The 55,982-nt window shown below is 64.2% G+C and carries 55 protein-coding genes (1 of these 55 cut by a window edge); 20 read left to right on the top strand and 35 right to left on the bottom strand.

Annotation, left to right across the window (positions count from 1 at the left end):
• The first annotated feature begins 22 nt into the window (after positions 1 to 22).
• The 3 genes from ACWPW1_RS00275 to ACWPW1_RS00285 are packed head-to-tail and all read left to right on the top strand — an operon-like array spanning position 23 to position 3,792.
• The gene (locus ACWPW1_RS00275; protein ID WP_454252239.1) at positions 23 to 913 is read left to right on the top strand and encodes an SH3 domain-containing protein; all 891 of its coding nucleotides are present in this window, start codon (positions 23 to 25) and stop codon (positions 911 to 913) included.
• A 12-nt stretch (positions 914 to 925) separates the two neighbouring features.
• A complete protein-coding gene (locus ACWPW1_RS00280; RefSeq protein WP_454252240.1) occupies positions 926 to 2,785 on the top strand; it encodes a hypothetical protein in 1,860 nt (619 codons plus the stop codon).
• Complete coding sequence (locus ACWPW1_RS00285) at positions 2,785 to 3,792, top strand: hypothetical protein (RefSeq protein ID WP_454252241.1); 1,008 nt, start codon at positions 2,785 to 2,787, stop codon at positions 3,790 to 3,792. The genes ACWPW1_RS00280 and ACWPW1_RS00285 overlap by 1 nt, the downstream gene beginning before the upstream one ends.
• Positions 3,793 to 3,801: 9 nt before the next feature.
• Here ACWPW1_RS00285 and pdxR read toward each other — a convergent pair whose 3' ends face one another.
• Positions 3,802 to 5,217 carry a MocR-like pyridoxine biosynthesis transcription factor PdxR gene (pdxR, locus tag ACWPW1_RS00290; protein WP_454252242.1) on the bottom strand — a complete coding sequence of 472 codons (1,416 nt, stop codon included), beginning with the start codon at positions 5,215 to 5,217 and terminating at the stop codon, positions 3,802 to 3,804.
• Between the two features lie 89 nt (positions 5,218 to 5,306).
• Between pdxR and ACWPW1_RS00295 the strand changes: the two genes are divergently transcribed.
• Genes ACWPW1_RS00295 through ACWPW1_RS00305 form a run of 3 tightly spaced genes read left to right on the top strand, consistent with a single transcriptional unit; the run spans position 5,307 to position 7,071 of the window.
• Entirely contained in the window at positions 5,307 to 5,939 is a 633-nt protein-coding gene (locus ACWPW1_RS00295; RefSeq protein ID WP_454252243.1) for an FMN-binding negative transcriptional regulator, read from the top strand.
• A 14-nt stretch (positions 5,940 to 5,953) separates the two neighbouring features.
• Complete coding sequence (locus ACWPW1_RS00300) at positions 5,954 to 6,403, top strand: N-acetyltransferase family protein (RefSeq protein ID WP_454252244.1); 450 nt, start codon at positions 5,954 to 5,956, stop codon at positions 6,401 to 6,403.
• Complete coding sequence (locus tag ACWPW1_RS00305; protein WP_454252245.1) at positions 6,400 to 7,071, top strand: GNAT family N-acetyltransferase; 672 nt, start codon at positions 6,400 to 6,402, stop codon at positions 7,069 to 7,071. Before ACWPW1_RS00300 ends, ACWPW1_RS00305 begins: the two co-directional genes overlap by 4 nt.
• Positions 7,072 to 7,075: 4 nt before the next feature.
• Here ACWPW1_RS00305 and ACWPW1_RS00310 read toward each other — a convergent pair whose 3' ends face one another.
• The 8 genes from ACWPW1_RS00310 to ACWPW1_RS00345 form a co-directional block, all read right to left on the bottom strand.
• Positions 7,076 to 7,510 (bottom strand): CBS domain-containing protein, encoded by a 435-nt coding sequence (locus tag ACWPW1_RS00310; protein ID WP_017639179.1) that lies wholly within the window; start codon positions 7,508 to 7,510, stop codon positions 7,076 to 7,078.
• Positions 7,511 to 7,576: 66 nt separating this feature from the next.
• Positions 7,577 to 8,422, bottom strand: a complete 846-nt coding sequence (locus ACWPW1_RS00315; protein ID WP_454252246.1) for a metal ABC transporter permease — start codon at positions 8,420 to 8,422, stop codon at positions 7,577 to 7,579.
• Positions 8,422 to 9,276: a metal ABC transporter permease gene (locus tag ACWPW1_RS00320; protein ID WP_454252247.1), complete on the bottom strand. Its 855-nt coding sequence runs from the start codon at positions 9,274 to 9,276 to the stop codon at positions 8,422 to 8,424. Before ACWPW1_RS00320 ends, ACWPW1_RS00315 begins: the two co-directional genes overlap by 1 nt.
• A complete protein-coding gene (locus ACWPW1_RS00325; RefSeq protein ID WP_454252248.1) occupies positions 9,276 to 10,037 on the bottom strand; it encodes a metal ABC transporter ATP-binding protein in 762 nt (253 codons plus the stop codon). The genes ACWPW1_RS00320 and ACWPW1_RS00325 overlap by 1 nt, the downstream gene beginning before the upstream one ends.
• Positions 10,034 to 10,927 (bottom strand): metal ABC transporter substrate-binding protein, encoded by an 894-nt coding sequence (locus ACWPW1_RS00330; RefSeq protein WP_454252249.1) that lies wholly within the window; start codon positions 10,925 to 10,927, stop codon positions 10,034 to 10,036. Before ACWPW1_RS00330 ends, ACWPW1_RS00325 begins: the two co-directional genes overlap by 4 nt.
• Before the next feature lie 188 nt (positions 10,928 to 11,115).
• Complete coding sequence (locus ACWPW1_RS00335; RefSeq protein WP_323148292.1) at positions 11,116 to 11,247, bottom strand: hypothetical protein; 132 nt, start codon at positions 11,245 to 11,247, stop codon at positions 11,116 to 11,118.
• Between the two features lie 147 nt (positions 11,248 to 11,394).
• Positions 11,395 to 13,200, bottom strand: a complete 1,806-nt coding sequence (oadA, locus tag ACWPW1_RS00340; RefSeq protein ID WP_454252250.1) for a sodium-extruding oxaloacetate decarboxylase subunit alpha — start codon at positions 13,198 to 13,200, stop codon at positions 11,395 to 11,397.
• A gap of 10 nt (positions 13,201 to 13,210) precedes the next feature.
• Positions 13,211 to 14,626 carry an acetyl-CoA carboxylase biotin carboxylase subunit gene (locus ACWPW1_RS00345; RefSeq protein ID WP_059316784.1) on the bottom strand — a complete coding sequence of 472 codons (1,416 nt, stop codon included), beginning with the start codon at positions 14,624 to 14,626 and terminating at the stop codon, positions 13,211 to 13,213.
• A 139-nt stretch (positions 14,627 to 14,765) separates the two neighbouring features.
• Here ACWPW1_RS00345 and ACWPW1_RS00350 point away from each other — a divergent pair, with 139 nt between their 5' ends.
• Positions 14,766 to 15,740, top strand: a complete 975-nt coding sequence (locus ACWPW1_RS00350) for a LysR family transcriptional regulator (RefSeq protein WP_454253891.1) — start codon at positions 14,766 to 14,768, stop codon at positions 15,738 to 15,740.
• Here the strand turns inward: ACWPW1_RS00350 and ACWPW1_RS00355 are convergent.
• Together ACWPW1_RS00355 and hexR are read right to left on the bottom strand one after the other, a co-directional pair.
• Positions 15,670 to 15,891, bottom strand: a complete 222-nt coding sequence (locus ACWPW1_RS00355; protein ID WP_082696406.1) for a PA3496 family putative envelope integrity protein — start codon at positions 15,889 to 15,891, stop codon at positions 15,670 to 15,672. The genes ACWPW1_RS00350 and ACWPW1_RS00355 overlap by 71 nt on opposite strands.
• Positions 15,892 to 15,965: 74 nt before the next feature.
• On the bottom strand, positions 15,966 to 16,835 hold the full coding sequence (gene hexR / locus ACWPW1_RS00360) for a transcriptional regulator HexR (RefSeq protein ID WP_059316785.1): 870 nt from the start codon (positions 16,833 to 16,835) through the stop codon (positions 15,966 to 15,968).
• 341 nt (positions 16,836 to 17,176) lie between these two features.
• Here hexR and ACWPW1_RS00365 point away from each other — a divergent pair, with 341 nt between their 5' ends.
• The 3 genes from ACWPW1_RS00365 (at position 17,177) to ACWPW1_RS00375 (ending at position 20,437) form a co-directional block, all read left to right on the top strand.
• The gene (locus tag ACWPW1_RS00365; protein WP_454252251.1) at positions 17,177 to 17,695 is read left to right on the top strand and encodes an Hcp family type VI secretion system effector; all 519 of its coding nucleotides are present in this window, start codon (positions 17,177 to 17,179) and stop codon (positions 17,693 to 17,695) included.
• A gap of 142 nt (positions 17,696 to 17,837) precedes the next feature.
• Entirely contained in the window at positions 17,838 to 20,006 is a 2,169-nt protein-coding gene (gene uvrD, locus ACWPW1_RS00370) for a DNA helicase II (protein ID WP_059316786.1), read from the top strand.
• A 2-nt stretch (positions 20,007 to 20,008) separates the two neighbouring features.
• Entirely contained in the window at positions 20,009 to 20,437 is a 429-nt protein-coding gene (locus tag ACWPW1_RS00375; protein WP_059316787.1) for an EamA family transporter, read from the top strand.
• A 180-nt stretch (positions 20,438 to 20,617) separates the two neighbouring features.
• Here the strand turns inward: ACWPW1_RS00375 and ACWPW1_RS00380 are convergent, their stop codons facing one another.
• Positions 20,618 to 22,378: a cation:proton antiporter gene (locus tag ACWPW1_RS00380; protein ID WP_271653463.1), complete on the bottom strand. Its 1,761-nt coding sequence runs from the start codon at positions 22,376 to 22,378 to the stop codon at positions 20,618 to 20,620.
• A 272-nt stretch (positions 22,379 to 22,650) separates the two neighbouring features.
• On the opposite strand from ACWPW1_RS00380, the gene ACWPW1_RS00385 reads away from it, so the two are divergent.
• The 5 genes from ACWPW1_RS00385 to ybaL all read left to right on the top strand — a co-directional run bounded on the left by ACWPW1_RS00385 (position 22,651) and on the right by ybaL (position 27,250).
• Positions 22,651 to 23,508: a Tim44 domain-containing protein gene (locus ACWPW1_RS00385; RefSeq protein ID WP_434775362.1), complete on the top strand. Its 858-nt coding sequence runs from the start codon at positions 22,651 to 22,653 to the stop codon at positions 23,506 to 23,508.
• 178 nt (positions 23,509 to 23,686) lie between these two features.
• Positions 23,687 to 24,088: an SMI1/KNR4 family protein gene (locus ACWPW1_RS00390; RefSeq protein ID WP_059316790.1), complete on the top strand. Its 402-nt coding sequence runs from the start codon at positions 23,687 to 23,689 to the stop codon at positions 24,086 to 24,088.
• 68 nt (positions 24,089 to 24,156) lie between these two features.
• A complete protein-coding gene (locus ACWPW1_RS00395) occupies positions 24,157 to 24,915 on the top strand; it encodes an SDR family NAD(P)-dependent oxidoreductase (protein ID WP_059312981.1) in 759 nt (252 codons plus the stop codon).
• Between the two features lie 59 nt (positions 24,916 to 24,974).
• Entirely contained in the window at positions 24,975 to 25,457 is a 483-nt protein-coding gene (locus ACWPW1_RS00400) for an acyl-CoA thioesterase (RefSeq protein ID WP_059312982.1), read from the top strand.
• A 74-nt stretch (positions 25,458 to 25,531) separates the two neighbouring features.
• Entirely contained in the window at positions 25,532 to 27,250 is a 1,719-nt protein-coding gene (ybaL, locus tag ACWPW1_RS00405; protein ID WP_271653465.1) for a YbaL family putative K(+) efflux transporter, read from the top strand.
• Here ybaL and ACWPW1_RS00410 read toward each other — a convergent pair.
• Together ACWPW1_RS00410 and ACWPW1_RS00415 are read right to left on the bottom strand one after the other, a co-directional pair.
• Complete coding sequence (locus ACWPW1_RS00410; protein WP_454252252.1) at positions 27,247 to 28,206, bottom strand: TonB family protein; 960 nt, start codon at positions 28,204 to 28,206, stop codon at positions 27,247 to 27,249. The two genes, ybaL and ACWPW1_RS00410, sit on opposite strands and share 4 nt — an antisense overlap.
• Positions 28,207 to 28,337: 131 nt before the next feature.
• On the bottom strand, positions 28,338 to 29,294 hold the full coding sequence (locus ACWPW1_RS00415; RefSeq protein WP_454252253.1) for a CobW family GTP-binding protein: 957 nt from the start codon (positions 29,292 to 29,294) through the stop codon (positions 28,338 to 28,340).
• Between the two features lie 49 nt (positions 29,295 to 29,343).
• Here ACWPW1_RS00415 and ACWPW1_RS00420 point away from each other — a divergent pair, with 49 nt between their 5' ends.
• Complete coding sequence (locus ACWPW1_RS00420; protein WP_454252254.1) at positions 29,344 to 29,694, top strand: NADH:ubiquinone oxidoreductase; 351 nt, start codon at positions 29,344 to 29,346, stop codon at positions 29,692 to 29,694.
• A gap of 18 nt (positions 29,695 to 29,712) precedes the next feature.
• Here the strand turns inward: ACWPW1_RS00420 and glmS are convergent, their stop codons facing one another.
• From glmS to rpmH, 21 genes are all read right to left on the bottom strand, one after another.
• Positions 29,713 to 31,548, bottom strand: coding sequence for a glutamine--fructose-6-phosphate transaminase (isomerizing) (glmS, locus tag ACWPW1_RS00425; protein ID WP_454252255.1), 1,836 nt, complete (start codon positions 31,546 to 31,548; stop codon positions 29,713 to 29,715).
• A 67-nt stretch (positions 31,549 to 31,615) separates the two neighbouring features.
• The gene (locus tag ACWPW1_RS00430; RefSeq protein WP_059312988.1) at positions 31,616 to 32,386 is read right to left on the bottom strand and encodes a DeoR/GlpR family DNA-binding transcription regulator; all 771 of its coding nucleotides are present in this window, start codon (positions 32,384 to 32,386) and stop codon (positions 31,616 to 31,618) included.
• A gap of 54 nt (positions 32,387 to 32,440) precedes the next feature.
• Positions 32,441 to 33,808, bottom strand: coding sequence for a bifunctional UDP-N-acetylglucosamine diphosphorylase/glucosamine-1-phosphate N-acetyltransferase GlmU (gene glmU, locus ACWPW1_RS00435; protein ID WP_059312989.1), 1,368 nt, complete (start codon positions 33,806 to 33,808; stop codon positions 32,441 to 32,443).
• A 154-nt stretch (positions 33,809 to 33,962) separates the two neighbouring features.
• Entirely contained in the window at positions 33,963 to 34,388 is a 426-nt protein-coding gene (locus ACWPW1_RS00440; RefSeq protein WP_059312990.1) for a F0F1 ATP synthase subunit epsilon, read from the bottom strand.
• A gap of 38 nt (positions 34,389 to 34,426) precedes the next feature.
• Entirely contained in the window at positions 34,427 to 35,803 is a 1,377-nt protein-coding gene (gene atpD, locus ACWPW1_RS00445; RefSeq protein WP_017641466.1) for a F0F1 ATP synthase subunit beta, read from the bottom strand.
• A gap of 30 nt (positions 35,804 to 35,833) precedes the next feature.
• The gene (gene atpG, locus ACWPW1_RS00450; protein WP_059312991.1) at positions 35,834 to 36,697 is read right to left on the bottom strand and encodes a F0F1 ATP synthase subunit gamma; all 864 of its coding nucleotides are present in this window, start codon (positions 36,695 to 36,697) and stop codon (positions 35,834 to 35,836) included.
• Between the two features lie 48 nt (positions 36,698 to 36,745).
• A complete protein-coding gene (gene atpA, locus ACWPW1_RS00455; RefSeq protein ID WP_454252256.1) occupies positions 36,746 to 38,290 on the bottom strand; it encodes a F0F1 ATP synthase subunit alpha in 1,545 nt (514 codons plus the stop codon).
• 18 nt (positions 38,291 to 38,308) lie between these two features.
• Complete coding sequence (locus ACWPW1_RS00460; RefSeq protein WP_017641468.1) at positions 38,309 to 38,845, bottom strand: F0F1 ATP synthase subunit delta; 537 nt, start codon at positions 38,843 to 38,845, stop codon at positions 38,309 to 38,311.
• A 12-nt stretch (positions 38,846 to 38,857) separates the two neighbouring features.
• Positions 38,858 to 39,328, bottom strand: a complete 471-nt coding sequence (locus ACWPW1_RS00465) for a F0F1 ATP synthase subunit B (protein WP_059312993.1) — start codon at positions 39,326 to 39,328, stop codon at positions 38,858 to 38,860.
• Between the two features lie 55 nt (positions 39,329 to 39,383).
• The gene (atpE, locus tag ACWPW1_RS00470; protein ID WP_003097235.1) at positions 39,384 to 39,641 is read right to left on the bottom strand and encodes a F0F1 ATP synthase subunit C; all 258 of its coding nucleotides are present in this window, start codon (positions 39,639 to 39,641) and stop codon (positions 39,384 to 39,386) included.
• Positions 39,642 to 39,779: 138 nt separating this feature from the next.
• On the bottom strand, positions 39,780 to 40,643 hold the full coding sequence (gene atpB, locus ACWPW1_RS00475; RefSeq protein ID WP_059312994.1) for a F0F1 ATP synthase subunit A: 864 nt from the start codon (positions 40,641 to 40,643) through the stop codon (positions 39,780 to 39,782).
• A 16-nt stretch (positions 40,644 to 40,659) separates the two neighbouring features.
• Entirely contained in the window at positions 40,660 to 41,064 is a 405-nt protein-coding gene (locus tag ACWPW1_RS00480; RefSeq protein WP_037006585.1) for a F0F1 ATP synthase subunit I, read from the bottom strand.
• A 146-nt stretch (positions 41,065 to 41,210) separates the two neighbouring features.
• Positions 41,211 to 42,083, bottom strand: coding sequence for a ParB/RepB/Spo0J family partition protein (locus ACWPW1_RS00485; protein ID WP_059312995.1), 873 nt, complete (start codon positions 42,081 to 42,083; stop codon positions 41,211 to 41,213).
• Between the two features lie 9 nt (positions 42,084 to 42,092).
• Entirely contained in the window at positions 42,093 to 42,887 is a 795-nt protein-coding gene (locus ACWPW1_RS00490) for a ParA family protein (RefSeq protein WP_454252257.1), read from the bottom strand.
• An 8-nt stretch (positions 42,888 to 42,895) separates the two neighbouring features.
• The gene (rsmG, locus tag ACWPW1_RS00495) at positions 42,896 to 43,540 is read right to left on the bottom strand and encodes a 16S rRNA (guanine(527)-N(7))-methyltransferase RsmG (RefSeq protein ID WP_454252258.1); all 645 of its coding nucleotides are present in this window, start codon (positions 43,538 to 43,540) and stop codon (positions 42,896 to 42,898) included.
• A complete protein-coding gene (gene mnmG, locus ACWPW1_RS00500; RefSeq protein ID WP_454252259.1) occupies positions 43,540 to 45,432 on the bottom strand; it encodes a tRNA uridine-5-carboxymethylaminomethyl(34) synthesis enzyme MnmG in 1,893 nt (630 codons plus the stop codon). The genes rsmG and mnmG overlap by 1 nt, the downstream gene beginning before the upstream one ends.
• Before the next feature lie 443 nt (positions 45,433 to 45,875).
• A complete protein-coding gene (gene mnmE, locus ACWPW1_RS00505; RefSeq protein ID WP_454252260.1) occupies positions 45,876 to 47,240 on the bottom strand; it encodes a tRNA uridine-5-carboxymethylaminomethyl(34) synthesis GTPase MnmE in 1,365 nt (454 codons plus the stop codon).
• A gap of 63 nt (positions 47,241 to 47,303) precedes the next feature.
• Entirely contained in the window at positions 47,304 to 49,019 is a 1,716-nt protein-coding gene (gene yidC, locus ACWPW1_RS00510) for a membrane protein insertase YidC (RefSeq protein ID WP_454252261.1), read from the bottom strand.
• A gap of 2 nt (positions 49,020 to 49,021) precedes the next feature.
• On the bottom strand, positions 49,022 to 49,270 hold the full coding sequence (gene yidD, locus ACWPW1_RS00515) for a membrane protein insertion efficiency factor YidD (RefSeq protein WP_082696248.1): 249 nt from the start codon (positions 49,268 to 49,270) through the stop codon (positions 49,022 to 49,024).
• On the bottom strand, positions 49,263 to 49,664 hold the full coding sequence (gene rnpA, locus ACWPW1_RS00520; protein WP_059316791.1) for a ribonuclease P protein component: 402 nt from the start codon (positions 49,662 to 49,664) through the stop codon (positions 49,263 to 49,265). The genes yidD and rnpA overlap by 8 nt, the downstream gene beginning before the upstream one ends.
• Positions 49,665 to 49,676: 12 nt before the next feature.
• On the bottom strand, positions 49,677 to 49,811 hold the full coding sequence (gene rpmH, locus ACWPW1_RS00525; protein WP_007160134.1) for a 50S ribosomal protein L34: 135 nt from the start codon (positions 49,809 to 49,811) through the stop codon (positions 49,677 to 49,679).
• 526 nt (positions 49,812 to 50,337) lie between these two features.
• Between rpmH and dnaA the strand changes: the two genes are divergently transcribed.
• The 4 genes in view from dnaA to gyrB are tightly spaced (at most 28 nt apart) and all read left to right on the top strand, a layout consistent with a single transcriptional unit that may run on beyond the window.
• Positions 50,338 to 51,807 carry a chromosomal replication initiator protein DnaA gene (gene dnaA / locus ACWPW1_RS00530; RefSeq protein WP_454252262.1) on the top strand — a complete coding sequence of 490 codons (1,470 nt, stop codon included), beginning with the start codon at positions 50,338 to 50,340 and terminating at the stop codon, positions 51,805 to 51,807.
• Between the two features lie 28 nt (positions 51,808 to 51,835).
• Entirely contained in the window at positions 51,836 to 52,939 is a 1,104-nt protein-coding gene (gene dnaN, locus ACWPW1_RS00535) for a DNA polymerase III subunit beta (RefSeq protein WP_007160136.1), read from the top strand.
• A gap of 10 nt (positions 52,940 to 52,949) precedes the next feature.
• A complete protein-coding gene (gene recF, locus ACWPW1_RS00540) occupies positions 52,950 to 54,059 on the top strand; it encodes a DNA replication/repair protein RecF (protein ID WP_017641478.1) in 1,110 nt (369 codons plus the stop codon).
• Positions 54,056 to 55,982, top strand: the 5' portion of a protein-coding gene (gene gyrB / locus ACWPW1_RS00545) for a DNA topoisomerase (ATP-hydrolyzing) subunit B (protein ID WP_059313001.1). 494 nt of this gene lie beyond the right edge of the window; only the first 1,927 of its 2,421 coding nucleotides appear in the window; it begins with the start codon at positions 54,056 to 54,058; the stop codon falls past the right edge of the window. The genes recF and gyrB overlap by 4 nt, the downstream gene beginning before the upstream one ends.

A 55,982-nucleotide genomic window follows, 5' to 3' on the forward strand; every position in this document is an offset into this window, starting at 1 on the left:
TTCGCTTCGGAAAGGACTCGTTATGAAGCCTCGTCATCGCCTTGCCGTTCTCTGCCTCGGTGGCAGCCTCGCCGTCACCGGCTGCTCCAACATGTCGCAGAACGAATGGCTCAACCAGGAAAACGTCGGCACCGTGGTCGGTGCGGCGGCCGGCATCCTCATCGGCAGCCAGATCGGTGGTGGCAGTGGCCGTACCGCCGCCATGCTGGCCGGCGCCCTCGCCGGTGGCGCCCTGGGCAAGACCCTGGGCGCCAAACTCGACCAGCGTGATCGCGAGACCCTGGCCGTGCAGACACAAAAGGCACTGGAGCACGCCCAGGATGGTCAGGTGACGACCTGGACCTCCGACCACAGCGGCGCTACGGCCCGCATCGTGCCGGTGGCAACCGAGACCGAAGCCCGTCAGGTGGCGGTCAAGCGCACGCCCAAGGTGCAGAAGGTCGAGCAGCTGACCCTGCTCAACAAGCCCTATCAGTCGATCAAGTCGGCCAACCTGCGCGCGGCACCCAATGACAGTGCCGACAAGGTCGGCGGGCTGCCTACGGGTACGCGCTTCACCGCCTTGGGCCGTACCGGCAACGACTGGATCGCGGTGGGCCGCAAGGGCGTGACCATCGGCTACGTCTATGCGCCTTTGGTAGCTCCGGCGACCTCTACCTCCGTGGCGACGGCAGGCAAGACCAAGGCCCAACCAGCGCCTGCGGTGGATCTGGACACCCTGGACGTGGCCAGCGCCAAGCAGCAGGGCGTGGACCTCGATGCGGCCGATCTCGATGCCGCGCCGGTGCAGGACAAGGTCGCCGCCAAGACCACCTGCCGTACCCTGAACTACAGCCTGAGTCAGGGCGGCCAGCAGGATCAGCAGACCACCAAGGCCTGCCAGGCCGCTGACGGTGCCTGGGAACTGATCTAAGGAAGGATGACCATGAAACCCACCCTGCTGGCCCTGACGCTGCTGGCCACGGCCACGGCTGCCCAGGCTGAAAGCACCCGCCTCGCCTACTCCAAGGCCGAAGAGGTCGAGGTCTTCGTCGATCACGCGGCGGCGGCCTGGTGCGCGCCCGACCTGGCGCTGCGCTTCGTCTATGGCAAGCCCGCCGAGGCTGCGGCCGTCGAACGCCTGATGCCCAAGATCGGCGCTTTGCTCGGCAAACAGTGCGACCAGGCCGAGCGCCTGACCTGGACGGCGACCGGTAACACTGACGCCCGACTGAACGGAACGGCTACCAAGGCCACGGCCTGGGCGGCGCAGGTACAGAATTCGGCTGCCGTCGTCGCAGCTCCTGCCCCGGCCCCGGCCCCTGTCGAACCGCCCAAGGCGCCCGCTGCTGCGGCGCCTGAGACTGCCAGGCCCGCCACTCCTCCAGTAGTCCCAAAGGCACCGGCACCCGCAGCTCCGCCGGCCCCGGTCGCTGAATCGGTACCTGTCGCGCCGGCCAAGGTCGAGCTTGCACCTGCACCTGCACCTGCACCTGCGGCAGCCAAGGAGCCTGCCGGTCAAATCGCCACCGATTTCGATGTCGCCGGCTGGCGCCCTGGGGATGGCGAAGCCGAACTCGCCAAGAGCGACTTCATCACTACTCTCAAGGATGGCCAGGGTTGCGCCTTCCGCGTCCCCTTCAAGGCCGAGGAAGACAGCCGCTACCTGCAGGTCCGCTCCAGCGGCATCCGTTGCGAGAACGGCCTGGCCCAGGGCGAGGGTGAACTCGCCGTGGAGCGAAGCGATGGCAAGCAATTGCAGCGCTGGAAGGGCTTCTTCCTCAACGGACTGCCGCTGGACAAGCCCTTGCCGCCGCTGCGCTTTGTCGGCTTCGATAGCCAGAAGCAGGCTCTATTCCTGCTGGCCAGCGATCCGGTGACTGCCAGCTACAGCCTGCTGCGTCTCGGCTACAGCTATCGCGGCCAGTGGTCGATCAGCAGTCCGGATGTACTGTTCGTGACCGGCAACAGCGAACAATTCCGTCAGCTCGACCAGATCCGTCCCATCATTTCCAAGACACAGCAACAGCTCGACGCGCTGGGTACGATGGTCCCGCACTTCACCTTCCTGGCCGTGCGCGACTTCACCAAGGGTATCTTTCCCCGCCCCTGGAACAGCAACGAATCCAGCCAGGACTTCTGGCTGTATCGCGTCAATGTCGACCGCAACTGGCGCAGCAAGGCCTGGCAGTTCAGTCCCGAGCAGGCCACCAACTACCTGTTCATGTGGGATGAGAAGCAGGCACGCCAACGCGAGCAGGCCGCACGCGAGCGTGAGCGCGAAGCCCAGCAGGCACGGATGCAGCAGGCGTTCCGTGCCCGTGATCAACTCGCCACCTACGAGCGCCTGACCCAGGAAGCGCGCAGCAATCCACAGGCGCTGCTGGCTCGCCAGGTCAACGACGTGCGCTATACCCCAGGCGGCGGTGGTGGCTATGCCGCCCTGGTCGGGGGCGAGACCCGACCGGTACGCCTGATCGCCAGGGTCACCAGGACGAATAGCGACGGCTGGACCCTCGACTATCCCTATCCGATCCAGGCGCAGGTACCGGCCGGCATCCCGTCCAAGACCGGCTGGTATGTCCTGAGCGGCACCCTGCAGCTCGATCCGAAGGCGCGTGACGCCGACGACCTGCCCCTGACGCACCTGACGGCCAAGGTCGTGCAGCCCTGCACCAGCGAAGGCTGCAGCGACCTGCGCGATCCCCTGGCGCTGGCACGGGTGCAATTCGAGGACCCCGCCTGGACCCCCGAGGCGGCCCGCCAACAGCTCAAGGATGCCGGTCTCGGCGAGGAGCGCTTCTGATGAAACGGACTCTCAACGTCAAACTCTTGGCCGGTGCGGCACTGGTCGTGGTGGTCGGGGGCTATTTCGGTCTCAAGGCCTACGCCGCTCATGTCGCTGATGGACGTCTGCGCGACTGGCTGTTCGAACACCGCCTGCAGGACAAGATCAGCTGGCAGTCGCTGTCCTCCTCACCGCTGGGCGGCACGATCAAGCTGCACGAGGTGCGCATCAGCGATGGTCCGAGCATCGCCCAGCTGACCCTCTCCGCCCTCAAGGACGAACCCGCCCACCGCCGGGCCGATGTCCAGTTCGAAGGCGTGGCTTTTCCGCCCGACGCCAAGGGGCGCTCGACGGCGCTGCACCTGCCCCTGGTTGGTGGTCTGCTGCTCGCCAGCGGACGTGCAGAACTGGCGCCCTTTTCCGGCCGGCTGAAATGGAACGTCGAGGATGAGCTGGCGGACATCGGCCTGACCCTGGACCTGCCGGAGCTGCTGGACGTGGATGCGAGCCTGTCACTGGCTCAGGTCCGCCGCCTGGCCGAAGACCTGAGTGATATGGCCGAAAATGGCCAGCAGGTGGGCCAGCGCGGTCTGCTGTCATCCTTCGGCATACTGGGCAAGCTGCAGCAGAGCGCGCAACGCGCCGAGCTCAAGGGCTTGCAGGTGGATGTCACGGATCAGGGCTACTTCAAGCGCAGCCTGGCCCTGACCCGCCGATATCTGCCGCTCGACCCTACTGCGGGCGACTTCGACAAGCAGCGTGACCGGGCCCTGGCCGCCGCGCACCAGCAGCAGCGCGATGACTGCCTGCAGGACTTCCAGAACCTGGGCACGCGCGGCAAGGATCTCTGCAAGGCTCTGGTCGATCTGGCCTCTGGCGAAGAAGACGGTCTGCGGGTAAGCCTTGCGCCCAAGGAACGCGTGCGTCTGAGCGACACCCTGGAAGTCGCGCTGACCGCGGCCCTGGATCCCGCTGGCGCCGCCGGTCTGCTGGACCGCCTCAACCTGGAGTCGAAAAGCCTCTGACGGCAGCGCTCAGGTCCAGGCCCCCCGCAGCCTGGCCAGCGCCTCGACGATCCGCGCCTCCGGCACCGCCGCGAAGCCCGCCACCAGTCCGGCGCGGGCGTCGGGCGGGGTCGAGCCTTCGGGCAGCCAGTAACGCGACAGGGCATTGAGCTCTACCCCAACCGCGGCGGCCCGGGCTACCAGGTCGGCTTCGCGGGCGAGGCTGGCGACCGGCAGGCACAGGTGCAGGCCGGCCACCGGCACGCCCGGCGTGGCGCAGCCGGCGACTTCGGGCCAGCCGGCCAGCAGGGCATCGCGGCGGCTACGCGCCGCGCGTCTCATGCGCCGAATGTGGCGCTGGAAATGGCCCTGTTCGATGAAATCGGCCATGACCGTCTGGGTGGCGCTGTCGAGATGGCGGATGCCGGCCCGTTGCAGCTCCAGCAGCGCCGGCACCAGCGCGGGCGGGGCCACCAGATAGCCCAGGCGCAGGCCGGGAAAGGCGATCTTGGAAAAGGTGCCGACATAGAGCACCCGGCCGTGACGATCCAGCGCGGCCAGGGGTGCCAGGGGCGCGCCCTGGTAGCGGTATTCGCCGTCGTAGTCGTCCTCGACGATCCAGCCGTCGGCCTGCTGCGCCCAGTCCAGCAGCGCCAGGCGGCGCGGCAGGGACAGTACCGCGCCGGTGGGATACTGGTGCGACGGGGTGACATAGACCAGCCGGCAGTCCGGCAGCCCTGCCAGCTGCTCCACCACCAGCCCGGCCCCATCCACCGCGACCCCCTGCAATCGCGCCCCGCCACTCCGCAAGGCCAGGCCCGCGGCGCGATAGCCGGGATCCTCCATGGCCGCCCGGGCTCCGGGCGCCAGCAACAGCCGGGCGCAGAGTTCGATGGCCTGCTGGGCGCCACTGGTGATGAGGATCTGCTCGGGTGCGCAGACCAGGCCCCGCGCCTGGCGCAGGTAGGCGCTCAGCAAGCGCCGCAGGCGTAGTTCGCCGCCGGGTTCGCGATAGCCGAGCAGGGCCGGCTCGGGCTGGCGCCAGAAACGCTGCTGCAGCCGCGCCCAGGTGGCGAAGGGAAATAGATCCACCGCAGGCAGACCGACGCGAAAGGCGCACGGCGCGCCGGGTGGCACGCTGACTGGAGGCGCGGGCGTGGCCCTGACCGTGGTATCGGGAGCGGTCAGGACCTGGGTCACGGGCACGACATAGGTACCGTCGCCCGGGCGGCTGTCGAGAAAGCCCTCGGCCAGCAGCTGCTCGTAGGCCGCGGTCACGGTATTGCGCGACACGCCCAGCAGCCGCGCCAGTTCGCGACTGGCCGGCAGGCGCACCCCGGCGGCCAGCTCACCAGTCAGGATCCGCCCCCGCAGGCCCTGGTAAAGCTGGCGCGCCAGACCCTGGCCGGGCTCCAGCAACAGCCCCGACGGATCGAATCCCAGCATGGATTGGCACCCTGAAAGTTGCAGGAATTGGCTCTTACAGGGAGCCAAAGTCGACCTTAGCATGGCGAGACGTTGCTGGAGCCCTTGCCATGTACCCCAACCCCGCCTTCTGTTTCGATGACCTGCCCAGGCTGCACCAGCACCTGCGGGATCACGCCCTGGCGCTGCTGATCAGTCAGACCTCATCCGGTCCCCTGGTGAGCCATCTGCCGCTCTGGCTGGACCCCGACGAGGGCCCCCATGGCACCCTCTACGGCCATCTGGCGCGCAGCAATCCCCAGGCCCAGGCACTCGTCGCGGCGGGGCAGGTACTGGCGGTGTTCCAGGGTCCCCAGGCCTATGTCAGCCCGGCCTTCTATCCCGGCAAGGCCGAGCATGGCCGAGTAGTGCCGACCTGGAACTACCAGGCGGTGCACGCCCGTGGCAGCGTCGAGGTGTTCGATGATCCCGAGCGCCTGCTGTCTCTGCTTGAGCGCCTCACCGACCAGCACGAAGCCGGGCGCGCCCGGCCCTGGCAGGTTGCGGACGCGCCAGCGGATTATGTGCAGGGCATGCTGCGCGCCATCCGTGGTCTGCGCCTGCCGCTGGACAGCCTCCAGGGCATCGCCAAGCTCAGCCAGAATCGCACCGCTGCCGACCGTGAAGGCGTCCGCCAGGGTCTGGCCGCCAGCCCTGTACCCGGCGACCAGGCCCTGGCCGCCCTGATCACCCCTCCCACCTGATCTTGGAGCCACCCATGACCATCCGCCCCCTGAGCGAAGCCGATCATGCCGTCTGGCACGCGCTGTGGCAGGCCTACCTGGCCTTCTATGAAACCGTCCTGCCCGAAACCACCTATGCCCGCACCTGGGAGCGACTGCTCGATCCGAGCGAACCCGTCCATGGCGCCCTGGCCTGGGACGGCGAGCGGCCCCTGGGCCTGGTGCATTTCATCTATCACCCGTCCTGCTGGGCCGAGACCGACTACTGCTACCTGCAGGATCTCTATGTCGCCGAAGGCCATCGCGGCGGCGGCCTGGGCCGCGCCCTGATCGAGCATGTCTATGCCCGTGCCGAAGCGGATGGCTGCGACCGGGTGCACTGGCTGACCCAGGAAACCAACCAGGCGGGACGCCAGCTCTATGATCGCATCGCCACTCGCTCGGGTTTCATCCAGTACCGCCACCTGCTGGGAGACAGGCCATGACCACCCTCGACTGGACCCCGGCCCGCCTGCCCCAGCCGCGCCTGCTGCAAGGCCACCATGTGCGCCTGGAACCCCTGGATCCAGAGCGCCACGGTGCCGATCTCTGGCAGGCCCTGCACGACCAGGACCCGGCCCTGTGGGACTATCTACCCTATGGGCCCTTCACCGAGCAGGCCGCCTTCGCCACCTGGCTGGCAGGTCTCGCCGAGGGTCGCGATCCGCTGTTCTATGCCGTGGTGGATCCCCAGGACGGACGTGCTCTGGGTCAGCTCAGCCTGATGAGTATCGTCCCCGAACATGGCAGCATCGAGATTGGCCATGTCGCCTTTGGCGGACGTCTGCAGCGTACACCCCTGGCCACCGAAGCCTTTCACCTCCTGATGCAGGAGGCCTTCGCCCTGGGCTATCGCCGCCTGGAATGGAAGTGCGATGACGCCAATGCGCGCTCGAAGCGAGCCGCCGAGCGCCTGGGCTTCAGCCATGAAGGCCTGTTTCGCCAGCACCGGGTGGTCAAGGGCCGCAACCGCGACACCGCCTGGTTCAGCCTGCTGGATCACGAGTGGCCAGGTGTGGATGCTGGCTTCCAGCGCTGGCTGGCAGCAGAGAACTTCGATGCCGCAGGGCGCCAGCGGAGCGCCCTGGCCGTGACCGCCGGACATACCAGCTGAGGCATTACTCACCGCGGATGTAGCCCTCCAGATGGCGGATCAGCTCCGCCTGCTGCACGGTGGTCGCCTTGACCAGGTCACCAATGGACAGCAGACCGATCAGCTTGCCGTTACCCATGACCGGCAGGTGGCGCAGGTGGTGGTCGGTCATCATCTGCATGCAGTCACCCACGGTCTGCTGCGGCAGCACGATGATGACCGCCTCGGTCATGATCTCGCTGACCGGCGTCGCATAGGAGGAGCGCCCCTCTAGTGCCACCTTGCGTGCATAGTCGCGCTCGCTGACGATGCCCACCAGTTCGCCGTCGCGCATCACCGGCAGCGCCCCCACGTTCTTTTCCGCCATCAGCCGCAGGGCGTCGAGTACCCAGGCGTCCGGGGCGATGGTATAGACGTCCTGCTGGGTCTTGAGGGCAAGCAACTGGGCGACGGTTTTCATTGTAGTTCTCCTGATGGAAGGCGAGCGTGACCGGAAACGCCTGGCAGGGCCGGTCAGTCGATTACATCAGGCCACTTGAACGCCCTTGTCGCGCGAACGACGTCGATCCCGCCACAGGCGCCATGTCAGGGCCAGCAGGAAGCCAGCCGTCAGCAGTACCACCATGGTCGGTGCCGGTGCGCTGTCCCAGACCAGACTCAGGAGTACCCCGCCCAGGGCCGCCAGCACCGCCAGCGTCGTGGCTACCAGCAGCATCCAGCCAAAGGAGCGGGTCAACAGGAAGGCGGTGGCACCTGGGGCGATCAGCAGCGCCACCACGGGTACCATGCCCACTGCCTGCAGCGCGCCGACCACGGTTAGGGCGATGAGTCCGAGCAGGCCGTAGTGCAGCACATCCACCCGCAGGCCCAGCGCCCGTGCCTGGGCCGCGTCGAAAGCCAGCACCAGCAGGTCGCGCCAGCGGCAGGCCAGCGCCAGTACCACCAGGCCGGCGATCACCGCCATCTGCCAGAAGGCCTCCGGGGTCACGCCCAGCAGATCGCCGAGCAGGATGTGGTCCAGGTGCAGCTCGGTAGGCAGCCTGGCATGCAGCACCAGGCCCAGACCGAACATGCCGGAGAAGACCACGCCCATCAGGGTGTCCTGCTTCACCCGGCTGTGGCGTTTGAGATAGCCGGTCGCCAGGGCGCAGCCCAGCCCCGCGACAAAGGCGCCCACGACCAGGGGCGCCCCCAGCGCCGAGGCCAGCACCAGGCCGGGAAACACCGCGTGGGCGATGGCGTCGCCCAGCAGCGCCCAGCCCTTTAGCACCAGAAAGCACGACAGCAGCGCCGTCGGGACCGCTACCAGCACGGCCATCAACAGCGCCTGGCGCATGAAGTCGACTTCCAGGGTCAGCCGCAACCAGTCCATCAGCTGACTTCCGCGGTCCGCCGTGCCCGGCGCCGATTGGCCAGCAGGCCATGGCGGGGTGCCAGGACGAAGGCCAGTAGAAAGATCAGCGTCTGCAGGACCACCACGCAGCCACCGGTGGCGCCGTCGAGGAAGTAGCTGAGATAGGTGCCCAGCAGGCCACTGCCGACGCCGATGGCCACGCTGATCAGCACCACCCGCGAAAAGCGATCACTGAGCAGATAGGCCGTCGCCCCCGGCGTCACCACCAGGGCGATGACCAGAAAGGCGCCCACCGTCTGCATGGCCGCCACGGTGCTCAGCGCCAGCAGGGTGAAGAACAGCAGCTTGTAGCCGGTGGGATTGAGGCCACAGGCGCGCGCCTGGCCCTCGTCGAAGAACACCAGCAGGAGGTCGCGCCACTTGAGCACCAGCACCAGCAGGGAGACGGCGGCGATGATCAGCAGTTGGCGACTGGCGTCGGGGGTAATGGCCAGGATGTTGCCGAAGACGATGGTCTGGATGTCCACCGCCACCGGCGCCAGCGAGACCAGGAACAGCCCGCCGCCAAAGAAGGCGCTGAAGATCAGACCGATGATGACGTCTTCTTTCAGCCGGGTGTATTGCCGCAGCCCCAGCATGGCCCCAGCCGCCGCGCCGCCGGCGAGAAAGGCGCCCAGGGCCAGCGGCAGGCCGAGCAGATAGGCGCCAGCCACGCCTGGTACCACCGCGTGAGACAGGGCATCGCCGATCAGCGACCAGCCCTTGAGCATCAGGTAGGCGGAGAGGAAGGCGCACAGTCCGCCCACCAGCGCCGCCGCCCCCAAGGCATTTCTCATGTAGCCGTAGGCCAGCGGCTCCAGCAGCCCTTCCATCAGGCGCGCTCCCGCCGCAGAGGCTTTGGTCGGTCACTTTCGAACAGGCGCAGGGCGCCGCCAAAGGTACGCTCCAGGTTTTCTCGGGTAAAGACCTCGGCCGTCGGCCCCTCGGCCAGCACGGTGCGATCGAGCAAGACGGTGCGATCGCAGAAACGTTCGATGCTGGCCAGGTCATGGGTCGAGACCAGCATCGAGCGACCCTCGGCGCGCAGGGCCTGGAGCAGTTCGATGATGGCTCGCTCCGAGGTGGCATCCACCCCGGTGAAGGGTTCGTCCAGGAGGATCACCCGGCTGTCCTGGGCCAGGGCACGGGCGAGGAAGACGCGCTTCTTCTGGCCGCCGGAGAGTTCGCCGATCTGCCGCTTGCGCAGCTCGGTTAGCCCCACCCGGGCCAGGGCGGCGTCGACCGCCTGGTGGTCGGCCGCGCGCGCCAGCCGCAGGAAATTCATCCGCCCGTAGCGGCCCATGAGCACCACGTCCTCCACTCGTACCGGAAAGTCCCAGTCCACGTCTTCGCTCTGGGGCACGTAGGCGACGAGATTGCGCTTGAGCGCCTGAGCCACCGGCAGGTCATCGACCCGCACCTGACCGGTGCGCAGGGATACGAAGCCCATGATCGCCTTGAACAGGGTGGACTTGCCGCTGCCATTGACCCCCACCAGGGCGGTGATGGACCCGCTGGGCACCGTCAGGCTGGCCTCGCGCAGGGCGGTGTGGCCGTTGCGATAGGTCACGCTGACCCCGTCGAGGGCGATCATGGCGCCAGCCCCTGTACCAGGGTCTCGGTGGTCACTCGCAACAGGTCGAGATAGGTGGGCACCGGGCCGTCGGCGGCGCTCAGCGAATCCACGTAGAGCACCCCGCCATAGCGGGCGCCGCTCTCCCGCGCCACCTGCTCGGCCGGCGCGGCGGAAACGGTGCTCTCGCTGAAGACCGCCGGAATCCGCTCGGCGCGCACCGTCTCGATGACCCGGCGCACCTGCTGCGGCGTACCCTGCTGGTCGGCATTGATCGGCCAGAGATAGAGCTCCTTCAGGCCCAGGTCACGCGCCAGATAGCTGAAGGCGCCCTCGCTCGATACCAGCCAGCGGCGCTCGGCGGGAATCGCCTGCAATTGCTGGCGCAAGGGGTCGAGGGTAGCGGTGATGCGCGCCTTGTAGGCGTCGGCATTACGCCGGTAGGTGTCGGCCTGGGCCGGATCGTGCTCGACCAGGGCATCGCGAATGTTGTCGACGTAGATCAAGGCCGCCTGGGGTGACATCCAGGCATGGGGGTTGGGCTTGCCGGCATAGGGCCCCTGGGCGATGGCGATGGGCTCGATACCCTGGGAGACCACCGCGCGGGGCACGTCTTTCATGCGGCCGAAGAAGCGCTCGAACCAGACTTCGAGATTCAGGCCGTTCCACAGCACCAGCTGGGCGTCACGCGCCTTGAGCAGATCGCCTGGCGTGGGCTGGTAGTTGTGGATCTCGGCGCCGGGCTTGGTGATGGATTCCACCTGGGCGGCGTTACCCGCCACATTGCGCGCCATGTCGGCGATCACCGTGAAGGTGGTGACCACCTTGAAGGGTTCCGCCGCCTGGGCAGCGTTGCCCAGCAGCAGTCCCAATAGACCCGCCAGGGTCCAGCGTCTCGTCTTCTCTAGCATTCGGCCCGCCTCTCGGTGGTTTATAGCCTTGGCTAAATTAGATAGCACACCCTATCAAGCGTGCAGCGAGACTTTGTAACCTGGGATGAGGACGTGCTTTAGCGACACGAACAGGGGAAGGCGCCTCGCCAGAACGCACGCGAGACGCTGCGGTAGGGCCGAGCAGCCCTGGCCCGATAGGTAGAAGATCAGTGCGCGGCGTGCACCAGGACGCCGTGCGAACGCTCGGGCTGGGTCTCCAGCGGGCGACGTTCGGCGTGCCCGTCGAGCAGCTTGTCCAGTAGTCCACGCAGAGCACGTCTTTTCAGATCTTTCAGCATCGCGAATCCTCCCGGGATCGTTATAGCCTTGGCTATATTAAATAGCAGACCCTATCGGAAGGCGTTAGTGCTTTTTATCAATCGAGTGGATAGAAACCGCCCATAAAAAAGGGGACCCGCAGGTCCCCGAGGGAAATCAAAGTGATCTCAGCCTTCGATTTCAATCAAGACTTCACCCGGATTGACCCGGTCGCCCTTGGCCACCCGTACCGCGATGACGGTACCGGCGATGGGTGCCTGGATCTCGGTTTCCATCTTCATGGCTTCGGTGACCAGCACACCCTGCCCGGCCCTGACCTGGTCGCCTTCCTTGACCAGCACCTCGACGATGTTGCCTGGCATGGTGGTGCTGACGTCGCCCGGACGCTCCGCCTGGCGCCGCCGCTGACCGCCCTCGGCGACGAAGTCGCCGCTGGCTTCGAACACCACCTCTTCCGGCACGCCGTCGATGGAGAGGTAGAAGTGCCGCTTGCCCTCGCTCTTGAGGCCGATACCGGTGATGTCCACCTGGTAGGTCTCACCGTGTACGTCGACGCTGAAGGCGGTCGGTACACCCTGACCACCGACCGCCGCCACGCCATCGGCCGACGGCATGGGCAGCAGGGCTTCCGGTACCAGGGTGCCGGCCGCACGCTCCTCGAGAAACTTGCGCCCGATGTCGGGGAACATGGCGAAGGTCATCACGTCTTCTTCGCTCTTGGCCAGGTCGCCGATCTCAGCACGCAGTCGCGCCAGCTCGGGGCTGAGCAGATCGGCCGGGCGTACCTCGATGACTTCTTCCTGGCCGATGGCCTGCTTGCGCAGCTGCTCGCAGATGGTCCCTGGTGCCTTGCCGTAGCGGCCCTGCAGGTAGAGCTTCACCTCGTTGGTGATGGTCTTGTAGCGCTCACCCGCCAACACGTTGAAGAAGGCCTGGGTGCCGACGATCTGCGAGGTCGGGGTCACCAGGGGCGGATAGCCCAGGTCCTGGCGTACCCGCGGGATCTCTTGCAGCACCTCGTTCATGCGATTGAGGGCGCCCTGCTCGCGCAGCTGGTTGGCCAGGTTGGAGATCATGCCGCCCGGCACCTGGTTGACCTGTACCCGGGTGTCGACCCCGGTGAATTCACTCTCGAACTGGTGGTACTTCTTACGTACCGCATGGAAGTACAGGCCGATCTCCTGCAGCAGCTCCAGGTTCAGACCAGTGTCGTAGGGCGTGCCGCGCAGCGCCGCGACCATGGATTCGGTGCCCGGGTGGCTGGTGCCCCACGCCAGGCTGGAAATCGCCGTGTCGATGCGATCGGCGCCATTTTCCACCGCCTTGAGCTGGCACATGGAGGCTACCCCGGCGGTGTCGTGGGAATGCACCACCACATCCAGCGTCAGGGCCTCCTTGAGCGCCTTGACCAGCTCGCCAGTGGCATAGGGAGTAAGCAGGCCAGCCATGTCCTTGATGGCGATGGAATCCACGCCCAGGTCGGCCATGCGCCGTGCCTGGTCGACAAAGGCGCTCACGGTGTGCACCGGGCTGGTGGTGTAGCACAGGGTACCCTGGGCGTGCTTGCCGCTGGCCTTGACCGCGCGGATGGCGGTTTCCAGGTTACGCACATCGTTCATGGCGTCGAAGATGCGGAAGACGTCGATGCCGTTGGCCGCGGCGCGCTCGACGAAGGCCTCGACCACGTCATCGCTGTAGTGCCGGTAGCCCAGCAGGTTCTGCCCGCGCAGGAGCATCTGCAGCCGGGTATTGGGCAGCGCCTGGCGCAACTGGCGCAGGCGCTCCCAGGGGTCTTCCTTGAGGAAGCGCACGCAGGCGTCGAAGGTCGCGCCACCCCAGACTTCCAGCGACCAGTAGCCGACCTGGTCGAGCTTGGCGCAGATCGGCAGCATGTCTTCGGTGCGCATGCGGGTCGCCAGGAGCGATTGGTGGGCGTCGCGCAGGATGGTGTCGGTGATCTGGATGGTTTTCATTGTTCTGTCCTTACAGACCGGCATGGGCGGCGATGGCGGCGGCGATGGCGATGGCCAGGTGCGTCGGGTTGCGCTTGATCGAGTACTGGGTCAGCTCCGGATGGCTTTCCACGAAGCTGGTGTTGAAACGCCCGCTGCGGAATTCAGGGTCCCGCAGGATGGCCTCGTAATAGGGCGCGGTGGTCTTCACCCCCTGCACGCGCATGTCGTCCAGGGCGCGCAGGCCGCGATCCATGGCCTCTTCCCAGGTCAGTGCCCAGACGATCAGCTTCAGGCACATGGAGTCGTAGTACGGCGGGATCACGTAGCCGGTGTAGATGGCGGTGTCGGTACGCACCCCCGGCCCACCTGGCGCGTAGTAGCGGGTGATCTTGCCGAAGCTCGGTAGGAAGTTGTTCTTCGGGTCTTCGGCGTTGATGCGGAACTGCAGGGCGAAGCCGCGGTGCTGTACGTCTTCCTGGGCAAAGGACAGCGGCAGTCCGGAGGCGATGCGGATCTGCTCGCGAACGATGTCGATGCCAGTGATTTCCTCGGTGATGGTGTGCTCCACCTGCACCCGGGTGTTCATCTCCATGAAATACACCTCGCCCTCGGCGAGCAGGAATTCCACGGTACCGGCGTTCTCGTAGCCCACCGCCTTGGCCGCGCGTACCGCCAGATCGCCGATGTAGGCGCGCTGCTCGGGGGTCAGCTGGGGGCTGGGCGCGATCTCGATCAGCTTCTGGTTGCGTCTCTGGATGGAGCAATCGCGCTCGAATAGGTGCACGGTGTTGCCGTGGCTGTCGGCGAGGATCTGCGCCTCGATGTGCTTGGGATTGACGATGCACTTCTCGAGAAATACCTCGGCCGAGCCGAAGGCCTTGGTCGCCTCCGAAATCACCCGCGGATAGGCCTGCTCCAGCTCCTCGCGGGTATTGCAGCGACGAATGCCGCGACCGCCGCCACCGGACGTGGCCTTGAGCATCACCGGGTAGCCAAGGCGATCACCTTCGCGCAACGCCTCGGCGATATCCGCCACGTTGCCCTCGGTACCTGGGGTACAGGGCACCCCGGCGGCGATCATGCTGCGGCGCGCCTCGGTCTTGTCGCCCATGCGGCGGATGACCTCGGCGGACGGACCGATGAAGCGAATACCGCGCTGAGCGCAGATTTCCGCCAGTTCGGCGTTTTCGGAAAGGAAGCCATAGCCGGGATGGAGGGCATCGCAGCCGGTTTCCACGGCCAGGTTCACCAGCTTGCGCGGATTGAGATAACCCTCGAGCGGATCGCTACCGATGCCATGGGCTTCATCGGCACGTTTCACGTGGAGCGCTTGGCGATCGGCATCGGAATAGACCGCCACCGAGCGAATACCCATCTCGGCGCAGGCCCGTACGATACGCACGGCGATCTCGCCTCGATTGGCGATAAGTATCTTCTTGATCACACCTGGCTCCTTGTCTGCTGCAGCCTGCAGCCGCTTGTTATTGCCGGTGTCTCGAAGCTACGCCAGGGTCTCTCTTATGGAAAATAAATAATTGTTGGATACTCCATAAGTCATCCCTTATGGATAGAGCCAGATGCCCATGCGCAAGCCGCTGATGCGGCTCACCTTCCGCCAGCTGCAGGTATTCGAGGCCGTCTGCGAAGCCCGCTCCTATAGCCGCGCGGCTGATATCATGGCGCTGACCCAGCCGGCGGTGAGCCTGCAGGTACGCCAGCTCGAAGAGGTGGTGGGCGCACCGCTGTTCAACTACGTCAATCGCACCCTCTATCTCACCGAAGCCGGCGAGGCGCTGCGCCAGACCGGTCGCGATCTCTTCGCCCGCCTGGGCAGCCTGGACATGCAGCTGTCGAATCTGCGTGGTGCCCTGCACGGTCAGCTGCGCCTGGGGGTGGAGAGCAGTGCCCAGTACCTGGCGCCGCACCTGTTCAGCCAGTTTCGCAGCAGTCATCCCCAGGTGGACCTGGCCCTGACCGTGGGCAACCATGCCCGGGTGCTGCGGCGGCTGACGGAGAATCGCGAAGACGTGGCACTGATGTCCGGGGTACCGAGCGGTACGGACCTGGATTTCCTGCCCCTGCTGGACAACGCCATCGTCGCTGTCGCGCGCCCAGGCCATGCCCTGGCGGGTCGCCAGGGGCTGAGCCTGCGTGACCTGACAGCCTATCCGCTGCTGGTGCGCGAAGTCGGCTCCGGCACGCGTCAGGCCTGCGAGGACTATCTCAAGCAGAAGCGCGCGCACTTCGCCGAACAGCTGGAGATCGGCGCCTTCGAAGCGCAGCGCGAGGCGGTCCGCGCCGGACTGGGTCTGGCCCTGCTGCCGCGCCAGGCCATTCGCAGCGATCTCGCCGCTGGCAGCCTGGTCGAGCTGGACGTCGCCGAATTGCCGCTGCGACGCTCCTGGTGCGTGGTCCAGGTACGCGGCAAGCCGCTGTCGCCGGTGGCCCAGGCTTTCGTCGACTATCTGCGCGGCCAGCGCAGCCTGATCAATGCGTTAGGTATCGCCCTGGAGCCTGCTGCAGGCGCTGGGCCTGGCGCTCGTCCAGCAGCTGATTGAGAAACAGCAGCTCATCGAGCTCCACGGCCAGGCGCTGCTCTTCGGCGCGGGCTTCGATGGCGCGACGGAATTTCATCCGCCGCTGATCCTGTAGCTTTCTGCGAGTCTTGCTATCGAGACGAACGCTGGATTCCTGGATGAGAGCGGTCATGCCAATTCCTCCGGGCTGGGATCGGAATGGGCAGCTTCACCTCAACAGGTGACCGTTTGGCGACAGAAAGACGACTATTGAGTGTCGCTGTGCTTGGTCGACTTCGACGACAGCCGCAGGCTACGCAGACTGCGCTTAACGCTCTTGAGGTGCTCGACCAGCGCCGGACCGCGGGACATGGCTACCCCCATGGCCAGGACATCGATCACCACCAGGTGAGCGATGCGCGAGGTCAGCGGGACATAGATGTCGGTGTCCTCGTGCACGTCGATGGCGATGTTCACCGTGGACAGATCGGCCAGCGGCGTCTGCCCCGGGCAGATGGTGATCAGGGCGGCGCCGTTGTCGCGCACCAGATTGGCGGTGATCAGCAGGTCCTTGGAGCGCCCCGACTGGGAGATGCAGATGGCGGCGTCGGAAGAGGTCAGGGTCGCCGCCGACATGGCCTGCATGTGCGGATCGGAATAGGCGGTGGCGCTGAGCTGCAGGCGGAAGAACTTGTGCTGGGCATCGTTGGCCACCGAGCCCGAGGCCCCGAAACCGTAGAACATCACCCGCTGGGCCTTGGCGATCGCCTCGATGGCCGTCTCCAGCGCGCGCATGTCCAATCGCTCACGGACGTCCATGAGGGTATGCAGGGTGGTATCGAAGATCTTCAGGCTGAAGTCTTCCACCGCATCGTTCTCGTGAATGGCGAACTGGCCAAAACTGGCCCCTGCCGCCAGGCTCTGGGCCAGGCGCAGCTTGAGATCCTGGAAGCCGTCGCAGCCGATGGCCCGACAGAAACGCACGATGGTCGGCTCGCTCACGCCAACGTTGTGGGCAAGGTCGGCCATGGAGCTGTGCATGACCGCAGCCGGATCGACCATGACTTGCTCGGCGACCTTGAGCTCCGACTTGCGCAGCAGGTGGCGGGATTGAGCAATGTGTTGCATCAGGTTCACAGGCGTATCTCGTCTAGCGGGCGGATGTAGTGCGTCGCACTTATACTACATAACGGTCGGCAAGGCTCTTGGTCATTACGATTCAGCACGGCCTTTTTCACCCTCGTACTGGCACTTGGTAGTTGCCTGAATAACCGACTACCTGAATCGAGAAAGCTTTTGCGCCGCTCTGCGCAAGGCCTTGCGCAGATTCTCGAGCACTGCCGCACAGTCCCTCTGCCCCCTCCTTGTAGTCGTTTTTCAAACCACTGATCAGAAAGGATTTTTTCATTTCTGGCACAGCCCTTGTTAGATCCTGGCACCCGGGCCATGAAGCCCTATCACCAGGCAAGGAGAGCACCATGCCAACCCCCGCGTATCTGTCCCTCGAAGGCACCAAGCAAGGCCTGATCACCGCCGGCACCTTTACCGATGACTCGGTCGGCAACATCTTTCAGGAAGGCCATGAAGACCAGATCCTGGTCCAGGCCTTCAATCATCAGGTGATCATTCCCCGCGATCCCCAGTCCGGCCAACCCACCGGCCAGCGCGTGCACAAGCCGTTGATGATCACCAAGGTCTTCGACAAGGCCTCGCCGCTGATCTTCAACGCCCTCACCTCTGGCGAGCGCTTGGGCAAGTGCCGTCTGGAGTGGTACCGCACCTCGGCCACCGGTACTCAGGAGCACTACTTCACCATCGAGCTGGAGGACGCCATCATCGTCGATGTTCAGTCGCGCATGCCCAACTGCCAGGACCCGAGCATGGCGCACTTCACCCACCTCGAAGACGTCTACTTCACCTACCGCAAGATCGTCTGGACCCACGAGGTCTCCGGTACCTCCGGTTCCGATGACTGGCGTTCGCCGATCGCCGCCTGACGCCACGGCCGTACGGCCGCGACCGTCTTCCTGCAGCCTTCGGCCGGCCCTGCCGGCTGGAGGCTCAGCTCCCCGCCCTACCCGCTTCGCCTCCCATCCGTCCGGTTTGGCGCTCCTTTCGCCGCATCGGTAGAATGCGGCGATGAATGACGACATCTCCCTGCTGCTCAATTCCCTCAACGATGCCCAGCGCCAGGCCGTGGCCGCGCCCCTGGGTCGCCAACTGGTTCTGGCTGGTGCCGGCTCGGGCAAGACCCGGGTGCTGGTACATCGCATCGCCTGGCTGATCCAAGTCGAGCGCGCCTCGCCGCACTCGATCCTCTCGGTGACCTTTACCAACAAGGCCGCCGCCGAGATGCGCCACCGCATCGAGCAGTTGCTGGGGATGAGTCCGCAGGGCATGTGGGTAGGCACCTTCCATGGCCTGGCTCACCGCCTGCTGCGCGCTCACTGGCAGGAAGCGGGGCTGTCACAGAATTTCCAGATCCTCGACAGCGACGACCAGCAGCGCATCGTCAAGCGGGTGATCCGCGAGCTGGGTCTCGATGAGCAGCGCTGGCCTGCGCGCCAGGCACAGTGGTTCATCAATGGCCAGAAGGACGAGGGCCTGAGGCCGCAGCACATCCAGGCCGCTGGCGATCTCTTCCTCAGCACCATGCGCAGCATCTACGAAGCCTACGAGGCGGCCTGCGCCCGTGCCGGAGTGATCGATTTCTCCGAGTTGCTGCTGCGCGCCCTGGACCTCTGGCGCAACAATCCCAGCCTGCTCGAACACTACCAGCGGCGCTTCCAGCACCTGCTGGTGGACGAATTCCAGGACACCAACGCCGTCCAGTACGCCTGGCTCAAGCACCTTGCCCAGAATGGCGCCAGTCTCATGGTGGTGGGCGACGATGATCAGTCCATCTATGGCTGGCGCGGTGCCAAGATCGAGAACATCCAGCAGTTCAACGAGGATTTCTCGGCGGAGATCATCCGGCTGGAGCAGAACTATCGCTCCACTGACACCATCCTCAAGGCCGCCAACGGCCTGATCGCCCACAACTTCGGTCGTCTCGGCAAGGAGCTGTGGACAGATACCGGCGAAGGCGATGCCATCACCCTCTATGCCGGCTTCAACGAGCACGACGAGGCGCGCTACATCGTCGAGACCATCGAGAGCGAGTTCAAGAAGGGCACGACCCGCCGCGAGATGGCCATCCTCTATCGCTCCAACGCCCAGTCACGGGTGCTGGAAGAGGCGCTGTTGCGCGAAAAGATCCCCTATCGCATCTATGGCGGCCTGAAGTTTTTCGAGCGCGCCGAAATCAAGAACGCCATGGCTTATCTGCGGCTGATCCAGCACCGCCACGACGATGCCGCCCTGGAGCGGGTGATCAACGTGCCGCCGCGAGGCATCGGCGAAAAGACCGTGGAGGCCTTGCGCACCGCCGCACGCGCCCAGAACACCTCGCTGTGGCAGGCGCTGCACGACTTGGTCGGTGCCCGTGCCGTATCCGGTCGCGCCGCCTCGGCGCTCAACGCCTTCGTCGAACTGGTCGACACCCTGGCGCTGAAGGCCGAAGACCTGTCCCTGCACAGCTTGGTGCAGCAGATCATCGAGCAGACCGGCCTGGTCACCTTCCACAAGGAAGAGAAGGGCGAAAAGGGCCAGGCGCGGGTGGAAAACCTGGAGGAACTGGTCAGCGCCGCGCGCTCCTTCGATTTCAGCGGCGACGAGGAGATGACGCCCCTGGCGGCCTTCCTCGACCATGCCGCCCTGGAATCCGGCGATACCCAGGCCGACAGCCACGAAGACAGCGTCCAGCTCATGACCCTGCACAGCGCCAAGGGCCTGGAATTCCCCCTGGTGTTCCTGGCCGGCATGGAAGAAGGCTTGTTCCCGCACAAGATGAGCCTGGAAGAGCCCGGCCGTCTGGAAGAGGAACGCCGTCTGGCCTATGTCGGCATCACCCGCGCCATGCGCCGGCTGGTGATGAGCTATGCGGAGACCCGCCGCCTCTATGGCAGCGAGACCTACAACAAGGTCTCGCGCTTCGTCCGCGAGGTGCCGGATGGCCTGATCCAGGAGGTGCGGTTGTCCAACGCGGTCAAGCAACCCTTCGCTGGCAGTCGGGCCAGTCCCTTCGCCCAGGCACCGGTACCGGAAACCACCTTCAGCCTCGGTCAGCCGGTGCGCCATGCCCTGTTCGGCGAAGGCGTCATCCTCAACTACGAGGGCTCCGGCGCCCATGCGCGGGTGCAGGTGAACTTCAAGTCCGAAGGCAGCAAGTGGCTGATGGTGAGCTACGCCAAGCTCGAACCGCTCTAGGCATGACGGCGTCCTGGCTGTTCTGGGCGCTGCTGGCGGCGGCCTTCGCCGCCCTCACCGCCATCTTCGGCAAGCTGGGCGTGGAACAGGTCAACGCCGACTTCGCCACCCTGTTGCGGACTCTGGTGGTGGTCGTGGTACTGGCTGCCATCGTCACGGCTACCGGCCAGGCACAATCGCTGGCCAGCATCAGCGGCCGTAGCTATCTGTTTCTGCTGTTGTCGGGGGTGGCCACTGGCCTGTCCTGGCTGTGCTACTACCGGGCGCTCAAGCTGGGACCGGCTTCGCTGGTGGCGCCGGTGGACAAGTTGAGCGTGGTGTTGGTGGCAATCTTCGGCGTGGCGCTGCTCGGCGAACGCCTGGACCTGCGCCAGTGGTGCGGTATCGCGGCCATTGGCGGTGGCGTGCTGCTGCTCGCCTGGAGGCCCTGAAAGGGCGCAGGAAACGGGCCTGACCGCCAGTGGGAGATTGCCGGACGGCAGAAAGCGGCCAAGCCCATTTCCTGCATTGTGCATTCCCTTGCCATCGACCCGCTTATGCAAACGGGCGACTTAGAGCGATTCTGCCGCGTCGATCCCCAGCCGGCAATGGCTGGATTGCGCAAAAGCGGCCTAATGCTGTCCGCCCTTGTCCTGCTCCAGAGTCTCGATGAAGGCGATCTGCAGCCGCGAATGCACGCGGATGAACCAGCGCCACAGCACCGCGATCACCACCACCGCGACCAGGCCGATCAGCAGCAACAGTTCACCACGGGGCAGGATGCTGCTGCTCAGGGCGGCCAGCAGCACCAGGATGCCGGCGAGCGACAGCAGCGGGATCAGCTCACTGACCAGACGCCGCACCGGCTGGGTATAGCGCCCGGCCTGGTTCTGCCGCACGCTGAGTTCGGCCATCAGCATGGCCAGGGCCTTGAGCTTGCGATAGGCGGCGATCAGGCAAGGCAGCGACAAGAGCAGCGCCCCACCCCAGATGCAGGCCTTCTGCAGGTCGGGATCGGCAATCCAGGTGCCAAGCCAACCCGCCAGGCCGTTGGCGAAATAGGCGCCGCCCAGGAAGATGGCGATCACCAGCGACAGGTTGATGCCGACCTGCAGCAGGATACGTCTCATCATCCCGGCCAATACCGCCTTCTCGCCCTGTGGCTGGATGCTGCGCAACCATTCGCCATAGATGCCCAGTACCCGCTGCAGGGGCTGCGGCAGCCAGCGTCCGATCCACAGCGCCAGCGGATCGGCGGCCTTGATCAGGTAGGGCGTAAGCAGCGTAGTGACCGCCGATACGGCGACCGCCACCGGATAGAGGAAATGACTGGTGACACCCAGGGTGATGCCCAGGGTGGCGATGATGAAGGAGAACTCGCCGATCTGCGCCAGGCCCATGCCCACTCGCAATGAGGTACGACCATCATTGCCGGCGATCAGGGTACCCAGGCTGCAGGCGAGGATCTTGCCCAGTACCACGGCGACGCTGATCACCGTGATCGGCCAGGCGTATTCGACCAGCACCTTGGGATCGAGCAGCAGGCCGATGGCGACGAAGAAGATGGCGCTGAACATGTCGCGCAGTGGCTCCACCAGCGTCTCGATCTTCAGCAGCTGACGGGACTCGGCCATGATGGCGCCGATCAGGAAGGCTCCCAGTACCACGCTGTATTCCAGCTTGGCGACCAGCAGGCAGAAGCCGAAGCACAGCCCCAGCACCGTGATCAGCAGCATCTCGTTGCTTTCGAACTTGGCCACGTAGGCCAGCAGCCGCGGCACCAGCAGGATGCCGATCACCAGCGCCACGATCATGAACAGACTCAGCTTGCCCAGGGTCGAGGCCACCGCTCCCGGTTCCACCGAACCGCTTACCGCCAGCCCCGACAGCAGCGCGATGATGCCGATGCCGAGGATGTCCTCGACGATCAGCACGCCAAAGATCTGCTGGGCGAAGCGCTCGTGCTTCATCTTCAGCTCGTTGAGTGCCTTGACGATGATGGTGGTCGAGGAGATGGCCAGAATGGCGCCGAGGAACAGCGAATCCATGTGCGACCAGCCGAACATCTGGCCTACCTGATAACCCAGCCAGAGCATCAGGCTGATCTCCAGGAAGGCCGCGATGAAGGCCGTGGCGCCTACCCGGAACAGTTTGCGCAGTGAAAACTCAAGGCCAAGACTGAACATCAGGAAAATCACCCCCACCTCGGCGAGGGTCTTGATGCTTTCTTCGTCGTGGATCAGACCGAATGGCGGGGTATGGGGTCCGATGATGAAGCCGGCGAGGATGTAACCCAGGACCACGGGCTGCTTGAGGCGGTGAAACAGGATGGTCACCACGCCGGCCACCAGCATGATGACCGCCATGTCCTGGATGAAAGCTAAGGCATGCATCGGCCGGGCCCTCCTATGACGGGCCGGGTTATCTCCCGACACCTGCGCTGACTGGAGTCCAAGACTAGCATCTGCAAACTCTTGTGACGGATTTTGCAAAAATCTGTAATAGATTGATGTAGCTAGAGATTTTCCGCTGTCCGCGGAGGCGACGTTGGTCGCTTGGGCGGCGAGCGCAAAGGGCAAAATACCGAAACAATTCACGCTGGCTGTACTTGACCGGGCAGCGCAAGATGTATCCAACACCAGACTCTTCACTGAGAGAACACCACATGCAACGCCTGATGAGCTTCTTCATGATCCTGTGCCTGGGCCTCACGCTCAGCCTGGATGCCAATGCCAAACGCATGGGCGCCGGCAAGTCCGCTGGCGCCGCGCCCATTCACCAGACCCGCCAGGCCGCACCGACACAGCAGCCGGGCATGGCCGCACCGGCCGCCGGTGCTGGCGCCGCCGCTGCTGCCCGTACCAGTGGCGCCTCGCGCTGGCTCGGCCCACTGGCCGGTATCGCCGCCGGTGGCCTGCTGGCCTCCATGTTCATGGGTGACGGCTTCGAAGGCTTCCAGTTCTTCGACTTCCTGATCCTGGCGCTCATCGCCTTCGTGATCTTCCGTCTGATCGCCCGTCGCAAGCAGCAGGCCGGTCCGCAGCCCGCCGTTGCTGGCCATGCGCCCATGCAGCGCGAAATGCCCAATCAGCCCGCCAACGGTGGCCTGTTCGGGGGTGCCGCTGCCGGTGCCGCACCGGTGATCAATGCGCCGAGCTGGTTCAATGCCGAGCGCTTCGTGGCCGCCGGTCGCGACCACTTCATGAGCCTGCAGCAACACTGGGACGCCAACGAGATGGACAAGATCTCCGAGTTCGTCACCCCGCAGATGCTGCAATGGCTGCGTGACGAGCGCGCTGCGCTGGGTGAAGGCTTCCAGTCCACCTATATCGAGAACCTGAACGCTAACCTGGATGGGGTCGAGGATCTGCAGGGCAAGACCATCGCCACCATCACCTTCAACGGTGTGTCCAAGGAATCGCGTTTCGACCAGGGCCAGCCGTTCAGCGAAAGCTGGCGCATGGAGCGCATGGCTGGTGAAAACCAGCCCTGGCTGCTAGCGGGTATTCGCCAGAACGCCTGATAAGCGCGCGTTACTCGAAAGCCCGGCTCTAAGCCGGGCTTTTTCATTGGTGTCCCAGGCGAACCCTCTCGCGAAACCGCTATCAAGTCCGCACGGAAGCTGCCGTTATCCCGGACTGAACTGCTAACCTTGCGCGCCTCTTTTCCCTATCCGGTGCGCATTTCGAGAGAGGCCTGCTATGGAAGACGTCATCGAACGCCTGCGTGAAGAAAACGAACCCGTTCCCGTTCCCCTGGAACTGCCCGACGAAGACCTGCTGGTCGAAATCGAGGAAGAACTACTCATCAGCCTGCCGCCGGAATTCCGTGAATTCCTGCTGACCGTCAGCGACGTGGTCTATGGCCGCATCGAGCCGGTGACCGTTACCGATCCCCAGTCCCATACCTATCTGCCGGAAATGGCCGCGACCGCCTGGGATGAAGGCCTGCCGCGCGAGTACATTCCTCTCTGTGCCAGCGATGACGGCTACTACTGCGTCAGCCAGGAAGGCGAGGTGCTGTTGTGGGAAGATGGCGACCTGACCGACGAATCCTGGGATTCGGTCTGGATCTGGGCGCGCGACGTCTGGCTGGAAAGCTGACAGGGCCGCCACTGAACGACCCCGCCTCACGCGGGTCTGGATAAGGCCATTACTCCGGAGGAAGCGTCATGAGCACTCCCGTCGTCCTGATCACCGGCGCTGCGGGCGGCCTCGGCCGTGCCCTGGCGCAACGCTTTGCCCAAAGTCGCTGGCGCGTCGCCGCAGCCGACCGCGATGCCGAAGGCCTGCATGGACTCAACGGCATCGTCGGCCTGGATTCCAGTGTGACCGCCGATATTTCCAGTGCCGAGGGCTGCCGTTCCCTGGTCAGCAAGGTCATGGCCCGCACCGGACGCCTGGACGCCCTGATCAATGCGGCCGGTATCTGGCGCGAAGGCGAGGTGGAGACCTTCAGCGAGGAAGACTACGACCTGGTGATGGCGGTCAATCTCAAGGCCACCTTCTTCATGTGCTCGGCGGCCATCCCCTTCCTCAAGGAAAATCGCGGCGTCATCATCAACGTCGCCAGCGGTGCTGGCCGTCAGCCCATCGCCGGGGCAGCGGCCTATGGCGCGGCCAAGGCCGCGGTCCGCTTCTTCAGTCAGAATCTGGCGGTGGAGTTGGCTCGGGACGGCGTGCGGGTCAATGCCGTCTCTCCTGGCGACATCGACACCCCCATGCTGGACTTCCAGGCAGCGCACTATGGCAGCGGCGATCCGGCCGGCTACCGGCGCAATCTGCTCAACCGCTATCCCCAGGGCGATACCGCACGCTTCATCCAGCCAGAGGAAGTCGCCGAATTCGTCTATTTCCTCTGCCAGCCCCAGGCGGCCGCCATCTCCGGCGCCGACCTGCCCATCGACTTCGGCCTCTCCGCCGGCCGTTGACGGCTGTGACAGACGGCGCCGTGGCGCCGTCTACAGGATTTCCCCTCGAGGATTCGCCCATGGAAGCCGGCAACCACCAGTTGAGCATGACCATCCTGATGACCCCGGACCTGGCCAACTTTTCCGGCAATGTCCACGGCGGCGCCCTGCTCAAATACCTCGACGAGGTCGCCTATGCCTGCGCCAGCCGCTATGCCGGTCGCTATGTGGTGACCCTGTCGGTGGACCAGGTGATCTTTCGCGAGCCCGTGCATGTCGGCGAACTGGTGACCTTTCTTGCCTCGGTGAACTACACCGGCACCACCTCCATGGAGATCGGCGTCAAGGTCATCACCGAGAATATCCAGCAACGTTCGGTGCGCCACACCAACAGCTGTTTCTTCACCATGGTGGCGGTGGACGAGAACGGCAAATCCTGCCCAGTGCCTCAGCTCCAGCCCGTCACCCCGGACGAGAAGCGACGCTGTGTGCAGGCACAGCAGCGCCGGCAGATCCGTCGGGAACTTCAAGAGCGCTATCAGGCACTCAAGGAAACCTTTTGAGTTTTGCCGGCTAGGTCGCCGTCGTTCGACGGCAGCGGCTCCAGGATCTGGCAATCCAAATCCTTGGAGCCAGCATGTCCCATCACACCCCTCTGATATCGACCCTGGCGATCGGCCTGGTCCTGGCCTTCGTCTTCGGTACCCTGGCTACCCGCCTGCGCCTGCCACCCATCGCCGGCTATCTGCTCGCCGGCGTGGTCGCTGGACCCTTCACCCCTGGCTTCGTCGCCGATCCCGAGCTGTCCAAGGAACTGACCGAAATCGGCGTCATCCTCCTGATGTTCGGTGTGGGCCTGCACTTCTCCATCAAGGACCTGTTGGCAGTCAAGCGCATCGCCATTCCCGGCGCGATCGTCCAGATCGCCGCCGCTACCCTCATGGGCATGGGCGTGAGTCATTTCCTGGGCTGGGGCCTGGGCAGCGGGCTGGTGTTTGGTCTGTCGCTGTCGGTGGCCAGTACCGTGGTGCTGTTGCGGGCGCTGGAAGAGCGCCAGATGGTAGAAAGCCGGCGTGGACGCATCGCCGTGGGCTGGCTGATCGTGGAAGACCTGCTGATGGTGCTGGCCCTGGTGATCCTGCCGGCCCTGGCGGGCCCCCTGGGCGGTGACAGTGGCGAGCAACCGGGCCAGAGCCTGGGGCTGGAGCTGGGTGTTACCGCCCTCAAGGTGGGCGCCTTCATCGCCCTGATGCTGGTGGTGGGTCGGCGAGCCATTCCCTGGCTACTGGCCCGCGTCGTGCGTACCGGTTCGCGTGAACTCTTCACCCTGGCCACCCTCGCCATCGCCATGGGTATCGCCTATGGCTCGGCCTCGCTGTTCGGGGTGTCCTTCGCCCTGGGCGCCTTCTTTGCTGGCGTGGTGCTCAACGAATCCGAACTCAGCCACGATGCGGCGGAAAATTCGCTGCCGCTACGTGAAGCCTTCGCCGTGCTGTTCTTCTTTTCGGTGGGCTGCCTGTTCGATCCGGAAATCCTGCTGGAACGGCCCTGGGCGATTCTGGCGACGGTCGCGGTCATCGTCTTTGGCAAATCCATCGCCGCGATGCTGATCGTCCTGGCCTATCGTCGCCCCCTGAGTGTGGCCCTGACCATCGCCGCCAGCCTGGCGCAGATCGGCGAGTTCTCCTTCATCCTCGCCAGCCTCGGCCTGTCACTGAAATTGCTCGACCAGGGCGCGCACGATCTCATCCTGGCTGCCGCCATCATCTCCATCATCCTCAATCCGTTGCTGTTCCACGGCATCGATCGCCTGCAGCCCTGGCTAGAGCGCCGCGAAGGTCGCCGGCTCGTCAACGCCAAGGGCAAGCATGCGCCGGAACTGGACGACGAACCCGAGCCCGTCGAACACAGTGGACATCTGGTCCTGGTGGGCTATGGCCGGGTAGGTCGCTACATCTGCGATCGCCTGGATCGCCAGGGTCCGCCGCTGATCGTGATCACCGATGAGCCCGAGCATGTCACGGCGCTACGCCAGCAGGGCTTCAAGGCAATCCTCGGCAATGCGACCCAAGACAAGGTGCTGGCGCGGGCCAAGCTCAAGGAAGCACGCGCCCTGCTGCTGGCGATACCCAACGGCTTCGAAGCCGCCGAGATCGCCCGCCGTGCCCGCGAGCTGACTCCCGATCTGCACATCCTTGCCCGCGCGCACCACGATGACGAGATCCGTCATCTGGAGGCCAATGGGGTGGACGAGGTAATCATGGGCGAGCGCGAGATCGCCCATGGCATGTTCCGCTACCTGGGTCTGGAACGACCTGGCGAGCATGAGGCGGAGCCCAGGGGCTCCGCGGCCTAGCGGCGCTGGATCTTGAAGTTGAAGGTCTTAGTGGCCTTGCGCGGCACGATCTGACCACCAGAGACCCGCGGGGCGAAGCGCCATTCACCCAGCACCTCGAGCACAGCGCGCTCCAGTTGCTTGTTGGAGGCTTCCAGCACTTGGATATCGGCCAGTCGACCATCGGCGGTCACGGTGAACATCACCCTGACCTCGCCACCCACGCCGCGGCGGCGCAGCATTTCCGGATACTCCGGCGGTGTCATCTTGATCGGCCGGATATCGGCGTCATCGATGCTACCCGTGGGTAGACCCGCGGTCTTTGGCGGACCGGAAGGCGCAGCGGCAGGTGCAAGCTGACTGGGTGCGGTAGCCGCGGGAGCAGGCGCTGGAGAAGGCGCCGCCTGGGCGACCGGTTCCGGCGCGGGCTCGACCTTTTTCGGCAATGGCTTCTGCTGGCTGTGCTCGACCGGCTTGGGTTTGGGCTTCGGCTTGGGTTTGGGCTTTTCCACCACCGGCTTGGGCGGCTCCACCGGTTTCGGCGGCTCCACGGGCTTGGGCGGTTCTGGCGGCGGTGGTTCGGGTTGCGGCGGCGCTGGCGGTGCCGGGGCGGGTGCAGGTGGTTCGGGTACCGGCTTGGGCAGCTGGATGAAGCTCACCTGCATGGGCTCGTCGCCCTTGGCGATCTTCAGCTCCGGCGGGGCCTGGACCACCAAGAACAGGGCTGCCGCCATGCTGGCGTGCATGATCAGCGACAACGCCGAAGCGGCGCCCCAGCCACGGCCGCGCGGTGGCTGCTCACCCGGCTCGGCGGCGCCTACCGGGGTCAGCACCGGCGTCAGGATCTCTTCGTTACGTTCGGGCATCCGAAACGACAGGATGGTGGCCGAGGGCTCGCTACGCTTGGCATTGACCCCTGCGACCGGTTCCACGTCACCTGCCAGGGCGGCCCTGACGGGTCCCTGGACGGATTCCACCTCGTCACCGTCAGAACGCGCAGCAACTACGAGAGGTTCAGGCTTGGCAAGAGATGTCGGAGCCATGGGAGCGATACGCAGAGGAAGTAAATTTAATAATCATTATCATTAACTGAAAAGATTTGGCAACCTCAAATGTCGCGAATGGTCGCGCGCAGGGCTTTTTCGAGGGCCTCTAGATCCGGCATCTGCTCCAGGATCAGCTCCAGCCGATTGTCACGGCGCCATGGGCTTGGCTCCCAACGACCTTCCCCGGCCAGACCATTGTAAGCCTGCCAGCCGTCCTGCAATTGCAGGACCGCCTTCAGCCGGCGCAGGCCCGGGAGCCTGGTCAGAAGAGCCAGCAGCGCAGGCCCGTCGAAGCGGTGCTGGGAATGCCAGCGCCAACCGACGGCGTGATGCCCCTCCTGGGTATGACTGAAACGCAGCGGGCGATGGGGTAGCACTAGCGCCTGTGGCGAAGAAACGGCCGTGGGCTCGGGTAACTCGCGAGCGCTTGAGGACTCCTCGGTAGCCAAGGGCAGATCAGCCAGCGTGATCCGGCCCTCCTCCGTCCAGTACAGCGGCCGGTCGCCCAGCTGCGGTGGCAAGAGCGTCTGGTCCAGCCCTTCGCTCTTGTTGAGCACGACCAGACCGGCCTGCTGCAGTGCCTGGTACTGAGCATCCGGCAGAGGCAAGCCCTTAAGCAATTGCCCGGCGTCCACCACCCAGACCAGCGGTTGCAGCGTCAGCACCCCGGTCCAGGGCGGTGCCTGGAGTTGTCGATACAGGCTGGCGGGATGACCCAGGCCGGAAGGCTCGATGAACAATCGCTGCGGTCGCGCGCGCCGGAGCAACCGCGTGAGAGCTACCTGCAGGGGCACGCCCTGGACGCAGCACAGGCAGCCGCCCGGAACCTCGGCAATACTCACTCCCTCGTCGTCCCGGGTCATGAGCGCCGCATCGAGGCCGATCTGGCCGAATTCATTGACCAGGATCGCCCAGCGCTCGTTGGCAGGACGCTGGGTGAACAGCTGGCGGATCAGGGTGGTCTTGCCGGCGCCCAAGGGACCGGCGATCACATGGGTGTTGATATCGGCTAGGCGCATGGCGAAAGGTCGAATGCTAGAGTGACGGTTTTGCGAGAGGTTGCTTGGAATGCGGCGCCTGTTGATTGCTCTACTGCTGTTGCCTTCACTGGCGCTCGCCGACGCCTGCGTGATCCGCAGTCGTCAGGGCAGTGTGGACGTGCAGATCTGCCAGAGCAATATCGACATCCCGGCCAAGCTGTTTCGCGAGGGCTTTTGCCAGCCGCAACTCAAGGACCAGCAGACCGAGGTCCGTTTCGTCGACCGTTGCCCGGTGGGCGAGATTGGCATCTGCCAGAACGCCCGCAGCCCCGGCGTGCCCTATCGGCAGGATATCCACTACTACGGCGAACCGGGCGACGGCCGTTTCCTGGCCGTCGCCTGTCGTCAGCAGAATCAGGGCAGCTGGCGCGTGCCCTGAGGTTTCACGTGAAACCCCTTATTCCACGGTCACCGACTTGGCCAGGTTGCGTGGCTGATCCACGTCGGTGCCCTTGAACACGGCCACGTGGTAAGACAGCAGCTGCAGCGGGATGGTGTAGAGGATCGGGGACAGGGCATCGTGGATGTGCGGCATGGGCACGATGCGGATGCCTTCGCCTTCCTCGAAGGCAGCACGCTCGTCGGCGAAGACGATCAGCTGACCACCCCGTGCTCGCACCTCCTGCAGGTTGGACTTGAGCTTTTCCAGCAGTTCGTTGTTGGGCGCCACCGTCACCACCGGCATGTCGGCGTCGACCAGGGCCAGGGGACCGTGCTTGAGCTCGCCCGCCGGATAGGCCTCGGCGTGGATGTAGGAGATCTCCTTCAGCTTGAGCGCGCCTTCCATGGCCACCGGGTACTGCTCGCCACGCCCTAGGAACAAGGTGTGGTGCTTCTCGGCAAAGGACTCCGCCAGCTTTTCCACGGTCTTGTCCATGGCCAGGGCTTCATCCAGACGCGCCGGCAGACGGCGCAGCTCGGCCACCAGTTCGGCCTCGACACCGGCGTCCAGGCGCTGTTGGCAACGTCCCAGGCTCAGGGTCAGCAAGAGCAGTGAGACCAGCTGCGTGGTGAAGGCCTTGGTCGAGGCCACGCCGATCTCCGGACCCGCCTGGGTCAGGAAGCTCAACTGAGATTCGCGCACCAGGGAGCTGGTGGCGACGTTGCAGATCGCCAGGCTGCTCAGATAGCCGGATTGCTTGGCCATGCGCAGGGCCGCCAGGGTATCGGCGGTCTCGCCGGACTGGGAAATGGTCACGAACAAGGTGTCCGGGCTGACGGCGACGCGGCGATAGCGGAATTCGCTGGCCACTTCTACCTGGCAGGGAATGCCCACGTATTCCTCGATCCAGTAGCGTGCCACCGAGCCTGCATGGAAGCTGGTCCCGCAGGCGACGATCTGTACCTGGCGCACCTTGGCGAACAACTCGGATGCCGCCGGGCCAAAGGCCTCAGGGAGCACCTGGCCATCGCCCAGGCGACCTTCCAGGGTGCGCTGGACCACGCTGGGCTGCTCGTGGATCTCCTTGAGCATGAAGTGGCGATAGGCGCCCTTGTCGGCGGCCTCGCTGCCTTCGTGGTACTGCACCGTCTCACGCTGAACCGGCTCGCCATCCACATCCCAGAGGTTGACCTGATCCAGGCGGATCTCGGCCACGTCACCCTCTTCCAGGTAGACGAAGCGGTCGGTGACCTGGCGCAGCGCCAGCTGGTCGGAGGCCAGGTAGTTCTCGCCCAGGCCGAGGCCGATCACCAGGGGGCTGCCACTGCGGGTCGCCACCAGGCGATCCGGCTGCTGGCGCCACACGGCCGCCAGGCCATAGGCGCCGTGCAATTCCTTGACCGCCGCCTTGAGCGCCGTGGTCAGATCGCCGCTGTCCTGCAGCTTGAGGTGCAGCAGGTGGACAATGACCTCGGTATCGGTCTGGGAGGTGAAGACATAGCCCTGAGCCTTGAGCTGGGCCCGCAGGGCTTCATGGTTCTCGATGATGCCATTGTGCACCACCGCCACATCACCCTGGGAGAAGTGCGGGTGGGCATTGGCTTCGGTGGGCGCGCCATGGGTGGCCCAGCGGGTGTGGGCGATGCCCAGGCGACCGGCCAGGGGGTCTGCCAGCAACGCCGCTTCCAGTTCGCTGACCTTGCCGATGCGGCGCAGGCGCTGCAACTCGCCCTGGGCATCCAGCAGCGCCAGGCCGGCGCTGTCGTAGCCACGGTACTCCAGGCGCTTGAGACCCTCGACCAGAATGGCGGTGATGTTACGCTCGGCAATGGCGCCGACGATTCCACACATGCTTACCTCCCGTTGCCTGTCTTATCCACAGCGACCCCATTGAGTCGACTGTGGATGACCTGATTGTCTAGTTGTCCACAGGGGCGCAGATGACCTGCACCCCTTGGGTTTCGATCGCTCGGGCCGCTTCGGCCGGCAGGCGCTCATCGGTAATGAGCACATCCACCCTTTCCCAAGGTAGTTCCAGATTGGGAATTCGCCTGCCCAGCTTGCTCGCTTCGGCCATGACCACCACCTCCCGTGCCACCTCGGCCATCACCCGCGACAGCGACAGATGCTCGTTGAAGGTGGTGGTGCCCCGTTCCAGATCGAGACCGTCGGCGCCGATGAACAGCTGATCGAAGTCGTAGGATCTCAATACCTGTTCGGCCACCTGTCCCTGGAAGGATTCAGAATGCGGATCCCAGGTCCCGCCGGTCATCAGCAGCATGGGTTCCTGTTCCAATTCGCGCAGGGCCGTAGCGACTTGCAGGGAATTGGTCATGACCACCAGGCCAGGACGGTGATCGAGTTGCGGAATCAGCGTCGCCGTGGTGCTGCCGCAGTCGATGATGATCCGCGCATGCTCACGCAGGCGCTGGACCGCCGCCCGGGCAATGGCCTGCTTGAAGGGCGAGGCCTGGGGGGGTGCCTCGGCCAACAACTCCTGGGGCATGGCCACGGCGCCGCCGTAGCGACGCAGGAGCAGCCCATTGCGTTCGAGTGCGGCCAGGTCCTTGCGGATGGTCACCTCGGACGTTTCCAGCTGGCGAGCCAGGCCATCCACGCTGACCTCGCCCTGCTCCTGAAGCTGGGCAAGGATGGCGTGACGACGCTGAGCGGTATTGCGGCGAGTCATAAATTTCGATTCGAAAGATAATGGATCGAATCAGAACCTAATAGTGGACAGCCGTCAAGTCTTGGGGGCCTTCTTAGGTCGCTGCCAGCCGGTCTTGTTGACCTGGCGTGCGCGGCCCAGTGCCAGGGCTTCGGCCGGCACATCGGCTGTGATGACCGAGCCTGCCGCCGTGGTCGCCCCCGCGCCCAGGGTGACCGGGGCCACCAGGGAGCTGTTGGAACCCACGAAGACATCCGCACCGATTTCGGTTCGAAACTTGTTGGCACCATCATAATTGCAGGTGATGGTACCCGCCCCTATGTTGCTGCCTGCGCCGATACTGGCGTCTCCGAGGTAGGTCAGGTGACCGGCCTTGGCGCCGTCCTGCAGCTGGGCGTTCTTGAGCTCGACGAAGTTGCCCACGTGCGCCTTGACGCCCAATTCGCTGCCGGGACGTAAACGGGCGAAGGGACCGACGTCGGCGCCCTCCCCTACCACGGCCCCGTCCAGGTGGCTGTTGGCCTTGATGATGGCACCGCGTTTGAGGACGCTGTCCTTGATCACGCAATTCGGACCGATACTGACACCATCCTCCAACACCACCCGGCCTTCGAGGATGACATTGATGTCGATGGAGACGTCGCGTCCGGTCTCGACCTGGCCCCGCTGATCGAAGCGCAGGGGATCGACCAGGGTCACGCCCTGCAGCATCAGGCGCTCGGCAGCGCGCTGCTGGAAGTGCCGTTCCAGCTGGGCCAGTTGCCGGCGATCGTTGGCGCCCTGTACTTCCATGGCCTCCGCCGGCTGACTGGTGGCGATGGTCAGGCCGTCCGCCACTGCCAGGGCAATGACGTCGGTCAGGTAGTACTCGCCCTGGGCATTGCTGTTGGATAGCCGGCCCAGCCAGTCGGCCAGCCGCCGTCCCGGTACCGCGAGAATGCCGGTGTTGCCCTCACGGATGGCGCGCTGGGCATCGCTGGCGTCCTTGTGCTCGACGATGGCGGTGACCCGACCCTCGCCATCGCGCAGGATACGGCCGTAGCCGGTGGGGTCGTCCAGCTCCACGGTCAGCAACGCCAGGTGGCTGTCATCCACCTGCTCCAGCAGACGCTGCAGGGTTTCGGTCTGGATCAAGGGCACATCGCCATAGAGGATCAGCACCCGCTCCGCTGTCAGCGCCGGGGCCGCCTGAGCCACGGCATGGCCGGTGCCGAGCTGCTCGGCCTGCACCACGAAGCTCACGTCGTCCGCGGCCAGCTGGCTGCGGACCTGGTCGGCGCCATGACCGATGACGACGTGGATGCCAGCCGGCTGCAGCTCACGGGCGCGGTCGAGGACATGCCCCAGCATGCTGCGACCGGCCACGGGATGCAGCACCTTGGGTAGAGCGGATCTCATGCGAGTGCCCTGGCCAGCGGCCAGGATGACGATTTCCAGGGACATCGGAACCTCGGAGACAGGAGGAAGAGACGGGCCGGCGACCGAAGGCGACAGGCGCCTTCCGAATTTGACCACGCGACATTTCTCGCCCACTTTTCGGGCGACAAAAGAAAAGGGTAGCCGAAGCTACCCTTGTCGTTACAGCCTGACCTTGCGCTTAGCGCTTGGCTTGCCGCTTGAGCTGCTGGATGGTGCGCAGCTGGGCGGCGGCTTCGGCGAGCTGAGCGGCGGCAGCGGTATAGTCGAACTCCGTGCCCTTGTCGCTCAGGGCGGCCTCGGCGCGCTGCTTGGCTTCCAGAGCGGCAGCTTCGTCGATGTCACCGGCGCGGCTGGCGGTATCGGCCAGCACTTCGACGACATTCGGCTGCACTTCCAGGAAACCGCCGGAGATGTAGAACACCTCCTCGGCGCCCCCTTCCTTGACCAGGCGAATGGGGCCCGGTTTCAGGTCGGTGAGCAGCGGCGCATGGCCCGGGGCGATACCCAGATCACCCAGGTGGCCGTGGGCGATGATCATCTCCACCGCGCCGGAGAAGATTTCCCCTTCCGCGCTGACGATGTCGCATTGGACTGTCTTGGCCATAGCGTGCCTCTAAGAGCGCCCGTCGCCGGGCGCGGCAGTTACAGTTTCTTGGCTTTCTCGATGGCTTCGTCGATGCCGCCGACCATGTAGAACGCCTGCTCGGGCAGGTGATCGTAGTCGCCGCGCAGAATCCCGGAGAAGCCGGCGATGGTGTCCTTGAGGGACACGTACTTGCCGGGCGAACCGGTGAAGACTTCGGCCACGAAGAACGGCTGGGACAGGAAACGCTGGATCTTACGAGCGCGGGATACCAGCTGCTTGTCGGACTCGGACAGTTCGTCCATGCCCAGGATCGCGATGATGTCCTTCAGCTCCTTGTAGCGCTGCAGCACGTACTGGACGCCGCGAGCGGTGTCGTAGTGCTCCTGGCCGATCACGTTCGGGTCCAGCTGGCGCGAGGTGGAGTCCAGGGGATCGACCGCCGGATAGATACCCAGGGAGGCGATGTCACGGGACAGAACCACGGTGGCGTCCAGGTGGGCGAAGGTGGTCGCCGGGGACGGGTCGGTCAAGTCATCCGCAGGGACGTAAACGGCCTGTACGGAGGTGATCGAGCCCAGCTTGGTAGAGGTGATGCGCTCCTGCAGGACACCCATCTCCTCGGCCAGGGTCGGCTGGTAGCCCACCGCGGACGGCATACGACCCAGCAGCGCGGACACTTCGGTGCCGGCCAGGGTGTAGCGGTAGATGTTGTCGACGAACAACAGGACGTCACGGCCTTCGTCACGGAATTTCTCGGCCATGGTCAGGCCGGTCAGGGCCACGCGCAGACGGTTGCCCGGCGGCTCGTTCATCTGGCCATAGACCAGGGCGACCTTGTCTAGAACGTTGGAGTCCTTCATCTCGTGGTAGAAGTCGTTCCCTTCACGGGTACGCTCGCCCACACCGGCGAACACGGAATAACCGCTGTGCTCGATGGCGATGTTACGGATGAGCTCCATCATGTTGACGGTCTTGCCCACGCCGGCGCCGCCGAACAGGCCGACCTTACCGCCCTTGGCGAACGGGCAGACCAGGTCGATGACCTTGATGCCGGTTTCCAGCAGGTCGTTACCGCCAGCCTGTTCTGCATAGGACGGGGCCTTGCGGTGGATTTCCCAACGCTCTTCCTCGCCGATGGGGCCGGCTTCGTCGATGGGGTTGCCCAGGACGTCCATGATGCGGCCGAGGGTCTTGACGCCGACCGGGACCTTGATGGCCTCGCCGGTGTTGCCCACGTTCAGGCCACGCTTGAGGCCTTCGGTGCTACCCATGGCGATGGTCCGGACCACGCCGTCGCCCAGCTGCTGCTGGACTTCCAGGGTGGTTTCGGCACCCTGCACCTTGAGGGCGTCAAAGACGCGCGGTACCGCGTCGCGCGGGAATTCCACGTCGATCACGGCGCCGATGATTTGTACGATACGTCCGCTACTCATTTCGCGTTCCTCGAATGTTTAAGCTGTCCGTCAGACCGCGGCGGCGCCGCCGACGATTTCCGAAATTTCCTGGGTGATCGCAGCCTGGCGAGCCTTGTTGTAGACCAGCTGCAGGTCCTTGATGAGATCGCCGGCGTTGTCGGTGGCGTTCTTCATCGCGATCATCCGCGCGGCCTGTTCGCTGGCAGCGTTCTCGACCACGGCCTGATACACCTGGGACTCCACGTAGCGCACCAACAGGCCGTCGAGCAAGGTCTTGGCGTCGGGCTCGTAGAGGTAGTCCCAATGCTTGCCCTGCAGCTCACCGCCCTCGGCCGGAACCAGCGGCACCAGCTGCTGGATAGTCGGCTTCTGGGTCATGGTGTTGACGAAGACGTTGGACACCACGTACAGGCGGTCGATACGGCCGTCCAGGTAGGCATCCAGCATCACCTTGATGCTGCCGATCAGATCGCCGATCGCCGGCTCTTCGCCGAGGTGGCTGATGGCCGCGACCACGTTGCCGCCGAAGCTACGGAAGAAGGAGGCACCCTTGGCCCCGATCACCGCCAGATCGATTTCCACACCCTTGCCGCGCTGGTCGCCCATGTCGCGGACCAGAGCCTTGAACAGGTTGGTGTTCAGACCACCGGCCAGACCCCGATCGGAGCTGACCACGATGTAGCCGACGCGCTTGACCTCGCGTTCCACCATGAAGGCATGGCGGTACTCGGGGTTGGCGTTGGCCAGGTGGCCGATCACAGCGCGGATGCGCTCGGCATAAGGCTTGCTGGCAGCCATGCGGGCCTGAGCCTTACGCATCTTGCTGACCGCAACCTTTTCCATGGCGCTGGTGATCTTCTGTGTGCTTTTGATGCTCGCGATCTTGCCGCGAATCTCTTTTGCGCCTGCCATGTGACACCTATCGGGTTGGCAAACGGGGGCTGGCGCCCCCGTCGCGGCTTACCAGGTTTGCGTGGCCTTGAACTTCTCGATTCCCGCCTTGATACCGGCGTCGATCTCGTCGTTGAAGTCGCCCTTCACGTTGATCTTGGCCATCAGGTCGGCGTGATCGCGGTTGAAGTAGGCGATCAGGGCCTGCTCGAAGCTACCGATCTTGTCCAGGGTCACATCGCTCAGGAAACCACGCTCGGCGGCGTACAGGCTCAGGGACATCTCGGCGATGGACATGGGCGCGTACTGCTTCTGCTTCATCAGCTCGGTGACGCGCTGACCATGCTCGAGCTGCTTGCGGGTGGCTTCGTCCAGGTCCGAGGCGAACTGGGCGAAGGCCGCCAGTTCACGGTACTGGGCCAGCGCGGTACGGATACCGCCCGACAGCTTCTTGATGATCTTGGTCTGGGCCGCACCACCCACACGGGATACCGAAACACCGGCGTTGACCGCCGGGCGGATGCCCGAGTTGAACAGGCCGGCTTCCAGGAAGATCTGGCCGTCGGTGATGGAGATCACGTTGGTCGGAACGAAGGCGGACACGTCGCCGGCCTGGGTCTCGATGATCGGCAGGGCGGTCAGCGAGCCGGTCTTGCCGGTCACAGCGCCGTTGGTGAACTTCTCGACGTAGTCGGCGGAGACGCGGGAAGCGCGCTCGAGCAGACGGCTGTGGAGATAGAACACGTCGCCGGGATAGGCTTCACGGCCCGGCGGACGACGCAGCAGCAGTGAGATCTGGCGATAGGCCACGGCCTGCTTGGACAGATCGTCATAGACGATCAGGGCGTCTTCACCGCGGTCGCGGAAGTATTCGCCCATGGTGCAACCCGAGTAGGGCGCCAGGAACTGCAGGGCAGCCGATTCGGACGCACTGGCTGCCACCACGATGGTGTTGTGCAGAGCGCCGTTCTCTTCCAGCTTGCGTACCACGTTGGCGATGGTCGACTGCTTCTGACCAATGGCGACGTAGACGCAGCGGATACCGCTGTTCTTCTGGTTGATGATGGCATCGATCGCCATGGCGGTCTTGCCGATCTGACGGTCACCGATGATCAGCTCACGCTGACCACGACCAACCGGGATCATGGCATCGACGGCCTTGTAGCCGGTCTGCACCGGCTGGTCGACCGACTGACGCCAGATCACACCCGGTGCGACCTTCTCGACGGCGTCGGTGGCGCTGGCATTCAGCGGACCCTTGCCATCGATGGGGTTGCCCAGGGCGTCGACGACGCGACCCAGCAGTTCCGGACCAACCGGGACTTCCAGGATGCGGCCGGTGCACTTGGCGCTCATGCCTTCGGCCAGACCCAGGTAGCTACCCAGGACCACGGCGCCGACGGAGTCCTGCTCCAGGTTCAGTGCCATGCCGTAGATGCCGCCGGGGAATTCGATCATTTCGCCGTACATGACGTCGGCCAGACCGAAGATCCGCACGATACCGTCAGACACGCTGACGATGGTGCCTTCGTTGCGGGCTTGCGAGGTCACGTCGAGCTTGTCGATGCGACCCTTGATGATTTCACTAATTTCGGAAGGATTGAGTTGCTGCATGCTACTGCCCCTTCAAACTCAAGGTTTCAACGCTTCGGCCAGTTGCGCGAGCTTGCCGCGAACGGAGCCATCGATTACCAAGTCGCCGGCGCGGATAACCACACCACCGATCAGGCTCGCATCCTCGGATGCATTAAGTCGCACGTGTCGACCTAGCCTTGCGCTGAGAGCCTTGGCGAGTTTGTCTTGCTGTTCTTCGCTCAGGGCGAAAGCACTGGTGACTTCCGCCTCGATGGATTTTTCCTGCTCGGCCTTGTACGCCTCGTAGATCTCGGCGATGGCCGGGAACAGGTCGATCCGGTTGTTTTCTGCCACGGTCCGAACGAAGTTCTGGGACTGTGCATCCAGTTGATCGCCACATACGTCGATGAGCAATCCGGCCTTGGCGTCCGCAGTCAACTGCGGCTGCTGAAGCAGCTGGCGCACGGTCCCGTCCTGGGATACCGCGGCGAGCAGCCCGAGCGCGGCCGACCATTGGGTCAGCTGCTGCTGGGACTGTGCGAACTCGAAAGCCGCCTTGGCATAGGGCCGGGCCAGCGTGTTCAGTTCTGCCATTGGTGGCCTCGCTTAGATTTCCGCTGCCAGTCGGTCAACCAACTGGGCATGAGCATTGGCATCAACGGTCGATCCAAGGATCTTCTCGGCGCCGGCCACGGCCAGCAGACCGACGCGAGCACGCAGGGCGTCCTTCGCACTGTTGATTTCCTGCTCGATTTCAGCCTGAGCCTGCGCCTTGATCCGGTCGCCTTCGGCACGGGCCTTGGCCTGTGCGTCCTCGACGATCTGAGCGGCACGCTTGTTGGCTTGCTCGATGATCTCGGCCGCCTGCCCCTTGGCTTCGTTCACTTTCTGGTTGGCTTGCTGCTGTGCCACTTCCAGATCACGAGCCGCGCGGTTGGCAGCGTCAAGGCCATCGGCAATCTTCTTCTCACGCTCACGCAGCGCCGAGATGATCGGCGGCCACACGTACTTCATGCAGAAGAGCACGAAGATGAAGAAGGCAACGGACTGGCCTATCAGGGTTGCATTAATGTTCACGCCAACACCTCGCTCGTTCGTTGTCCATCAGTCCTGCCTACACCCCTGGGGGTGATCAGCCGGCGATCTGACCAACGAAGGGGTTAGCGAAGGTGAAGAACAGGGCGATACCAACACCGATCATGGTCACGGCGTCGAGCAGACCGGCGACGATGAACATCTTGACTTGCAGCATCGGAACCATTTCCGGCTGACGAGCGGCGCCTTCGAGGAACTTGCCACCCAGCAGACCGAAGCCAATGGCGGTACCCAGAGCGCCCAGGCCAATCAGCAGAGCAACGGCGATCGCGGTCAAACCAACTACAGTTTCCATCTTTCCTCCCGACTTTTTTAGTCGTCTTGGTTAAGGTTGAAGCGAAAAAGTTTTCCCAAGTCCCCCGGCGGACAAGGCCCCCGGGACTCACGGCAGAACCGCCTCCAGACGCCGTCAGCAGCGCCCGGGGGCCATTCCTCAGTGACTTTCTTCGTGCGCCATCGACAGGTAGACGATGGTCAGCATCATGAAGATAAACGCCTGCAGGGTGATGATGAGGATGTGGAACACCGCCCACGCCCACTGCAGCACGATACCCAGACCACCCAGTGCCAGACCGTTGGCGAACATGATGGCGATGAGGATGAAGATCAGCTCGCCAGCATACATGTTGCCGAACAGTCGCAGTGCCAGCGAGATCGGCTTGGCGATCAGGGTGACGAACTCGAGCAGGAAGTTGATCGGGATCAGGATGATCTGCAGCAGCATGTTCTTGCTGCTGAAGGGATGCAGGGTCAGCTCGCCAAAGAAGCCGCCGATACCTTTCATCTTGATGCTGTAGAAGATCAGCAGGGCGAACACCGACAGGGCCATGCCCAGGGTGGCGTTCGGGTCGGTGGTCGGAACCACGCGGAAGTAGGTGTGCTCGCCAAACAGCATGCCGGCCACGGACGGCAGCCAGTCCACCGGCACCAAGTCCATCAGGTTCATCAGGAAGATCCAGACGAAGATGGTCAGGGCCAAGGGCGCGATCAGGGCGTTCTTGCCGTGGAAGGTGTCACGGACGCTGCCGTCCACGAATTCGACCAGCACCTCGACGAAGTTCTGCAGACCGCCAGGCTGACCACTGGTGGCCTTCTTGGCGATGCTGCGGAACAGCACCAGGAAGATCAGGCCCAGGGCGACCGACCAGCCAAGGGTATCCACGTGGAAGGCCCAGAAGCCCATTTCCTTAGCTTCAGCGGGGGTGTGGGCGAAGCTCCAGCCGTTCACCGGGTGCATACCATAGGTCAGGTTCTGCAGGTGGTGCTGGATGTAGCCCGAAGCGGAGTCTGCTGCCATGTGTGCCTCGAATGCCTTAAGGTCTAGTCGGTTTTTTCAGTAGCAGGGGCGCGCCGGCATTGACCATCAGCGTCAACAGATAGACGCCGAACAGTGCAGGAGCCGAAAGCGGTTTTACCCCGGCAAACGTCAGTGCAAAGAGCACTGCCGTGAGAATCAGTTTGCCCGCCTCGCCCGAGTAGAAAGAACGGACGATGTCACGGGCGGCATGGGCGCCGCGATAGCGGAACGCCTTGAACGAAAAATACAGATTGGGCAGCCAGGCAATCAGCCCGCCCAACAATCCGGAATAACCGGCGACCTTACCGACGAAGCAAGACAAGACAACGGCGGCACACGACGCGACAGCCAGTTGGACGAGCAGCAGGCGAAAGGCAGGCTGATGATGGAAAGGCAGGCGTTTGGGCGTGCGGCGGTCCATCGGCTCGAAGTCCTCTGGTGTCGGCTTAATAGTTGTTTTCACTGGCATGCTTTGTGCCGACAAAAAGCGGGCAAAGTATAGGGGCGCGCCAGGGGTGGTTCAAGCCACCCCGGACAGATTGCCTTTCCTGCCGTAACGCATTTGTGTCAGCGAATGTGCGCCAGTACGCCTTGAAGTTCGTCCAAAGAGGTGTAACGGATGACCAGTTGCCCCTTCCCCTTCTCGCCATGGCGGATCTGCACGTTGGCGCCCAAACGCTCGGCCAGACGCTGCTCCAGACGACTGATGTCCGGATCCACAGGGGGCGCCTTCTCGCTCGGTTCCACGCCACTGAGCCACTGGCGAACCAGGGCTTCGGTCTGACGAACCGTCAGGCCCCGTGCGACAACGTGCCGCGCCCCTTCGGCCTGACGGCCCTTCGGCAGGCCGAGCAAGGCCCGCGCGTGGCCCATTTCCAGCTCGCCCTTGGCCAGCAGCTCCTTGGCGTCTTCGGCCAGCGCCAGCAGGCGCAGCAGGTTGGTCACGCCCGAGCGCGACTTGCCGACGGCTTCGGCCACCTGGGCCTGGGTCAGCTCGAACTCATCCTGTAGCCGCTGCAGGGCCATGGCCTCTTCCAGCGGGTTGAGGTTCTGCCGCTGGATGTTCTCGATCAGCGCCAGGGCAATGGCCACCTGGTCAGGGACGTCGCGGACCAGCGCCGGGATACGCTCCAGACCGGCCTGCTGGCTGGCACGCCAGCGGCGCTCACCGGCGATGATCTCGTAGCGACCCTCACCGATGGCACGCACCACGATGGGCTGCATCAGTCCCTGGGTGCGGATGGAATTGGCCAATTCTTCCAGCGCGACGGGATCCATGTGCTGGCGCGGCTGGTACTTGCCGCGCTGGATGATGTCCAGCGGCAGCGATTGCAATTCGCTGACCGGGGTGGCGGCAGCCTGCTCCTGCAGGACCTTGACGCTGGCGCCGCCGAGCAGGGCATCGAGGCCGCGGCCCAGTCCTCGTTTCTTCACAGCCATGGGGATTCCTTAGGCAGTCTTGGCGGTGCGAGCCGCCTTGCGCTGACGTTTGACCAGCTCGCTGGCCAGCTCCAGATAGGCCGCAGCCCCTTTCGAACTCTTGTCGTAGACCAGGGCGGGCATACCGTAGCTGGGCGCTTCGGCCAGGCGGACGTTGCGCGGAATGATGGTTTCGTAGAGCGCGTCGTCAAAGTGCTGCTTGAGCTGGGCGGCGACGTCGTTGGCCAGGCCGATGCGCGGATCGAACATGGTGCGCAGCAGGCCTTCGATCTTGAGCTGGGGATTCAGCCGCTGGGCGATGTGCTGGATGCTGCCGATCAGATCGGTCAGGCCTTCCAGGGCGAAGTATTCGCACTGCATGGGGATGATCACGCCATCGGCGGCCACCAGCCCGTTGATGGTCAGCATGGACAGCGACGGCGGACAGTCGATGAGTACGTAGTCGTAGTTGTCCCGCACCGGCGCCAGGGCATCGCGCAGGCGACTCTCGCGACCGGTCATCTCCAGCAGTTCGACCTCCGCGGCGGTGACATCACGGTTAGACGGCAGCAGCTGGTAGCCGCCGTGTTCGGAAAAATGCATGGCATCGAGCAGACCGCAGGCGCCGGTGAGAACATCCAGTACCGAATGCTCCAGGGCGTGCTTGTCCACCCCGCTGCCCATGGTGGCGTTACCCTGGGGATCGAGATCGATCAGCAGCACCTTGCGCCGGTTGGTGGCGGCCAGAGAAGCGGCGAGATTGATGCACGTGGTGGTCTTGCCCACCCCGCCCTTCTGGTTGGCTATCGCGTAAACCTTGGCCATGTACCGCCTTACCCCTCTCCAATCGTGCGGCGCAGTATCAGCAAGTGCCGCTGGCCTTGGCAACCGGGAACCGCGAGGACGTGCGCCGCCGCAACCCGGAAATCCGCTGGTAGCTTGGCCAGCTCGTCGTCGGGGTGCAGCCCCTTCATCGCCAGCCACTGTGTTTGGTTGTCGCCCAGGTGCCGCGTCCAGGTGGCGAAGTCGTCGATGGCGCTAAACGCCCGCGAGACGATGCCGGTGAAGGGCGTCGCCGGCTGGAAGGTCTCGACACGGGCGTGGACCACCTCAAGGTTGTCCAGACCCAGCTCGATCTTGGCCTGGGTCAGGAAGCGCGTCTTCTTGCCGTTACTGTCGAGCAGGGTGAAGCGCGATTCGGGAAACAGGATCGCCAGGGGAATGCCCGGCATGCCGCCGCCGCTGCCCACATCCAGCCACTGCCCGGCCGCCACATGGGGGACGATGCTGAGGCTGTCCAGCAGGTGCCGCGAGACCATCTCGTCAGGATCACGCACCGCGGTCAGGTTGTAGGCCTTGTTCCACTTGACCAGCAGGTCCAGGTAGCCCAGCAGCCGCTCCTCCACCGGGGCGGAGAGCATCACACCCAGGATCTCGGCTCCCTGGCGCAGTTCGTTGGCTTGAATCGCGCTGGCCATCAGGCGCTGTGCTCCAGGCTGCGACCGGCGCTGCGCTTCTTCAGGTGGATCAGCAGCAGCGAGACCGCCGCCGGCGTGACGCCAGGGATGCGCGAGGCCTGCCCCAGGGTCTCGGGACGGGCCTGGGCCAGCTTGTGCTGGATCTCCTTGGACAGTCCGGAGATGGTGGCGTAGTCGAGCTCTGCCGGCAGCGCCACGGCGTCACTGGCGCGCAGACGCTGGATCTCGTCCTGCTGGCGATCGATGTAGCCGGCGTACTTGGTCTTGATCTCGATCTGCTCGGCGATCTGGGTCTCGGCTGGTGTCTGGCCCACGGCGGCCATCAGGCCGGCGTAGTCGATCTCCGGACGCGCCAGCAGATTCTGCAGGTTGTATTCGTGATTGAGCGGCGTGCCGAAGCGCTCGGCCACCGCCGTGCCCTCGGGCGTGCCCGGGCGAATCCAGGTCGCCTTGAGGCGCTGCTCTTCCAGGGCGATGCCTTCGCGCTTGGCTTCGAACAGCGCCCAGCGCTGATCGTCCACCAGGCCCAATTCCCGGCCCTTTTCGGTCAGGCGCAGGTCGGCGTTGTCTTCGCGCAGGATCAGCCGGTACTCGGCGCGCGAGGTGAACATCCGGTAGGGCTCCTGGGTACCCAGGGTGATGAGGTCATCCACCAGGACGCCGAGGTAGGCCTCGTCGCGACGCGGACACCAGGCTTCACGGCCCTGGGCGCGCAGCGCGGCGTTGGCCCCGGCGAGCAGACCCTGGGCGCCGGCTTCTTCGTAACCGGTGGTGCCATTGATCTGGCCGGCGAAGAACAGGCCGGCGATGACCTTGGTTTCCAGGCTGTACTTGAGATCCCGCGGATCGAAGAAGTCGTATTCGATGGCGTAGCCGGGCCGCAGGATGTGGGCGTTTTCCATGCCGCGCATGGAGCGCACCACCTCGAGCTGCACATCGAAGGGCAGCGAGGTGGAGATGCCGTTGGGGTAGAGCTCGTGGGTGGTCAGGCCCTCGGGTTCGAGAAAGACCTGATGGCTGTCCTTGTCGGCGAAGCGATGGATCTTGTCTTCGATGGACGGACAGTAGCGCGGCCCTACCCCTTCGATCACGCCCGAATACATGGGCGAACGATCCAGGTTGGCGCGGATGATGTCGTGGGTGCGGGCGTTGGTATGGGTGATCCAGCAGCTGACCTGCTGCGGATGCTGCTCGCGATTGCCGAGGAAGGACATCACCGGCAAGGGGGTATCCCCGGGCTGCTCGGTCATCACCGAGAAATCCACCGACCGGCCGTCGATGCGCGGAGGCGTACCGGTCTTCAGGCGGGACACCCGCAGTGGCAGTTCCCGCAGGCGCTGGGCCAGGGCGATGGCGGGCGGATCTCCCGCTCGTCCACCGCTGTGGTTCTGCATGCCGATGTGGATAAGACCACCAAGGAAGGTCCCGGCGGTCAGCACCACGTTATCCGCATGGAATTTCAGGCCCATCTGGGTGATCACGCCGGCGACGCGATCCCCCTCGACGATGAGGTCGTCACAGGCTTGCTGGAATATCCACAGGTTCGGCTGGTTTTCCAAGGCGTAGCGGATAGCCGCCTTGTACAGCACGCGATCGGCCTGGGCGCGAGTGGCGCGGACGGCAGGTCCCTTGCGGCTGTTGAGAATACGGAACTGGATGCCGGCGAGATCCGTCGCCGCGGCCATGGCGCCGCCCAGGGCATCGATCTCCTTGACCAGATGGCTCTTGCCGATGCCGCCAATGGCGGGATTGCAGCTCATCTGGCCGAGAGTTTCCACATTATGCGTAAGCAGCAGGGTACGCACACCCATACGGGCGGCCGCCAGGGCCGCTTCGGTACCGGCATGGCCGCCGCCGATCACGATGACGTCGAAACGGGAAGGAAAGTCCACCACGCACCTCGTGCCTGTTGGCAGGAATTCAAAGGAAAGCCGGCAAGTATAAGCCCTAGGCCAGTCTTGCAGAAGGGGCTCTGGCCAAAAAATGACCAGTCAGCGGTGAGGGGCTCCAATATAAACAATAGGGAAGAAAGTTTTAAAAGGACTGTTATAGAGCTTATGTATACGCAAGCCATTTTCTGTGGATAACCCTACACAGGCCACGTCGGGGCTGGGCTGGGGAAAACCTGAACCCGGTGTACGTCTTGTGCTGTGGATGAACACAAGCTCTCAGCATCCTGTGGAGCCTTTGCTCGCTTATCCACAACGCCAATCATGGACAGGTCGTGCACCGATTTATAGGCAGACCTCAGGCAGGGTTATCAACAGGGCTCTGGAAAGGGGGAATGAGGATAGCCAAGGCCTGCATTGCACAGGCCTGGAGCAGCGGGCAGGGTTTACTTGCCGATGCAGAAGCTGGAGAAGATGCGGCCGAGCAGGTCGTCGGAGCTGAAGGCCCCGGTGATCTCGCCAAGTACCTGCTGGGCCTGCCGCAGGTCTTCGGCCAGGAGTTCGCCAGAGCCGGCCAGGGTGAGTTGGCGATAGCCATGGTCCAGAGCGCTGGCGGCCCGCTGCAAGGCGTCCAGGTGGCGACGCCGTGCGCTGAAGCCGTCCTCGGTGGTCTGTTCGAAGCCCATGCAGGCCTTGAGGTGTTCGCGCAGGGCCTCGACACCGCCACCATCGGTGGCACTCAGAGCGATCTCCACCGGCTCGGTGCTGGGCAACAGGCCGGTGGCTTCGCCGGTGAGGTCGGCCTTGTTGCGGATCACCGTCAGCTTGTCCAGTGGCGGCCGGGTGCTCAGCAGTTCCGGCCACAGCGCCTGGGGATCCCCGGCTTCCGGGGCGCTGGCATCCACCACCAGCAGCACTCGATCGGCACCGGCGATGGCGTCCAGGGCGCGCTGGACGCCGATCTGCTCCACCCGGTCGGCGGTATCGCGCAGCCCGGCCGTATCGACCACATGCAGCGGCATGCCATCGATGTGGATATGTTCGCGCAGGACATCCCGGGTGGTGCCGGCGATGTCGGTGACGATGGCGGCTTCCCGTCCGGCCAGGGCGTTGAGCAGGCTGGACTTGCCGGCATTGGGCCGGCCGGCGATCACCACCGTCATGCCGTCGCGCAGCAGGGCACCGCGATTGGCTTCACGCTGGACCTCGTGCAGTTCGGCTTGCACACCCTCCAGCAATCCCTGGACCCGACCATCGGCGAGGAAGTCGATCTCCTCCTCGGGAAAGTCGATGGCGGCTTCGACATAGATGCGCAGGCGGATGAGCTGCTCGACCAGGCTTTCCACCCGACGGGAGAACTCGCCCTGCAGCGAGCGCAGGGCATTGCGCGCCGCCTGCTCGGTGCTGGCCTCGATGAGATCGGCGATGGCCTCCGCCTGGGCCAGGTCCAGCTTGTCGTTGAGAAAGGCGCGTTCGCTGAATTCGCCCGGACGGGCCAGCCGCGCCCCCTCTTCCAGCGTACGGCGCAAGAGCAGGTCGAGGATCACCGGGCCGCCGTGACCTTGCAATTCCAGGACGTCTTCGCCGGTGAAGGAATTCGGGCCAGGAAAGAACAGGGCAATGCCCGCGTCCAGCACGCTGCCGTCGGCGGCGAGGAAATTGCCATAGTGAGCATGCCGCGGCGGTAGCTCGCGGCCGCAGATGGCCTGGGCCAGGGGTGCGGCCAGGGGGCCGGAGACGCGCACGATGCCGACACCACCACGGCCGGTGGCGGTGGCGATGGCGGCGATGCTGTCGGAAGGCAGGGACATGACGATCCTCCAGAAAGCACGACGCCCCAATCAAGGGGCGTCGTGTGGACAGGTTGAGCGGGGTCAGGCCTTCTTGGCGGCCGCCTCGATCTTCCGGGTAATGTACCACTGCTGCAGGATCGACAGGCAGTTGTTGACGATCCAGTACAGCACCAGACCGGCCGGGAACCACAGGAAGAAGAAGGTGAAGATGATCGGCATCATTCTCATCACCTTGGCCTGCATGGGATCCGGCGGCGCCGGGTTCAGCATCTGCTGCACCAGCATGGTACCGCCCATGATGATCGGCAGGATGAAGAAGGGATCCTTGGCCGACAGGTCGGTGATCCAGAACATCCAGGGCGACTGGCGCATCTCGACGCTTTCCAGCAGCACCCAGTACAGCGCCAGGAATACCGGCATCTGCACCACGATGGGCAGGCAGCCACCCAGCGGATTGATCTTCTCCTTGCGGTACAGCTCCATCATCGCCTGGGACATCTTCTGGCGATCGTCGCCATGCTGTTCCTTCAGCGCCTGCAGGCGTGGTCCGACGGCACGCATCCGGGCCATGGAACGGTAGCTGGCGGCGGACAGCGGGAAGAACAGCATCTTGATGATGATGGTCAGGACGATGATCGACCAGCCCCAGTTACCCAGGATGCTGTGGATATGCTGCAGCAGCCAGAAGATCGGCTGGGCGATGAACCACAGGAAGCCGTAGTCGACGGTCAGCTCCAGACCGTGGGACAGGGTCTTGAGGTGTTCCTGGATCTTCGGACCGGCGTAGAGGGTGAGCGAGGTCTCGCCCTTGCCACCCGCCGGCACGCTGAATTGCGGACCGGTGAAGCCGACGATGTAGTTGCCCTGGGCATCCTTGCGGGTGGTGATCTGGTGCTGCTCGTCCTTGTTCGGCACCCAGGCGGTGACGAAGTAGTGCTGCAGCCAACCGACCCAGCCGCCCTGCACGGATTCCTGCAGGCGGTTCTTGTCCATGTCGCCCATGGACACCTTGCGATAGGGCTCGGCCGGGGTACCGACCGCGGCGCCCAGATAGGTGGAGACGCCGGTCGCGGTAGTGGCCGACGGATCCCCGCTCTTGTCACGCTTGAGCTGCGCATAGAGCACGCCATTCCAGGCGTTGGCGCTCTGGTTGTCGATCAGGTAGCTGACCTGGATCTGATAGGCGTCCGGGTTGATGCAGGTGATCTTCTTCTGCGCCTTCTCGGCGTCCGAGCAGTCGACCTTCAGACCCCGGTGGAAGGTGAATCTCTTGATGTAGTCGACGCCATTGGCCTGGTACTTGAGATCCACCACCAGCTGTTGCTTGCCATCGGCGAGCACATAGCTGGACTGGGCCGAGGTGTACAGCGGGCGACCGGCGCTGTTGGCGTCGGGACCGTTGGCACCGGTCAGGCCGCTCTGGGCCAAGTAGAGACGCTCGTTGCCGTTGTCGAACAGCATGAAGGGAACGTCGGGGTGGTCCTGGCGCCGGGGGTACTGCACCAGACCGAGCTGGACGATGTCGCCGCCGCGGGGGTCGATGGCCAGATCCAGAACGTCGGTACGTACCTTGATGAGCGCAGTGCTGGCCTGAGCGGTCAAGTTGTCCACCGGGGCCGCGGCCTTGGCGTCAGCCGGAACATCGGTGGGCACGTTGGGGGTATCGCCGGGCAGGACGCTGGTTTGCGTCTTGGCCGTGGGCAGATCGGCCTGGCCGTAATCCTTGTTCCACTGGAAGACCAGGGTGTAGGACACGATCGCCAGGGCGGCAATGAGTAGCGGGCGCTTGATATCCATGTTTACTCGGCCATCGAAGAGGTCGGGGCTGGGTTCTTTGCGGGAGGAACGGGATCGTATCCGCCTGAGTGCCAGGGATGGCACCGGCACAGTCGCCGTGTGGTCAGCCAGCCACCACGCAGCAGCCCGTGGCACTCGATGGCTTCGAGGGCGTAACCGGAACAGGTCGGATAGAAACGACAGTGACTGGCCATCATGGGGCTGATGGCATAACGGTAGAAGCGAATCAGCAGCAGGGCCGGTTTACGCATGAGCACCGTCGGGACTGTCGGTTGGCTGGGCAACGGCCTTGCTCGCCTGGCGATTGAGACGTTTCCAGAGTTGCAGCAGTTGATCGTGCAATTCGGGATTGTCTACTTCGCCGAGCCCTTTCCGGGCGACGAAGACCAGATCGAAGCTGCCCAAGCGGTCCTGATTCAGACGGAAGGAATCTCGGATGACACGCTTGATGCGATTGCGCTCGACAGAAAGCTTGACGCTTTTCTTGCCGATGACCAGCCCCAGGCGGGAATGGTCTAGCCCATTGGCATGGGCGAGCAGCAGCAGGTGCTTGCCGGATGCCTTGTGGGTGGGAGAGTCAAAGACCGCTTGGAACTGTTGGGAGCTCAGTAAGCGCCTGTCCCGACCGAAACCCTGACTCACCACCTGACCGGGCAATCAGATCGCCAGACGCTTGCGGCCTTTGGCACGGCGACGGGACAGAACCTGACGGCCGTTCTTGGTTGCCATACGAGCACGGAAACCGTGGACACGGGCGCGCTTCAGGGTGCTGGGTTGGAAGGTGCGTTTCATGGACTTTTACCTAGGTGAAAGCGGCAAGGCATGAGCGCCCCGCGCAAAGAGACCGGGGATTCTAGAGAAAGCCTCGGTATAGGTCAATTTCCAACCAGCACGCGCTGACAGGAGACCGCGTAAATAAAATTAACAGGTCAAAAGGTTTTAAAGGACTGTTGAAGTGAATATGTATGGTGAAGCCGATTTCTGTGGATAGAACGCGCAGACACAGATGCCCACTGGCCGGAGCGAGACCGGCAACTCTGTTTTCAACAGGTGGAGCAAGGGTGGCTAGCCTGGTCAGAGGCTGTGGATAAGCGAAGGGGTTACCCACATCACGATTATCCACAGCGCAAACCCGGTACTTGTCCAGAAAGGTCAGACGGCGTTATCCACAGAGCTGACGGTCGCCTGGAGAGTGGTCTGGGCGGAAGGGGCTATTCGCCGGGAAACTGCGCGGTCATGTGGATAACCCGGGTGGGGAGGGATACAATGGGCGTTTGCTCATGGCCCTTCCGGGCCGCTCCAGTCCTTGGGAGACGCTGTGTCGGTCGAACTCTGGCAACGTTGCGTAGATGTGCTGCGCGACGAGCTGCCTTCGCAACAATTCAATACCTGGATCCGGCCACTGCAGGTGGAAGCGGAAGGGGATGAGCTGCGGGTGTTCGCGCCCAACCGCTTCGTGCTCGATTGGGTCAACGAGAAGTACCTGAGCCGAATCCTCGAATTGCTCGGGGAGCATGCCGACGACGGTATCGCGCCAGTGCTTTCCTTGTTGATCGGGAGCAAGCGCAGCAACAAACCGCGCCCGGCCCAGACACCCAGTAGCCAGAGCAGCCCCCTGCCGCCGCCGGTACAGGCCCCGCAGCCGATCCAGTCGGATATCGTCACCGCGGGTGTGGCCCTGGAAGACGTGACGGCGGAACTGGCCGAGGCCGACGAGCCGGCGGTCAAGACCGAACGCACCGTGCAAGTGGAAGGTGCACTCAAGCACACCAGCTATCTCAACCGTACCTTCACCTTCGAGAACTTCGTCGAGGGCAAGTCCAACCAGCTGGCCCGCGCGGCGGCCTGGCAGGTGGCGGACAATCCCAAGCACGGCTACAACCCGCTCTTCCTTTATGGCGGCGTGGGTCTGGGTAAGACCCACCTGATGCACGCAGTGGGCAACCACCTGCTCAAGCGCAATCCGAATGCCAAGATCGTCTATCTGCATTCGGAGCGTTTCGTCGCCGACATGGTCAAGGCGCTGCAGCTCAATGCCATCAACGAATTCAAGCGCTTCTACCGCTCGGTGGATGCCCTGCTGATCGATGACATCCAGTTCTTCGCCCGCAAGGAGCGATCGCAGGAAGAGTTTTTCCACACCTTCAATGCGCTGCTCGAAGGTGGACAACAGGTGATTCTCACCAGCGACCGTTATCCCAAGGAGATCGACGGCCTGGAAGAGCGGCTCAAGTCGCGCTTCGGCTGGGGCCTCACCGTGGCCGTGGAGCCACCGGAGCTGGAGACACGGGTGGCGATCCTGATGAAGAAGGCCGACCAGGCCAAGGTCGACCTGCCCCACGACGCCGCCTTCTTTATCGCCCAGCGCATCCGTTCCAACGTGCGTGAACTGGAAGGCGCGCTCAAGCGGGTGATCGCCCACGCCCACTTCATGGGACGGGACATCACCATCGAGCTGATCCGTGAGTCGCTCAAGGATCTTCTGGCACTGCAGGACAAGCTGGTCAGCATCGACAACATCCAGCGCACCGCGGCCGAGTATTACAAGATCAAGATCGCCGATCTGCTGTCCAAACGCCGCTCGCGTTCGGTGGCCCGGCCGCGGCAGGTCGCCATGGCGCTATCCAAGGAACTGACCAACCACAGCCTGCCGGAAATCGGCGACGCCTTTGGCGGACGCGATCACACGACGGTGTTGCACGCCTGTCGAAAGATCGCCGAACTTCGGGAATCCGACGCGGATATTCGCGAGGATTACAAGAACCTGCTGCGTACCCTGACCACCTGACGGACGCGGCCCTGGCAAGGACCTGACCATGCATTTCACCATTCAACGTGAAGCCCTGTTGAAACCGCTGCAGCTGGTGGCCGGTGTCGTGGAACGTCGGCAAACGCTGCCGGTGCTGTCCAACGTACTCCTGGTCGTGGAAGGCCAGCGGTTGTCGCTGACCGGTACCGACCTGGAAGTCGAGCTGGTTGGCCGGGTCGATCTGGAAGAAGCCGCCGAGGCTGGCGAGATCACCGTGCCGGCGCGCAAGCTCATGGACATCTGCAAGAGCCTGCAGCCCGATGCGCTGATCGACATCCGCACCGAGGAGCAGAAGCTGCTGATCCGTGCCGGACGCAGCCGTTTCACCCTTTCCACCCTGCCCGCCAACGACTTCCCCACCGTGGAGGAAGGCCCGGGCTCGCTGAAGTTCAGCATTCCCCAGGGCCGCCTGCGTCGCCTGATCGAGCGCACCGGCTTCGCCATGGCCCAGCAGGACGTGCGCTACTACCTCAACGGCATGTTGCTGGAAGCCAGCACCGGACGCTTGCGTGCCGTGGCCACCGACGGCCACCGCCTGGCCATGTGCATGCTGGAGGCCGACGTCGACCAGGCCGAGAAGCACCAGGTCATCGTGCCGCGCAAGGGCATCCTGGAATTGTCGCGCCTGCTCACCGAACCGGAAGAACCGGTCAACGTCGTTCTGGGTCAGCACCATATTCGTGCCACCACGGGCGACTTCACCTTTACCTCCAAGCTGGTGGACGGGAAGTTCCCCGACTACGAGCGTGTCCTGCCGCGGCATGGCGACAAGCTGGTGCTGGGTGAGCGCCAGCATCTGCGCGAGGCTTTCAGCCGCACCGCCATTCTCTCCAACGAGAAATATCGCGGCATTCGCCTGCAGCTGGAAAACGGCTTCATGAAGATCCAGGCCAATAACCCGGAGCAGGAAGAGGCCGAGGAAGAGCTGCAGGTCGACTATGACGGCGGCAGCCTGGAGATCGGTTTCAACGTCAGCTACCTGCTCGACGTGCTGGGCGTGATGACCACCGACCAGGTGCGTATCACCCTGTCCGATTCCAGCAGCAGTGCGCTGTTGCAGGAGGCGGGCAACGACGATTCCTCCTATGTCGTGATGCCGATGCGCCTCTGATCGCCGCTCGATGACATTGATCCGCTTCAATGCCGACCGCCTGCGCAATCTGCAGGCGGTCGCGCTTCAGCCCTCGCCACGGGTCAACCTGCTGCATGGCGCGAACGGCAGCGGCAAGACCAGCCTGCTGGAAGCCATCCACCTGCTGGGACTGGCCCGCTCCTTTCGCAGTACCAAGCTGGCGCCGGTTATCCAGCACGAGCAGGCCAGTTGCACGGTGTTCGGTCAGGTGCGGCTGCCTGGTGGGCAGGACTGCAATCTGGGCATCCAGCGCGAGCGTGGCGGTGACTACCAGATCCGCATCAATGGCGAGAATGCCCGCAGTGCGGCGCAGTTGGCCGAGGTGCTGCCGCTGCAGCTGATCAACCCCGATGGCTTCCGGCTGCTCGAAGGCAGCCCCAAGATCAGGCGGCAGTTTCTCGACTGGGGGGTGTTCCACGAGGAACAGCGTTTCCTGCCGCTGTGGCAACGCCTGCAAAAGGCGCTCAGGCAGCGAAATCACTGGCTCAGACGTGGTAAAATCGACCCTGCGGCGCAGGCCGCCTGGGATCAGGAACTGGCCCTGGCCAGCGGCGAGATCGATGGCTTTCGCCAGGCCTATATCCAGCGTCTGAAGCCGGAATTCACGGCGGTGCTGGCCGAGCTGATCCAGCTGGACGGCCTGACCCTGAGTTATTACCGCGGCTGGGACCGCGAGCGCGATCTGCGCGAGGTGCTGGCGGATAGCCTGCCGCGGGATCTGCAGCTGGGGCATACCCAGGCCGGCCCGCAGCGCGCCGACCTGCGGATCCGCATTGGCAATCACAACGCGGCGGACATCCTGTCGCGTGGTCAGCAGAAGCTGGTGGTGTGCGCACTGCGCATTGCCCAGGGGCGGCTGGTCAACCAGGTCAAGCGAGGCCAGTGCGTCTATCTCATCGACGATCTACCCTCGGAACTGGACGAGGGACACCGGCTGGCCTTGTGCCGGCTGCTGGAGGCACTGGAGTGCCAAGTCTTCATTACCTGTGTCGAGCGCGAGACGCTACAGGCCGCCTGGCGGCCGGAGACAGAGGTCAGCGTGTTTCACGTGGAACACGGCCATATCAAGCAGACCCACACTAGCGGGAGCCAAGCATGAGCGAGAACAATACCTACGACTCTTCCAGCATCAAGGTGCTGAAGGGACTGGATGCCGTGCGCAAGCGCCCCGGCATGTACATCGGCGACACCGATGACGGCACCGGCCTGCACCACATGGTTTTCGAGGTGGTGGACAACTCCATCGACGAAGCCCTGGCCGGCTTCTGCAGCGAAATCAGTATCACCATCCACATGGATGAATCCATCACCGTGCGCGACAACGGTCGCGGCATCCCGGTGGATATTCACAAGGAAGAAGGCGTCTCGGCGGCCGAGGTCATCATGACCGTCTTGCACGCCGGCGGTAAGTTCGACGACAACACCTACAAGGTGTCCGGCGGCCTGCACGGCGTGGGCGTCTCGGTGGTTAACGCCCTGTCCGAGGAGTTGCGGCTGACCATTCGCCGCGCCGGCCAGGTGTGGGAGCAGGTCTATGTGCATGGCGTGCCCCAGGCACCCCTGGCAGTGATCGGCGAGACCGACACCACCGGTACCCAGGTGCACTTCAAGCCATCGGCCGAGACCTTCAACAACATCCAGTTCAACTGGGACATCCTGGCCAAGCGGATTCGCGAGCTGTCCTTCCTCAACTCCGGCGTTGGCATCGTCTTGCGCGACGAGCGCAGCGGCAAGGAAGAGCTGTTCAAGTACGAGGGTGGCCTGCGCGCCTTCGTCGACTACCTGAACACCAACAAGACCGCGGTGAACGAGGTGTTCCACTTCCAGGTGCAGCGCGAGGACGACGGCGTGGCCGTGGAAGTGGCACTGCAGTGGAATGACAGCTTCAACGAGAACATCCTCTGCTTCACCAACAACATTCCCCAGCGCGATGGCGGTACCCACCTGGCGGGCTTCCGCTCGGCGCTGACGCGCAACCTGAACAGTTACATCGAGGCCGAGGGCCTGGCCAAGAAGTTCAAGGTGGCCACCACCGGTGACGATGCCCGCGAGGGCCTGACCGCCATCATCTCGGTCAAGGTGCCGGATCCCAAGTTCTCCTCCCAGACCAAGGACAAGCTGGTCTCCTCCGAGGTGAAGACCGCGGTGGAACAGGAGATGGGCAAGCACTTCTCCGACTTCCTGCTGGAGAATCCCAACGAAGCCAAGGCGGTGGTCGGCAAGATGATCGATGCCGCGCGGGCTCGTGAAGCGGCCCGCAAGGCGCGGGAGATGACCCGGCGCAAGGGCGCCCTGGACATCGCCGGCCTGCCCGGCAAGCTGGCGGACTGCCAGGAGAAGGACCCGGCGCTGTCGGAACTCTACATCGTGGAGGGTGACTCCGCCGGTGGTTCGGCCAAGCAGGGCCGTAACCGGCGCACCCAGGCGATCCTGCCGCTCAAGGGCAAGATCCTCAACGTCGAGAAGGCACGCTTCGACAAGATGCTCTCCTCCCAGGAAGTGGGCACTCTGATCACCGCGCTGGGCTGTGGCATCGGCCGCGAAGAGTTCAACATCGACAAGCTGCGCTACCACAACATCATCATCATGACCGATGCCGATGTCGACGGCTCGCACATCCGTACCCTGCTGCTGACCTTCTTCTTCCGTCAGATGCCGCTGCTGATCGAGCGGGGCTACATCTACATCGCCCAGCCGCCGCTGTACAAGGTGAAGCGTGGCAAGCAGGAGCAGTACATCAAGGACGACGAGGCGATGGAGGAATACCTGACCCAGACCGCCCTCGAAGAAGCCAGCCTGCATGTCAACGAGAACGCCCCGGGCCTGTCCGGCGTAGAACTCGAGAAGCTGGTGAACAGCTACCGCCAGGTGATGAAGACCTTCAAGCGCCTGTCGCGGCTGTATCCGGCCGCCGTCAGCGAACACCTGCTGTACCTGCCGCGGGTCGGTGTCGATCAGCTGGCTGATGAAGCGGCGATGCGTCAGTGGCTGGAAGGCCTTAACGCACGCCTGCAGACCTCCG

The sequence above is a fragment of the Pseudomonas sp. Marseille-Q7302 genome, from assembly GCF_965111925.1.

Coding starts and splice junctions, on each gene's coding strand:
- ACWPW1_RS00375 (WP_059316787.1), top strand. CDS start 20,009: ATGACGGCGTCCTGGCTGTTCTGGGCGCTGCTGGCGGCGGCCTTCGCC.
- ACWPW1_RS00460 (WP_017641468.1), bottom strand. CDS start 38,845: ATGGCAGAACTGAACACGCTGGCCCGGCCCTATGCCAAGGCGGCTTTC.
- ACWPW1_RS00395 (WP_059312981.1), top strand. CDS start 24,157: ATGAGCACTCCCGTCGTCCTGATCACCGGCGCTGCGGGCGGCCTCGGC.
- ACWPW1_RS00415 (WP_454252253.1), bottom strand. CDS start 29,294: ATGCGCCTAGCCGATATCAACACCCATGTGATCGCCGGTCCCTTGGGC.
- ACWPW1_RS00330 (WP_454252249.1), bottom strand. CDS start 10,927: ATGCTAGAGAAGACGAGACGCTGGACCCTGGCGGGTCTATTGGGACTG.
- ACWPW1_RS00350 (WP_454253891.1), top strand. CDS start 14,766: ATGCGCAAGCCGCTGATGCGGCTCACCTTCCGCCAGCTGCAGGTATTC.
- ybaL (WP_271653465.1), top strand. CDS start 25,532: ATGTCCCATCACACCCCTCTGATATCGACCCTGGCGATCGGCCTGGTC.
- ACWPW1_RS00380 (WP_271653463.1), bottom strand. CDS start 22,378: ATGCATGCCTTAGCTTTCATCCAGGACATGGCGGTCATCATGCTGGTG.
- recF (WP_017641478.1), top strand. CDS start 52,950: ATGACATTGATCCGCTTCAATGCCGACCGCCTGCGCAATCTGCAGGCG.
- ACWPW1_RS00310 (WP_017639179.1), bottom strand. CDS start 7,510: ATGAAAACCGTCGCCCAGTTGCTTGCCCTCAAGACCCAGCAGGACGTC.
- ACWPW1_RS00365 (WP_454252251.1), top strand. CDS start 17,177: ATGCCAACCCCCGCGTATCTGTCCCTCGAAGGCACCAAGCAAGGCCTG.
- atpE (WP_003097235.1), bottom strand. CDS start 39,641: ATGGAAACTGTAGTTGGTTTGACCGCGATCGCCGTTGCTCTGCTGATT.
- yidC (WP_454252261.1), bottom strand. CDS start 49,019: ATGGATATCAAGCGCCCGCTACTCATTGCCGCCCTGGCGATCGTGTCC.
- atpD (WP_017641466.1), bottom strand. CDS start 35,803: ATGAGTAGCGGACGTATCGTACAAATCATCGGCGCCGTGATCGACGTG.
- atpA (WP_454252256.1), bottom strand. CDS start 38,290: ATGCAGCAACTCAATCCTTCCGAAATTAGTGAAATCATCAAGGGTCGC.
- atpG (WP_059312991.1), bottom strand. CDS start 36,697: ATGGCAGGCGCAAAAGAGATTCGCGGCAAGATCGCGAGCATCAAAAGC.
- ACWPW1_RS00280 (WP_454252240.1), top strand. CDS start 926: ATGAAACCCACCCTGCTGGCCCTGACGCTGCTGGCCACGGCCACGGCT.
- glmU (WP_059312989.1), bottom strand. CDS start 33,808: ATGTCCCTGGAAATCGTCATCCTGGCCGCTGGCCAGGGCACTCGCATG.
- ACWPW1_RS00315 (WP_454252246.1), bottom strand. CDS start 8,422: ATGGACTGGTTGCGGCTGACCCTGGAAGTCGACTTCATGCGCCAGGCG.
- ACWPW1_RS00325 (WP_454252248.1), bottom strand. CDS start 10,037: ATGATCGCCCTCGACGGGGTCAGCGTGACCTATCGCAACGGCCACACC.
- ACWPW1_RS00440 (WP_059312990.1), bottom strand. CDS start 34,388: ATGGCCAAGACAGTCCAATGCGACATCGTCAGCGCGGAAGGGGAAATC.
- ACWPW1_RS00385 (WP_434775362.1), top strand. CDS start 22,651: ATGCAACGCCTGATGAGCTTCTTCATGATCCTGTGCCTGGGCCTCACG.
- ACWPW1_RS00420 (WP_454252254.1), top strand. CDS start 29,344: ATGCGGCGCCTGTTGATTGCTCTACTGCTGTTGCCTTCACTGGCGCTC.
- ACWPW1_RS00490 (WP_454252257.1), bottom strand. CDS start 42,887: ATGGCCAAGGTTTACGCGATAGCCAACCAGAAGGGCGGGGTGGGCAAG.
- ACWPW1_RS00285 (WP_454252241.1), top strand. CDS start 2,785: ATGAAACGGACTCTCAACGTCAAACTCTTGGCCGGTGCGGCACTGGTC.
- ACWPW1_RS00430 (WP_059312988.1), bottom strand. CDS start 32,386: ATGACTCGCCGCAATACCGCTCAGCGTCGTCACGCCATCCTTGCCCAG.
- oadA (WP_454252250.1), bottom strand. CDS start 13,200: ATGAAAACCATCCAGATCACCGACACCATCCTGCGCGACGCCCACCAA.
- atpB (WP_059312994.1), bottom strand. CDS start 40,643: ATGGCAGCAGACTCCGCTTCGGGCTACATCCAGCACCACCTGCAGAAC.
- ACWPW1_RS00300 (WP_454252244.1), top strand. CDS start 5,954: ATGACCATCCGCCCCCTGAGCGAAGCCGATCATGCCGTCTGGCACGCG.
- ACWPW1_RS00390 (WP_059316790.1), top strand. CDS start 23,687: ATGGAAGACGTCATCGAACGCCTGCGTGAAGAAAACGAACCCGTTCCC.
- ACWPW1_RS00335 (WP_323148292.1), bottom strand. CDS start 11,247: ATGCTGAAAGATCTGAAAAGACGTGCTCTGCGTGGACTACTGGACAAG.
- ACWPW1_RS00400 (WP_059312982.1), top strand. CDS start 24,975: ATGGAAGCCGGCAACCACCAGTTGAGCATGACCATCCTGATGACCCCG.
- yidD (WP_082696248.1), bottom strand. CDS start 49,270: ATGCGTAAACCGGCCCTGCTGCTGATTCGCTTCTACCGTTATGCCATC.
- glmS (WP_454252255.1), bottom strand. CDS start 31,548: ATGTGTGGAATCGTCGGCGCCATTGCCGAGCGTAACATCACCGCCATT.
- pdxR (WP_454252242.1), bottom strand. CDS start 5,217: ATGCTGGGATTCGATCCGTCGGGGCTGTTGCTGGAGCCCGGCCAGGGT.
- mnmE (WP_454252260.1), bottom strand. CDS start 47,240: ATGTCCCTGCCTTCCGACAGCATCGCCGCCATCGCCACCGCCACCGGC.
- ACWPW1_RS00480 (WP_037006585.1), bottom strand. CDS start 41,064: ATGGACCGCCGCACGCCCAAACGCCTGCCTTTCCATCATCAGCCTGCC.
- uvrD (WP_059316786.1), top strand. CDS start 17,838: ATGAATGACGACATCTCCCTGCTGCTCAATTCCCTCAACGATGCCCAG.
- ACWPW1_RS00305 (WP_454252245.1), top strand. CDS start 6,400: ATGACCACCCTCGACTGGACCCCGGCCCGCCTGCCCCAGCCGCGCCTG.
- ACWPW1_RS00320 (WP_454252247.1), bottom strand. CDS start 9,276: ATGGAAGGGCTGCTGGAGCCGCTGGCCTACGGCTACATGAGAAATGCC.
- rpmH (WP_007160134.1), bottom strand. CDS start 49,811: ATGAAACGCACCTTCCAACCCAGCACCCTGAAGCGCGCCCGTGTCCAC.
- ACWPW1_RS00275 (WP_454252239.1), top strand. CDS start 23: ATGAAGCCTCGTCATCGCCTTGCCGTTCTCTGCCTCGGTGGCAGCCTC.
- dnaN (WP_007160136.1), top strand. CDS start 51,836: ATGCATTTCACCATTCAACGTGAAGCCCTGTTGAAACCGCTGCAGCTG.
- ACWPW1_RS00295 (WP_454252243.1), top strand. CDS start 5,307: ATGTACCCCAACCCCGCCTTCTGTTTCGATGACCTGCCCAGGCTGCAC.
- rsmG (WP_454252258.1), bottom strand. CDS start 43,540: ATGGCCAGCGCGATTCAAGCCAACGAACTGCGCCAGGGAGCCGAGATC.
- ACWPW1_RS00355 (WP_082696406.1), bottom strand. CDS start 15,891: ATGACCGCTCTCATCCAGGAATCCAGCGTTCGTCTCGATAGCAAGACT.
- ACWPW1_RS00485 (WP_059312995.1), bottom strand. CDS start 42,083: ATGGCTGTGAAGAAACGAGGACTGGGCCGCGGCCTCGATGCCCTGCTC.